The 56,239-nt window shown below is 66.8% G+C and carries 57 protein-coding genes and 2 pseudogenes (2 of these 59 running past the window's edge); 50 read left to right on the forward strand and 9 right to left on the reverse strand.

Translation table 11 applies throughout. From position 1 onward, the window contains the following. Both BLQ76_RS14040 and BLQ76_RS14045 read right to left on the reverse strand, forming a co-directional pair. Positions 1 to 536, reverse strand: the 5' portion of a protein-coding gene (locus BLQ76_RS14040) for a DsbA family protein (RefSeq protein ID WP_090674820.1). 124 nt of this gene lie to the left of the window's left edge; 536 of the gene's 660 nt are visible here — the first part of the coding sequence; the start codon lies at positions 534 to 536; its stop codon lies off the left edge, out of view. A 138-nt stretch (positions 537 to 674) separates the two neighbouring features. Continuing rightward, entirely contained in the window at positions 675 to 1,826 is a 1,152-nt protein-coding gene (locus BLQ76_RS14045; RefSeq protein ID WP_090674396.1) for a TDT family transporter, read from the reverse strand. A gap of 359 nt (positions 1,827 to 2,185) precedes the next feature. Between BLQ76_RS14045 and BLQ76_RS14050 the strand changes: the two genes are divergently transcribed. Further along, a complete protein-coding gene (locus tag BLQ76_RS14050; RefSeq protein WP_090674399.1) occupies positions 2,186 to 2,779 on the forward strand; it encodes a HupE/UreJ family protein in 594 nt (197 codons plus the stop codon). A 73-nt stretch (positions 2,780 to 2,852) separates the two neighbouring features. Here BLQ76_RS14050 and BLQ76_RS14055 read toward each other — a convergent pair. Continuing rightward, positions 2,853 to 3,002, reverse strand: a pseudogene (locus tag BLQ76_RS14055) (methionine synthase); the annotation flags it as partial. A 137-nt stretch (positions 3,003 to 3,139) separates the two neighbouring features. On the opposite strand from BLQ76_RS14055, the gene BLQ76_RS14060 reads away from it, so the two are divergent. Continuing rightward, positions 3,140 to 4,570 carry an IS1182 family transposase gene (locus BLQ76_RS14060; RefSeq protein ID WP_090674404.1) on the forward strand — a complete coding sequence of 477 codons (1,431 nt, stop codon included), beginning with the start codon at positions 3,140 to 3,142 and terminating at the stop codon, positions 4,568 to 4,570. 183 nt (positions 4,571 to 4,753) lie between these two features. On the opposite strand, the gene BLQ76_RS14065 is transcribed toward BLQ76_RS14060, so the two are convergent. Next, positions 4,754 to 5,611, reverse strand: coding sequence for a hypothetical protein (locus BLQ76_RS14065; RefSeq protein ID WP_090674406.1), 858 nt, complete (start codon positions 5,609 to 5,611; stop codon positions 4,754 to 4,756). A gap of 394 nt (positions 5,612 to 6,005) precedes the next feature. Between BLQ76_RS14065 and BLQ76_RS14070 the strand changes: the two are divergent. The 8 genes and pseudogenes from BLQ76_RS14070 to BLQ76_RS14100 all read left to right on the forward strand — a co-directional run bounded on the left by BLQ76_RS14070 (position 6,006) and on the right by BLQ76_RS14100 (position 17,670). Continuing rightward, positions 6,006 to 6,775, forward strand: a pseudogene (locus BLQ76_RS14070) (IS5 family transposase). 385 nt (positions 6,776 to 7,160) lie between these two features. Further along, positions 7,161 to 7,763 carry a hypothetical protein gene (locus BLQ76_RS22135; RefSeq protein ID WP_183193188.1) on the forward strand — a complete coding sequence of 201 codons (603 nt, stop codon included), beginning with the start codon at positions 7,161 to 7,163 and terminating at the stop codon, positions 7,761 to 7,763. Then, entirely contained in the window at positions 7,760 to 9,952 is a 2,193-nt protein-coding gene (locus BLQ76_RS14075) for a DDE-type integrase/transposase/recombinase (protein ID WP_170842599.1), read from the forward strand. The genes BLQ76_RS22135 and BLQ76_RS14075 overlap by 4 nt, the downstream gene beginning before the upstream one ends. Positions 9,953 to 9,957: 5 nt before the next feature. Further along, on the forward strand, positions 9,958 to 11,070 hold the full coding sequence (locus BLQ76_RS14080; RefSeq protein ID WP_139184015.1) for an ATP-binding protein: 1,113 nt from the start codon (positions 9,958 to 9,960) through the stop codon (positions 11,068 to 11,070). 7 nt (positions 11,071 to 11,077) lie between these two features. Continuing rightward, positions 11,078 to 11,971 (forward strand): TniQ family protein, encoded by an 894-nt coding sequence (locus BLQ76_RS22680; protein ID WP_280140073.1) that lies wholly within the window; start codon positions 11,078 to 11,080, stop codon positions 11,969 to 11,971. A 329-nt stretch (positions 11,972 to 12,300) separates the two neighbouring features. Beyond that, positions 12,301 to 13,719: an NAD(P)-dependent oxidoreductase gene (locus BLQ76_RS14090; protein WP_090674415.1), complete on the forward strand. Its 1,419-nt coding sequence runs from the start codon at positions 12,301 to 12,303 to the stop codon at positions 13,717 to 13,719. A 15-nt stretch (positions 13,720 to 13,734) separates the two neighbouring features. After that, positions 13,735 to 15,078: an NAD-dependent dihydropyrimidine dehydrogenase subunit PreA gene (gene preA, locus BLQ76_RS14095; protein ID WP_090674417.1), complete on the forward strand. Its 1,344-nt coding sequence runs from the start codon at positions 13,735 to 13,737 to the stop codon at positions 15,076 to 15,078. 138 nt (positions 15,079 to 15,216) lie between these two features. Further along, positions 15,217 to 17,670, forward strand: coding sequence for a putative bifunctional diguanylate cyclase/phosphodiesterase (locus BLQ76_RS14100; RefSeq protein ID WP_139184016.1), 2,454 nt, complete (start codon positions 15,217 to 15,219; stop codon positions 17,668 to 17,670). 10 nt (positions 17,671 to 17,680) lie between these two features. Here the strand turns inward: BLQ76_RS14100 and rutR are convergent, their stop codons facing one another. Then, positions 17,681 to 18,334 carry an HTH-type transcriptional regulator RutR gene (gene rutR, locus BLQ76_RS14105; RefSeq protein WP_090674822.1) on the reverse strand — a complete coding sequence of 218 codons (654 nt, stop codon included), beginning with the start codon at positions 18,332 to 18,334 and terminating at the stop codon, positions 17,681 to 17,683. A gap of 165 nt (positions 18,335 to 18,499) precedes the next feature. Here rutR and aptA point away from each other — a divergent pair, with 165 nt between their 5' ends. From aptA to BLQ76_RS14155, 10 genes are all read left to right on the forward strand, one after another. Then, on the forward strand, positions 18,500 to 19,828 hold the full coding sequence (aptA, locus tag BLQ76_RS14110) for an omega-aminotransferase AptA (RefSeq protein WP_090674421.1): 1,329 nt from the start codon (positions 18,500 to 18,502) through the stop codon (positions 19,826 to 19,828). A gap of 29 nt (positions 19,829 to 19,857) precedes the next feature. Then, entirely contained in the window at positions 19,858 to 21,114 is a 1,257-nt protein-coding gene (locus BLQ76_RS14115) for a Zn-dependent hydrolase (RefSeq protein ID WP_090674424.1), read from the forward strand. Continuing rightward, entirely contained in the window at positions 21,111 to 21,518 is a 408-nt protein-coding gene (locus tag BLQ76_RS14120) for a VOC family protein (RefSeq protein WP_090674426.1), read from the forward strand. The genes BLQ76_RS14115 and BLQ76_RS14120 overlap by 4 nt, the downstream gene beginning before the upstream one ends. A gap of 171 nt (positions 21,519 to 21,689) precedes the next feature. Beyond that, positions 21,690 to 23,138 (forward strand): dihydropyrimidinase, encoded by a 1,449-nt coding sequence (hydA, locus tag BLQ76_RS14125; protein WP_090674428.1) that lies wholly within the window; start codon positions 21,690 to 21,692, stop codon positions 23,136 to 23,138. A 2-nt stretch (positions 23,139 to 23,140) separates the two neighbouring features. Continuing rightward, positions 23,141 to 23,503, forward strand: coding sequence for a hypothetical protein (locus BLQ76_RS14130; protein ID WP_090674430.1), 363 nt, complete (start codon positions 23,141 to 23,143; stop codon positions 23,501 to 23,503). Next, on the forward strand, positions 23,500 to 24,282 hold the full coding sequence (locus BLQ76_RS14135; RefSeq protein WP_090674432.1) for an ABC transporter ATP-binding protein: 783 nt from the start codon (positions 23,500 to 23,502) through the stop codon (positions 24,280 to 24,282). The genes BLQ76_RS14130 and BLQ76_RS14135 overlap by 4 nt, the downstream gene beginning before the upstream one ends. Next, on the forward strand, positions 24,275 to 24,742 hold the full coding sequence (locus BLQ76_RS14140; RefSeq protein ID WP_090674434.1) for a GNAT family N-acetyltransferase: 468 nt from the start codon (positions 24,275 to 24,277) through the stop codon (positions 24,740 to 24,742). The genes BLQ76_RS14135 and BLQ76_RS14140 overlap by 8 nt, the downstream gene beginning before the upstream one ends. Further along, entirely contained in the window at positions 24,739 to 25,689 is a 951-nt protein-coding gene (locus BLQ76_RS14145) for an ABC transporter permease (RefSeq protein ID WP_090674824.1), read from the forward strand. Before BLQ76_RS14140 ends, BLQ76_RS14145 begins: the two co-directional genes overlap by 4 nt. Beyond that, positions 25,686 to 26,663 (forward strand): ABC transporter permease, encoded by a 978-nt coding sequence (locus BLQ76_RS14150; RefSeq protein WP_090674435.1) that lies wholly within the window; start codon positions 25,686 to 25,688, stop codon positions 26,661 to 26,663. The genes BLQ76_RS14145 and BLQ76_RS14150 overlap by 4 nt, the downstream gene beginning before the upstream one ends. 50 nt (positions 26,664 to 26,713) lie before the next feature. Then, the gene (locus BLQ76_RS14155; protein WP_425285169.1) at positions 26,714 to 27,694 is read left to right on the forward strand and encodes an ABC transporter substrate-binding protein; all 981 of its coding nucleotides are present in this window, start codon (positions 26,714 to 26,716) and stop codon (positions 27,692 to 27,694) included. A gap of 44 nt (positions 27,695 to 27,738) precedes the next feature. Here the strand turns inward: BLQ76_RS14155 and BLQ76_RS14160 are convergent, their stop codons facing one another. Continuing rightward, entirely contained in the window at positions 27,739 to 29,085 is a 1,347-nt protein-coding gene (locus tag BLQ76_RS14160; RefSeq protein ID WP_090674438.1) for a FliI/YscN family ATPase, read from the reverse strand. Further along, a complete protein-coding gene (gene flgF / locus BLQ76_RS14165) occupies positions 29,082 to 29,810 on the reverse strand; it encodes a flagellar basal-body rod protein FlgF (protein WP_090674441.1) in 729 nt (242 codons plus the stop codon). The genes BLQ76_RS14160 and flgF overlap by 4 nt, the downstream gene beginning before the upstream one ends. Before the next feature lie 218 nt (positions 29,811 to 30,028). Between flgF and motA the strand changes: the two genes are divergently transcribed. The 30 genes from motA to fliQ all read left to right on the forward strand — a co-directional run bounded on the left by motA (position 30,029) and on the right by fliQ (position 55,732). Then, a complete protein-coding gene (gene motA / locus BLQ76_RS14170) occupies positions 30,029 to 30,898 on the forward strand; it encodes a flagellar motor stator protein MotA (protein ID WP_090674443.1) in 870 nt (289 codons plus the stop codon). An 18-nt stretch (positions 30,899 to 30,916) separates the two neighbouring features. Beyond that, on the forward strand, positions 30,917 to 31,846 hold the full coding sequence (locus tag BLQ76_RS14175) for a FliM/FliN family flagellar motor switch protein (RefSeq protein WP_170842601.1): 930 nt from the start codon (positions 30,917 to 30,919) through the stop codon (positions 31,844 to 31,846). Next, on the forward strand, positions 31,827 to 32,180 hold the full coding sequence (locus BLQ76_RS14180) for a hypothetical protein (protein ID WP_090674448.1): 354 nt from the start codon (positions 31,827 to 31,829) through the stop codon (positions 32,178 to 32,180). The genes BLQ76_RS14175 and BLQ76_RS14180 overlap by 20 nt, the downstream gene beginning before the upstream one ends. 78 nt (positions 32,181 to 32,258) lie before the next feature. Next, positions 32,259 to 32,675 carry a flagellar motor switch protein FliN gene (fliN, locus tag BLQ76_RS14185; RefSeq protein WP_090674450.1) on the forward strand — a complete coding sequence of 139 codons (417 nt, stop codon included), beginning with the start codon at positions 32,259 to 32,261 and terminating at the stop codon, positions 32,673 to 32,675. A 13-nt stretch (positions 32,676 to 32,688) separates the two neighbouring features. Beyond that, positions 32,689 to 33,714, forward strand: a complete 1,026-nt coding sequence (locus BLQ76_RS14190; protein WP_090674452.1) for a FliG C-terminal domain-containing protein — start codon at positions 32,689 to 32,691, stop codon at positions 33,712 to 33,714. A 53-nt stretch (positions 33,715 to 33,767) separates the two neighbouring features. Beyond that, positions 33,768 to 34,856 (forward strand): flagellar biosynthesis protein FlhB, encoded by a 1,089-nt coding sequence (gene flhB / locus BLQ76_RS14195; RefSeq protein WP_090674454.1) that lies wholly within the window; start codon positions 33,768 to 33,770, stop codon positions 34,854 to 34,856. A 56-nt stretch (positions 34,857 to 34,912) separates the two neighbouring features. Continuing rightward, positions 34,913 to 35,362: a hypothetical protein gene (locus BLQ76_RS14200; protein WP_090674456.1), complete on the forward strand. Its 450-nt coding sequence runs from the start codon at positions 34,913 to 34,915 to the stop codon at positions 35,360 to 35,362. A 196-nt stretch (positions 35,363 to 35,558) separates the two neighbouring features. Beyond that, on the forward strand, positions 35,559 to 35,939 hold the full coding sequence (gene flgB, locus BLQ76_RS14205; protein WP_090674459.1) for a flagellar basal body rod protein FlgB: 381 nt from the start codon (positions 35,559 to 35,561) through the stop codon (positions 35,937 to 35,939). A 9-nt stretch (positions 35,940 to 35,948) separates the two neighbouring features. After that, positions 35,949 to 36,362: a flagellar basal body rod protein FlgC gene (gene flgC / locus BLQ76_RS14210; RefSeq protein WP_170842608.1), complete on the forward strand. Its 414-nt coding sequence runs from the start codon at positions 35,949 to 35,951 to the stop codon at positions 36,360 to 36,362. A 5-nt stretch (positions 36,363 to 36,367) separates the two neighbouring features. Further along, positions 36,368 to 36,691 (forward strand): flagellar hook-basal body complex protein FliE, encoded by a 324-nt coding sequence (gene fliE, locus BLQ76_RS22550; RefSeq protein WP_090674464.1) that lies wholly within the window; start codon positions 36,368 to 36,370, stop codon positions 36,689 to 36,691. 16 nt (positions 36,692 to 36,707) lie between these two features. Beyond that, a complete protein-coding gene (gene flgG, locus BLQ76_RS14220) occupies positions 36,708 to 37,490 on the forward strand; it encodes a flagellar basal-body rod protein FlgG (protein ID WP_090674466.1) in 783 nt (260 codons plus the stop codon). A 3-nt stretch (positions 37,491 to 37,493) separates the two neighbouring features. Then, positions 37,494 to 37,946 (forward strand): flagellar basal body P-ring formation chaperone FlgA, encoded by a 453-nt coding sequence (flgA, locus tag BLQ76_RS14225; protein ID WP_090674468.1) that lies wholly within the window; start codon positions 37,494 to 37,496, stop codon positions 37,944 to 37,946. After that, entirely contained in the window at positions 37,943 to 39,145 is a 1,203-nt protein-coding gene (gene flgI, locus BLQ76_RS14230; RefSeq protein ID WP_090674470.1) for a flagellar basal body P-ring protein FlgI, read from the forward strand. Before flgA ends, flgI begins: the two co-directional genes overlap by 4 nt. A gap of 1 nt (position 39,146) precedes the next feature. Continuing rightward, on the forward strand, positions 39,147 to 39,755 hold the full coding sequence (locus BLQ76_RS14235) for a MotE family protein (protein ID WP_090674473.1): 609 nt from the start codon (positions 39,147 to 39,149) through the stop codon (positions 39,753 to 39,755). After that, complete coding sequence (flgH, locus tag BLQ76_RS14240) at positions 39,752 to 40,459, forward strand: flagellar basal body L-ring protein FlgH (protein WP_090674475.1); 708 nt, start codon at positions 39,752 to 39,754, stop codon at positions 40,457 to 40,459. The genes BLQ76_RS14235 and flgH overlap by 4 nt, the downstream gene beginning before the upstream one ends. 129 nt (positions 40,460 to 40,588) lie before the next feature. Then, positions 40,589 to 41,104: a flagellar basal body-associated FliL family protein gene (locus BLQ76_RS14245; RefSeq protein ID WP_090674478.1), complete on the forward strand. Its 516-nt coding sequence runs from the start codon at positions 40,589 to 40,591 to the stop codon at positions 41,102 to 41,104. Then, positions 41,101 to 41,883 (forward strand): flagellar type III secretion system pore protein FliP, encoded by a 783-nt coding sequence (gene fliP, locus BLQ76_RS14250; protein WP_090674480.1) that lies wholly within the window; start codon positions 41,101 to 41,103, stop codon positions 41,881 to 41,883. Before BLQ76_RS14245 ends, fliP begins: the two co-directional genes overlap by 4 nt. 742 nt (positions 41,884 to 42,625) lie before the next feature. Continuing rightward, positions 42,626 to 44,326, forward strand: a complete 1,701-nt coding sequence (fliF, locus tag BLQ76_RS14255) for a flagellar basal-body MS-ring/collar protein FliF (RefSeq protein WP_090674828.1) — start codon at positions 42,626 to 42,628, stop codon at positions 44,324 to 44,326. A gap of 3 nt (positions 44,327 to 44,329) precedes the next feature. Next, positions 44,330 to 45,148: a hypothetical protein gene (locus BLQ76_RS21750; RefSeq protein WP_139184017.1), complete on the forward strand. Its 819-nt coding sequence runs from the start codon at positions 44,330 to 44,332 to the stop codon at positions 45,146 to 45,148. Next, on the forward strand, positions 45,145 to 46,260 hold the full coding sequence (locus tag BLQ76_RS14260; protein WP_280140072.1) for a flagellar motor protein MotB: 1,116 nt from the start codon (positions 45,145 to 45,147) through the stop codon (positions 46,258 to 46,260). The genes BLQ76_RS21750 and BLQ76_RS14260 overlap by 4 nt, the downstream gene beginning before the upstream one ends. After that, the gene (locus tag BLQ76_RS14265) at positions 46,257 to 47,501 is read left to right on the forward strand and encodes a hypothetical protein (protein WP_139184018.1); all 1,245 of its coding nucleotides are present in this window, start codon (positions 46,257 to 46,259) and stop codon (positions 47,499 to 47,501) included. The genes BLQ76_RS14260 and BLQ76_RS14265 overlap by 4 nt, the downstream gene beginning before the upstream one ends. Beyond that, a complete protein-coding gene (locus tag BLQ76_RS14270) occupies positions 47,498 to 48,982 on the forward strand; it encodes a flagellar hook-length control protein FliK (protein ID WP_090674484.1) in 1,485 nt (494 codons plus the stop codon). The genes BLQ76_RS14265 and BLQ76_RS14270 overlap by 4 nt, the downstream gene beginning before the upstream one ends. Positions 48,983 to 49,313: 331 nt before the next feature. Then, positions 49,314 to 49,985 (forward strand): response regulator transcription factor, encoded by a 672-nt coding sequence (locus BLQ76_RS14275; RefSeq protein WP_090674487.1) that lies wholly within the window; start codon positions 49,314 to 49,316, stop codon positions 49,983 to 49,985. 186 nt (positions 49,986 to 50,171) lie between these two features. Continuing rightward, a complete protein-coding gene (locus BLQ76_RS14280; RefSeq protein WP_090674489.1) occupies positions 50,172 to 51,557 on the forward strand; it encodes a flagellar hook protein FlgE in 1,386 nt (461 codons plus the stop codon). Between the two features lie 108 nt (positions 51,558 to 51,665). Next, a complete protein-coding gene (gene flgK, locus BLQ76_RS14285) occupies positions 51,666 to 53,084 on the forward strand; it encodes a flagellar hook-associated protein FlgK (protein WP_090674491.1) in 1,419 nt (472 codons plus the stop codon). Between the two features lie 14 nt (positions 53,085 to 53,098). Then, positions 53,099 to 54,169 (forward strand): flagellar hook-associated family protein, encoded by a 1,071-nt coding sequence (locus BLQ76_RS14290; RefSeq protein ID WP_090674493.1) that lies wholly within the window; start codon positions 53,099 to 53,101, stop codon positions 54,167 to 54,169. Between the two features lie 67 nt (positions 54,170 to 54,236). Continuing rightward, positions 54,237 to 54,587, forward strand: a complete 351-nt coding sequence (gene flaF, locus BLQ76_RS14295) for a flagellar biosynthesis regulator FlaF (RefSeq protein WP_090674496.1) — start codon at positions 54,237 to 54,239, stop codon at positions 54,585 to 54,587. 3 nt (positions 54,588 to 54,590) lie between these two features. Then, on the forward strand, positions 54,591 to 55,049 hold the full coding sequence (gene flbT, locus BLQ76_RS14300) for a flagellar biosynthesis repressor FlbT (protein WP_090674498.1): 459 nt from the start codon (positions 54,591 to 54,593) through the stop codon (positions 55,047 to 55,049). Positions 55,050 to 55,052: 3 nt separating this feature from the next. Then, positions 55,053 to 55,463, forward strand: coding sequence for a flagellar hook assembly protein FlgD (gene flgD / locus BLQ76_RS14305; protein WP_090674500.1), 411 nt, complete (start codon positions 55,053 to 55,055; stop codon positions 55,461 to 55,463). A 2-nt stretch (positions 55,464 to 55,465) separates the two neighbouring features. Then, complete coding sequence (gene fliQ / locus BLQ76_RS14310) at positions 55,466 to 55,732, forward strand: flagellar biosynthesis protein FliQ (protein WP_090674503.1); 267 nt, start codon at positions 55,466 to 55,468, stop codon at positions 55,730 to 55,732. A gap of 33 nt (positions 55,733 to 55,765) precedes the next feature. Here fliQ and BLQ76_RS14315 read toward each other — a convergent pair whose 3' ends face one another. Both BLQ76_RS14315 and BLQ76_RS14320 read right to left on the reverse strand, forming a co-directional pair. After that, positions 55,766 to 56,146: a DUF1428 domain-containing protein gene (locus BLQ76_RS14315; protein ID WP_425285166.1), complete on the reverse strand. Its 381-nt coding sequence runs from the start codon at positions 56,144 to 56,146 to the stop codon at positions 55,766 to 55,768. Further along, a protein-coding gene (locus BLQ76_RS14320; RefSeq protein WP_090674507.1) for a VOC family protein crosses the window boundary here: on the reverse strand, positions 56,143 to 56,239 show its 3' end. 323 nt of this gene lie beyond the right edge of the window; only the last 97 of its 420 coding nucleotides appear in the window; its start codon lies beyond the right edge, outside the window; the stop codon is at positions 56,143 to 56,145. The genes BLQ76_RS14315 and BLQ76_RS14320 overlap by 4 nt, the downstream gene beginning before the upstream one ends.

Raw genomic sequence — 56,239 nt, forward strand, 5'->3', positions numbered from 1 at the left:
ACCTCGACGACCTGAGCCTGTAGCTCCTTGTTCGAAAGGCATGAAGCGAAGGCGTCGCGGTCCATTCCCGAAAGCTGAGCAATGCCGAGAAGCGCTGCGGAGGCGTTCTCCGCCCGAGCCCACGTCTTCTGCTGGCGGAACAGGACGTCGATCATCGCGAGCGTCGCCTCGCCGTTCAGGCATCGTGCCAGCATGAACCCGGCGAGCGAACGCGGGTCGAGTGGGAACTCGCGCAGCACCAGACGGGCGCGGCCGGTGTCGATGTGGGTTCGCTTGAACTCGGGCAGAACGCCGACGTGGAACTCGGCACAGAAGCCGCAAGTCAGCGACGTGTACTCGACCACCGTCACCGGAGCGCTGGGGTCGCCATAGGCAAGCTCCGGCAAGTCTCCTGAGGCCTGCACCGCCGCAGGGTCGACCGGACTTTCGTCGTTGGCCAGGACGGAACCGGGTAGAACCGCTCCCAACCCGGCAAGGGCGGATCCGATCAGAAGGCGGCGTCGATCGAGATGCGACGAGCTGTGCGATAGGGTCATGCGGGGGCCTTGCGTGTTGGGGAACATCGACCGGGACAGGTGTGTACCCGGTCTCGGGACGATGACGCTCGTCGGCATCGCTGTATTCCCGTCCGTGCTGGCGAATGGGGATCACGACGGCGTCAGCCGGCCGACGGATCAGTTGGTCTTGAGGCAGGGAGCGATGAAGAGATCGCCGCGCCAAGCGCCCCGAACCGTCCGTACCGCCACGATCAGCCAGACCACGGCAAGGAGCGCGACCAGCGCCACGCCGAAGCCGTGGATCGCGGGGATGGGCAGGATCGTGCCTAGCTTCAGCGTCGTCACGGCGTAGACACCGATCGGGAAGGTATAGCCCCACCAACCAAGATTGAACGGCAGGCCTTCACGCAGGTAGCGGACCGTCACCAGCGCAGCGATCGCGAGCCACCACAAGCCGTAGCCCCACAAGAGCAGTCCGCCGAGAAGACCGACACCCTCCATCGTCGGGCCGAAGCGCTCCAACCCGTTGGCGGCGAGGATCGCGGGGGCCGCCCCGCCCAGCGTCATCAGGCCGAGCGCGCCGGTGCCGATGGGCCCGAGCGCCAGCCAGCTTGACGAGGCCATGGAGGCGTGCGGCAGCTTGTGGACGGCGAGCCTCAGGACGAGCACGACGAGAACGCTCATCGCGATCGGCACCGAGAGCGCCCAGAGCGCGTAGGACAGCGTGAGAACGAGGAGCTGGCTCTGCGGGTCGGCAAGGTGAGGCGCCAGCAGACCGCCTGACACGGCGGCGACCTCGGCCGCCACCATCGGCAGGAGCCACACCGCCGTCATCTGGTCGATCGAATGGCTCTGGCGCGTGAACATCATGTAGGGGATTGCGATCCCGCAGGCCGCGGCCATCGCGACGTCGATCCACCACAGCGTCTCGGCAATGCCGATCGCGGCGGGTCCGAAGCGCGGCAGGCCGAACAGGAGGAAGCCGTTGATGATGGTGGCGAGCCCCATCGGGATGCAGCCGAAGAACATCGACACGACGGAATGGCCGAAGATGCGCTTGGCACCGTCGAAGAAGAAGATCCAGCGAGCGGCGTAGAGCCCGGTGAACAGCGCGAAGAGCGCCATGTTCAGCATCCACAGGCCTTCCCCGACCGCATGGAGGACCGGGACCGTCGTTCCGAACTGGGCGAGCGCGATGGCGAGGATGCCCGTGCCCATCGTGGCGGCGAACCAGTTCGGGGTGAACTGGCGGACGACTTCGCGCGGACTGTCGAGGCGCGATAGGGGGTGAAGGCCGAGGGAGACGGCACGCATCTGTTCGAAGGTCATGGGTGGCAAGCCTTTCCGGTTCCGGGAAAGATGCCCCCAGGGATAGCGGCGATCCAACGCGAAGTTCCGTTCAAACCGATCGGTGGACCCGATGGATCGGTTGCCGATCGGAGGCGAAGGCGAGGCATCAAAGCGTAGTGCCGCGTCATGGGGACATCACGACGGAGCGTCCGGTCGGGCCGTTCCGGCCCCGTTGCCCTCACGCCGCCGTGATGGCAAGCATGCGGCACGCGAATGGTGCGCAGTCCGGACGAAGGCTGAAAGTGGCAAGTCGGCGACGGACCGACGCCGCAGCCGGGGACCTGCCGTCCGCGCGACCGATTCCTCCCGGACGCCATGTCCCCCTAAAGGAGCCCACCATGCGCAGAGCGCTTCCCCTTCTTGCCCTTGCGGCCGCCCTCCTGCCGACCGTCGCCTTCGCCCATACCGGGATCGGCGACACGGCCGGCTTCCTCCACGGCTTCGAGCACCCGATCGGCGGGCTCGACCACATTCTGGCGATGGTCGCGGTCGGCGTGTTCGCTTACGTTCTCAGCGGCCGCGCGCTCTGGCTCGTCCCGGCAGCCTTCGTCGGCATGATGGTCGTCGGCTTCGCGCTCGGGGTAGCCCAGGTCGACGTGCCGTTTGTCGAACTCGGCATCGCCCTCTCCAGCGTCGTGATCGGCGGGGCCGCCGCCCTCGGCCGTCCGATGCCCGTCGGCGCCGCCATGGCGCTGGTGGGGGTGTTCGCCGTCTTCCACGGCCACGCCCACGGGGCCGAGATGCCCGAGACGGCGGGCGGTCTGACCTACGCCGCCGGATTCATCGCGGCGACAGCCCTCCTGCACGCCGCGGGCATCGCGCTGGCGTTCGGGGCCGCCTCGCTGATCGGCCGCTACGGGCGGACCGTCGCCCGCGCCGCAGGTGCCGTCTTCGCGCTGGGCGGCGTCGGCGTCCTCGCTGGCTGGCTCTGATCTCCGGACATGGCACCGGGCGGTGAACTCGCCCGGTGCCCGGCCTTCCTGTCTTGAGGAAGGCTAGTCGACTTCAGCGCGCAAGCTCCTCCCGGACGATCGCGGCGCCCGCACCTAATGCCTTCAGCTTACCTCTCGCCAAGTCGCGCGAGAGAGGCGCCATCCCGCAGTTGGTGGCGGGGTAGAACTTGCCGGCGTCCACGAACCGGAGCGCCATGCGCAGGATCAATGCGCCATGTGTCCTTATCCCCAATGTCAGCTTATCTCAGATGGCGCTCCGAAGCGGACCGGCAGGAAACCACCGAGGCTGTGTGGAAACCGCGTCTTGTGCTACCTTTTTGGTAGCGCTGGAGGGGTTGGGTGGGCCGTTTCATCGAAGGCTGCGAGCGACGTCAAACGCTTCTTCTGGCGGATTGCGTCGACGACTATGTCGACGCGGAGAACCCGGTCCGGGTGATCGATGCCTTTGTCGATGAACTGGACCTTGGAGCGCTCGGTTTTGAAGGTGCGGCCGCGACGGGTCGGCCCGGCTATCATCCGGCAACGCTCCTGAAGCTCTACCTCTACGGTTACATAAACCAGGTGCAGTCGAGCCGGCGCCTGGAACGCGAGGCGGGCCGCAACGTCGAGGTCATGTGGCTGACGGGCAAACTCGCTCCCGACTTCAAGACGATCGCGGACTTTCGCCGCGACAACGGCGAAGCGGTCCGCGCCACGTGCAAGCAGTTCGTCGTCCTGTGCCGGGAGATCGGTCTGATCGCAGGCGGCACGGTGGCGGTGGACGGCAGCCGGTTCAAGGCCGTGAACACGCGCGACAAGAACTATACGCCCGGTGCGATCCGCCTCCGACTGGCGCAGGTCGAGGCGAGCATCGAGCGCTATCTCGACAAGCTCGACACCGCTGATCGGCAGGAGGCAGACGTCGCCGAGATGCGCACGACGCGCCTGAACGAGCGGATCGAGGCGCTTCGTCGGCAGATGCGTGAACTCCAGGCTATGGCCAAAGCGGTCGAGACGGCGCCCGATCGTCAGATCTCGCTGACCGATCCGGATGCGCGGGCGATGGCCACGCACGGCAAGGGCACAGGCCTCGTCGGCTTCAACGTCCAAGCTGCCGTCGATGCCGAGAGCCATATCGTCGTAGCGCACGAGGTCACCAACCTCGGCCATGACCGGACCCAGCTCGCCAACATGGGCCAGCGGGCGAAAGACGCGATCGGCACCGAACATCTGACGGTCCTGGCCGATCGGGGCACCTTCTCCGGGGCCGAGATCCTGGCCTGCCAAGAAGCAAACATCACGCCTATCTGCCCGAGGCCCCTGACCTCGGGTGCCAAAGCCGAGGGGCGGTTCGGCAAGCCGGACTTCCTCTACGATGGGGCCAGCGACACCTATCGGTGCCCCGCCGGCGAGACCTTGCCCAAGCGCACGACCACCATCGAGAACGGCCTTGTCCTGAACCGCTACTGGTCGCGCAACTGCCGATCATGCGCGCTGAAGCCGGGTTGCACCACCGGCAACGAACGGCGCGTGACGCGGTGGGAGCACGAGCATGTGGTGGAAGCCATGCAGGATCGCCTGGACCGCATGCCGGATGCCATGCGCATCCGGCGGCGAACCGTCGAACACGTCTTCGGCACCATCAAGGACTGGATGGGACGCAGCCACTTCAAGACGCGAAGGCTGCCGAACGTCGGCACGGAGATGAGCCTCCATGTCCTCGCCTACAACATCAAACGAGCCATCGCCCTGCTCGGAGCACCAAAGCTCATAGCCGCTATCCGGGGGTAAACGCGGATCGGCTTTGCAACCTCACCGTCAGTCTCAGCTCTGACCCGTTTCCACACAGCCTCCACCCAAGGCAGCCATTCGCGCTCCCATGCGCATCAGGCGAAGAGCGAACTCGACTTGTCCTCTTTGCTACTGAATGCCGGAGTGATGGGCGGCAAGCAGCATCGCGCCCCCTGGCGGAAGTTAAGGCTTGGAGGCGGCACCGAACCCATGGGCAACCAGCATCTCCCTGGCTGCCTCGTAACGCTCGGCATAGCGTTCGGGGCTGTTACCGCGCAGTCGGGCGACGACCCTCAGGTGGAGTTCGCGGTCCTCGTGCCACCGGAGCGCGCCGAACCGCTCCGCGATGCGGGCCGTGCTCTGGCGACCCCACGAGTCCGTCGCGGTTCCGTCGGCGTGGGGGACGAAGCTGTGGACATACCCGCCGGCACCAACTTCGCCGCTCGCCCATCCGTCGTCCATTTCGTCGATGCAGAACGCGGTGGCGGCTTCCCCGGTAAGGTCTTCGAATGCCTCGGCGAACATCGCGCAGAAGCCCCACTGATAGTTCGCGGCGAACTTGGCCGGGAAGGTCGGGGTCGCCCGTGGTGGGATCCGTTGCGGGAACGTCGGGTGCGCATCGATGACCTTTGTCGCGTGGTCGATCTCCGCGATGTCCGGAGCGCGGCGCAGCGGCAATGACCACAGGCGGTCCTCGGCGTAGGTCCTTGTGGTGACGCCCGGCTGTCGCCAGGTCGGCTGCGACCTCTCCTTGGCCAGCCGTGCGACGGTCTTCGGGGAGAACTCCCAGATGGAGGTGATGCCGCGCGCGTCGAAGACGGTCGAGGAGTCGTCGCCGACGTAGACCCGAAGCGGCACCATCTCCGCTTCGTCCCCGGCCTCCCGCTCTTTGCGGCCGTTCGGGGTCAGCCAATCGACGTGGAGAAGCCATTCGGTCCGGCGGGCGAGCGCGATGGCGAAGTTGACGCAGTCGTCTGCCTCCCAGCGCCTGACGTCCGCGTCCGTAAACCCGAGCGCCCGCTTGGCCTTTGCCTGTCCCATCCGTCGGTCCTCCTGAATGCCTGAAGCCCTTCACTTGGGGTCGCCCGATACGGAAAACGCGACATCGGCAGTCACCCAGCCCGCAACCTAGGGACTTAGAGGTTCCGCGTCCGGGCTCCCGCGCGGACTCGGACGGTCTTCGAGGATGCATGGGGATGGAGTTGTCCGTCCGCGGGCAGTCAGCGTAGCCTCGCCTCCGCGACTCGGCAGATCCGCTCGATGAAGGACTCGCAACATGAGTCCCAGGACCATGTCGTCGAAGCCCGACGAGTAGCAGGGTCGTGTCGTCGCTCGGCTCAACCCGCCGATGTCAATGGTGGCAGAGTCTCAGGGGGCGTGTCGTCCGCCACGTCTGAGCGTGGCGGTTGTTTGCGTCTTCGGAGGAGGAGACGTGATGCTAAGCGACGAGCAATGGGCGGTGCTGGAGCCGTTGGTTGAGGCGTGCCGACCGATCGGCAAGACACCGCCGCAGGATCTGCGCCGGACGCTGAGCGCGATTCTCTGGCGGCACCAGAACGCAGCGAAGTGGCGAGCCATCCCAGCCGACCTTGGACCTTGGTGGCGAGCGGCGCAGGTGTTCATGCGCTGGGCCCGCGCTGGTGTTTGGGAGCGGTTGCTCGGCCTTGTTCAGGAGCGCGGCGTGCGGCTCGGCATGGTATTTCTGGACGGGACCAACGTGCGGGCGCACCAAGAGGCAGCGGGTGCCGCGCGAAGGGGGGATCTCAAGCCCAGCGAGACCATCGTGAAGCGCTTGGCCGCTTTCGCTGCGGGTATGGAACGAAGGCCTGCGTGATCGCAGACGGTGCGGGCGGTGCCATCGCCTTCCGCATCGCGCCGGGACAGGCCCACGAACTGCCGCACGCCGTCCCGCTTTTGGATCGGCTGACCGGCGTTCCGAAATGGGTGGTCGCCGATCGCGGCTATACCAGTCATGCGTTCCGCTAGCACGTCCGGGACATGGGCGCCCGGCCGGCGATCCCGCCGCTTCGCCACGAGGCGCCTGTCGCCTGCCCGGACTGGATCTACAACAACCGCAATCGGGTCGAACGACTGTGGGCGCGGCTTAAGGAATGGCGTGCCGTGGCCACCCGTTACGGGAAGACCGCTGCAAGCTTCCTAGGCGTCCTCTGCCTCGCGGCAGTCCACGATTGGATCAAGCGATGACAGACCCTAGTATGAAGCCTGTGGATAACTGATAAACTACTTGACTGTAGCGGAACGGTCGGTTCCGCGCTTGGTTGTCGGTTCCCAACCAGAGCCGAGAGCCCGACCATTGTCATGACGATACGCCAGTCGCTTACGCGACCAGCGTCGTGATCTGACCCGTCCTCTGACGTCATGATGACTGTGCCTGGAAACGGCTCGGTCATCATGACTTCATTCGACCAGGCGTCGGGCGCAACCGAGCGGCGAAACCTTAACCGACGACCGTCCCCAATGCAGGCCGGCGAAAGGAGGCTCCATGTCCGCAGTCAGGCCCGTCAGATCCTCGTTTCCATCCCTAGGCCGCAATGTTGTCAGTGGACGACGTCATACGTTCACCGGGTACGTGCCGTCCGCCAAGGAGGGCAACGACTTCCGCGTGGTGGCCTACGAGAGCCTGCTGGAACGGGACTTCATCCAACTCCTGGAGGACGACCACGATGTCGTCTCCTATGCCGATCGTTCGGAGCCGGTGGTCTGGATCGACCGGGACGGCGTCACGCGCCGTTACTATCCCGACTTCGACGTGCTGCGTCGCGACGATCTCCGGACGTGCGTGGAGGTGAAGCCGCTCGACCGGATCCTCAAGCACGACCTGCTACTCCACTACGAGCAGATCGAACGCTACGCCATCGGGAGCGGTCGCTTCGCCAGGTTCGAGATTTGGACGGATCGCGAGATCAGGGATCCGATCCCGCTCTACAACGCCGAACTGCGCAACGTCGGTCGCCTGAACCGCGAACCGATGCCCTTCTCCGTATCGATCGTCTCGGCCCTTCGTGGTCTCGGGGGCCGGGCGACGCTCGGCGATCTCCGCGATGCGTCGGGTCTCGGACGCGACGCCTTCTGGGCCGTCGTCCGCTCGCTCGCCAGGGACGTCTTCCGTCTCGAGGAGCCGCATCGCCCGATCGACGATCGTTCGGTCGTCCGCCTGGAGGTCCGTTCTTGAGCGCGCCCCGTCTGCGCTTCGGTAAGACCGACATCGTGGTCCTGGACGGGCGCCGTCTTGAGGTCCGGCGCGACGGCGTCGACGAGGTCGAGTTCGTCAGCACCGACGCGGAGCGCGAGCGCTTCGTGCGAAGCCAGGCGGAACTGAGGAAGGCCTACTTCGAACGGCGACTGATCGTCGAGCGTGGGGCCGCCTCCAGGCTGCCCGATGGCCTCAAGGCCGCGCTGGAGAAGCCACTGGACTGCTTCTCGCCGAAGGGCCGCGCCGCCGCGATGCAGCGTCTGGACTACGTGAACCTGTGCGAGCGGATGCTCGGAGAGAAGCGCGTTCCGAGGACGCTTGAAGGGTATGCGAGGATCGGGCGCGTCGCGGCCTGGCTCCGCCGGGCCGGCGCCGCGTCGGTCGCCGGCTGTCGTCGCCGCACGCTGCCGCTCGAGCAGTTCGGTGCATCGACCATCAGGGGTTGGCACTGGCGCTGGCGCGATGCCGGACGCTCCGTGAACGCGCTCGTTCCCCTGGACTACATGAAGGGCTGCCAGACGCCCTCGATCGACGCCACCGCCATCGCGGTCATCGAGCGTCACGTGCGGGACGAGTGGCTGACCTCGACGAAGCCGCCGCTGACCGTCGTGCACGAGAGCATCGTCGCCGAGATCGATCTGTTCAACGCGAGCCTCGGGTCGGTCGGCGGGAAGCCGGCGACGCCGATCCCCGTGCCGAGCCTGTCGACCGTCGCACGCTGGGTGGACCAGAACGTCGACGAGTACGACGCGGTCCTGGCCCGACTCGGACGCAAGGAGGCGGAGCGCCGGTTCCGTGGTGTCCGTCGCGCCCCTCAATCGGTCCGCCCGCTGCAGATCGTCCAGGTCGACCACACCCTGCTGGACATCATGGTAATCGACCCGACGTCGTCGACCGGCGTCTCGCGTCCGTGGCTGACCGCCGCGATCTGCGCGACCACGCGCATGCTCTACGGCTTCCACCTTGGCTTCGAGGCGCCGTCCTGGAGTTCGGTCATGGCGTGCCTGCACATGGGCGCCCTGCCGAAGGAGGAGGTGCTCGTCCGCTGGAAGCACGAGCGCTACGACTTCCGGTCGGAATGGTCGGTGTTCGGTCTTCCCGAGGTCCTGGTGGTCGACAACGGCAAGGACTTCCAGTCGAACTCGCTGAAGGCGGCGGCCGGCCAACTCGGCTTCGAGCTTCGCTACACCCCGTCGCGTCGTCCGCACCTCAAGGGAAAGGTCGAGCGCTACTTCGGCGAGATCGCCCGCAACTTCCTCGCCTTCCTGCCGGGGCGGACCTTCGCCAACGTCAAGGAACGGGGCGACTACGACGCCGCGGCGGCGGCGCGCCTGTCGCTGCACGAGCTGACGCAGGCGTTCCTGATCTGGACGGTGGACTACTATCACAACAAGCCGCATCGCGGTCTGGCGCTGGCGTCGCCGGCGCAGCGCTGGAAGGACCTGTCCGCCTACGGCGTCCGCGTGACGCCCGACGTCTCCGACCTGACGGCGTTCATGGGACTGGTGCTCGATCGCTCGATCCGCTCGATCGGCGTCGAGTATCTGGGCCTCGTCTACCAATCCAAGGAGCTTCAGCTCCTCCGCCGTGCTCCCGGCAAGGCCAAGCGCAAGTGGACGGTGAAGGCCGACCCGTTCGACCTGTCGGAGATCAGCGTCCTGGACGAGGACGGCAGCCGCTGGCTGAAGGTCCCGTCGGTGGATCCCGATCTGACGGACGGTCTGGACATCCGTCAGTACAAGGAGATCCTGGACGAGGCCAAGGCGCTCGCGGAAGGCGGGTCGCGGGTCACCGTGTCCAACCTGCTGGACGCCCGTCGCATCCTGATGGAGATCGGCCGCGAGAAGGGCGTCCGGGCTGCGTCGCGCCCGACCGATGTCGACGTCCAGTGGTTCCGGACGAACATCGACCGTCCGATCGTGCGCGTCGCCGACAGCGCCGGTCGTCGTCGCCTTACGAAGGCGGACCGGCGCCGTTCCGACAATCGCGCACGCACCGCACTCCCGACCGAGGTCGTACCGGCACCGCCGGGCGAGACCGGTACCTCCGAATTGCATCACCTGTTCCCGGCACCGCGTCCCACCGAGGTCGCTCCGCCGGCCAAGGCATCCGCCGCAGGCGGGCGGCGGCCGCGAATCGACCCCAATGACCCGAAGAACTGGAAGTGATCGTCATGGCCAAGCATGAAGCCGTATCCCCCGCTCCAATTCCCCTTCCAGAAGCACAGACCGTGCAGATCGTTTCGAGGGAGTTGGAGGAGGCTGTTGAAGACGATGACGACGATGACTTCGACGATTCCGCAGGGGACGAGTTGGATACCTCCGGTATCGATGAAGCGCACGTCGATGACGCGACCTGGCTTACGTTCGCCGAGGCGTTCCGTAGGATGCGGAAGCGAGCGAAGGCCTCCGAACGCGAAGGCCGGGCCATCCTGCTATGTGGACCGACCGGATCGGGGAAATCGCACGTGTTGGATCGCGTGGAGAACGCCCCGACGTTCGTCCCGATCGAGACCGACATGGGCATCGTTCGAACGTTGGTACGCGTCGATGCGCCGGCTCCCTGCACGCTGAAGACGCTCGGCACGACGATCTACAGAGAACTGACCGGCGTCGATCTTCGTTCGCATATCCAGGAACACGAGATATGGAACCGGGTGCGTGCGCAGCTCGCCGCGCAGAAGGTGAAGTACCTGATGATCGACGAGCTGAACCATGTCCTGTTGGCGAAGAGCGTCATCGAGCATCGCAAGGTCGCCGAGACCTTCAAGCGCGTGATGCAGATGAAGGACTGGAAGGTCTACCTGATCCTCGCCGGAATGCCGGAGTCCCTACCGTTCCTTCGAGGCAACGGTCAGCTCAATCGCCGGACGAAGAAGATCGAGATCCGACCCGTCGTCGCTGGCGACGTCGGAAACGCCGCCATCGCGACCCACGTCAAGATCCTGATCGAGAAGCTCGGAACGGCCGTCGACTTCGATCTCGCCGAAGCCGCCCCCCGCTTCCACCTGGCGAGCGGCGGATACCTGGGAAAGGTAGCCGAACTCCTCAAGAACGCTCTGGAGGTCGCCAGTGACGCAGGCGGCGATCACATCACCCTCGGCGACCTAGCGGAAGCCTATGACGACCTCTACGGAGCGAGCACGGATGATATTGGCGACGAGAAGAACCCCTTCCTCTGCACCGACCATTCCCTCGCCATGCGGATCGTCGCCGCGGACAACAGTCGCGAGACGAAGCTTAAGGGCAAGAGATCGTCCCCTCAGCGGCTCGAGGCCCAGATCTGACCAGTGGATTCCGACGTCGAGGAACACGGGCGAGGACGCATCGTCCTATACCCTCCGACTGACGGAGACGCATGGGTTCGGGTCCGTTCGTCGTTTCATGGGCGAGGCAGGGTTGCGGCGAGGGGACCTGTCGACCGGCACCGGGTTCGCGAGGCTTGCGCGGATCGGTCGCTGCGATCCACGGGGTCTCTGGCGGGAGAGTGCGGTAGGGCGACGGAGCGGCGTCCAGATCGCCGGTCAGCAGCTCCACCGTTACCAGTGGTCGTCGACGGTCCGTCGCTTCTGCCCGTCGTGTTTCAGGGACGACGTGATGCGGAACCGAAGCGACCTCAGTCGACCCGTGATGTGGAGCCGGGTTTGGTGGGGAGTGACGGACATCATGACCTGTCACGTTCATCGCCGTCTCCTGGCGTCGACATGCGGTTGTGGTCGGCCTGCGGACTGGTCTCACGGCAGCGTCGGCACCTGCCCGTGCGGGGGTTCCTATCGCGATAGGACGACCGAACGGGTCACCTCGATCGTCGATCGCTACATCGTCGGGCGGTTGGGCTTCGCCGATCCCATCCGCTCGAGTGTCCTCGACGATCTGCCGCTGTCGGACGCTCTCCGGGCGGTCGGCGTCTTTGCCGACACCGGCACGCAGCCCTCATCGAACCCGATCGCTCGGAGGAACACTGCCTTTGAAGCCTTGAGCGGTGGTGAGACGGAGATCGTGCGGCATATCGCTGGGATCGCAGCGCGCCGCGGCGAACGGCCGGGCGCGATGAGTCGATTCGGGGAAGTGCACACCTTCGCTCGCGATCTTCCGGCCAGTTCGGCGCGAACCCACCTGCTGGATCTCATGCGACGGAACGTCCAAATGAACGTCGCTGGCAGATCGTCGCGCTCGAAGCGCGCCTGACAGACGTCACCAGATCGAAAAGAAGGGGCGCACGTGGCGCCCCTTCTTTTTGCCTCCGAACGCAGAGTCAGACTTTCGCGACGATCGAGTCAGACACCCCCCGGTTAAGAGTCAGGGTTCCATGACGACGCACACAGGACAATGCCGCCATGAGGCCTAGCATCCAACGGATTTGACCAGTTGGTAAAATAATTTGACGCGTCCCGGTTTCTGGGATCATTCTCATCTGGAACGGTTCAAGACGATCCGCTCTCCAGGGGATCGCTCCGAACCGCGAGGATCATCCGCCCTTCGCGTCGGTCGGCGCTTCGGGCCATGGAGGCGCGTTCATGCAGCAGCAGCTTGGTCCCGACATCGCCCACGGGCGCCTCGAAGCCGCCGACATCGCGAGCGGCTTCTCCGATCTTCACCCGCCGCTGGAAGCGCATGAGGCGTTGGTGGAGGCCGATCGCTGCTACTTCTGCTTCGATGCCCCCTGCATGCAGGCCTGCCCGACCTCGATCGACGTGCCTCTCTTCATCCGGCAGATCCAGACGGGTACGCCCCTGGCAGCGGGCCGCACGATTCTCGACAGCAATATCCTGGGCGGCATGTGCGCCCGCGTCTGCCCGACCGAGACGCTGTGCGAGGAGGCCTGCGTGCGCGAGGCGGCCGAGGGCAAGCCGGTGAAGATCGGCATGTTGCAGCGCTTCGCGACGGACCGGGTGCTGGAGACCGGCGACCATCCGTTCGATCGCGCGCCCGAGACCGGTTGCAGAGTGGCCGTCGTCGGCGCGGGACCGGCGGGGCTGTCCTGTGCCCATCGGCTTGCGATGCTCGGACACGACGTCACGCTGTTCGATGCCAGGCCCAAGGCCGGCGGTCTCAACGAGTACGGTATCGCCGCCTACAAGGCGACCAACGGCTTCGCGCAGGCCGAGGTCGACTTCGTGCTCGGCATCGGCGGCATCCGGCTTGAGACCGGCAAGGTCCTCGGTCGCGACATTCATCTGGCGGACTTGCGAGCCGACTTCGACGCGGTGTTCCTCGGCATCGGTCTGTCGGGCGTCAACGCGCTCGGCGCCGAAGGCGAGGCCGCCGCCGGGTCGCACGATGCGGTCGCGTGGATCGCCGATCTGCGTCAGACCGTCGACCTCGCGCAACTGCCGGTCGGGCGACGCGTCGTGGTGGTGGGCGGCGGCATGACGGCGGTGGACGCGGCCGTGCAGGCCAAGGCTCTCGGCGCCGAGGACGTGACGCTCGTCTACCGGCGCGGGCGCGCCGCGATGAACGCCTCGCGCTACGAGCAGGAACTGGCCCAGACCCGCGGTGTCCATATCCGCTGCAACCTCGCGCCGCGCCGGATCCTGGCCGAGAACGGCCACGTGACCGGGATCGAGCTGGAGCGCACGCGAGAGGAGGGCGGATCGCTCCGCTACACCGGCGAGACCCTGGTGATCGAGGCCGACCAGGTGTTCAAGGCAATCGGCCAGCAACTCGTCGCGGATGGCCTGTCGAACGAGACCGACGGCCTTGCGCTGGATGGCGGCCGGATCCGGGTCGACGGCGAACGGCGTACGAGTCTGTCGCGCGTCTGGGCGGGCGGCGACTGCGTCACCGGCGGCTCCGACCTCACCGTCGTCGCGGTGGAAGATGGCAAGGTCGCGGCCCTGTCGATCGACACCGCCTTGCGCGCCGCCGCCATTCCCGCGGGCCTGGCCGGACGCCTCCTCGACGCCGCGACCCCTCTTCACGCCCCCGAGCGCTGACACGGAGACCGATCCATGGCCGACCTATCGACGAGCTTCCTCGGTATCCGATCGCCCAACCCGTTCTGGCTGGCCTCCGCGCCGCCCACCGACAAGGAGTACAACGTCCAGCGCGCCTTCGAGCAGGGCTGGGGCGGCGTGGTCTGGAAGACGCTGGGCGAGGGTGACCCGGTGGTCAACGTCAACGGCCCCCGCTACGGCGCGATCCACGGGCCCGACCGGCGCCTGTTGGGCCTCAACAACATCGAGCTCATCACCGACCGCTCGCTCGACACCAATCTCGAGGAGATCGCGCGGGTCAAGCGCAACTGGCCCGACCGGGCCATGATCGTTTCGCTGATGGTGCCCTGCGAGGAGGACAGCTGGCAGCGCATCCTGAAGATGGTGGACCAGACGGGGGCGGACGGCGTCGAGCTCAACTTCGGCTGTCCGCACGGCATGTCGGAGCGCGGCATGGGATCGGCCGTCGGCCAAGTCCCCGAGTACATCGAGATGGTCGCACGCTGGTGCAAGCAGCACTCGCGCCTGCCGGTGATCGTCAAGTTGACGCCCAACATCACCGACATCCGCTATCCCGCGCGCGCCGCCAAGCGGGGCGGCGCGGATGCCGTGTCGCTGATCAACACCATCTCCTCGATCGTCTCGATCGATCTCGACCACTTCGCGCCGACGCCCACCATCGACGGCAAGGGCAGCCATGGCGGCTATTGCGGGCCCGCCGTGAAGCCGATCGCCCTCAACATGGTGGCGGAGATCGCACGCGACCCCGAGACCTGGGGCCTGCCCATGTCGGGCATCGGCGGCATCACGACCTGGCGCGACGCGGCCGAGTTCATCGCGCTCGGCTGCGGGACGGTGCAGGTCTGCACGGCCGCCATGACCTACGGGTTCAAGGTCGTGCGCGAGATGACCTCGGGACTGTCGGAGTGGATGGACGAGAAGGGCTACCGGACGATCGAGGACTTCCGCGGCCGGGCGGCGCCCAACGTCACGGACTGGCAGTACCTCAATCTCGCCTACGTCACCAAGGCGCGGATCGACCAGGACCTCTGCATCTCGTGCGGGCGCTGCCACATCGCCTGCGAGGACACGTCCCACCAGGCCATCACCAACATGGTAGACGGTCGACGCCGCTTCGAAGTGATCGACGAGGAATGCGTCGGCTGCAATCTTTGCGTCAACGTTTGCCCGGTCGAGAACTGCATCACGATGGAGCGTATTGCCGGTGTCGACCCCCGAACCGGCAAGCCGATACCAGACGGTTACTCGAACTGGACCATCCATCCCAACAACCCGATGCGGCGCGAGACGATGCAGTTCGCTCCCGAACCCGTTCGTCTTCCCGACGCGGCGGAATAGCAAGACGAGAACCGGGCTTCGCCGGTCGGCGATTGTAACGGAACAATAAGGTGCGCGAGCAATATTGGTGCGGTGCGAGTGGACGGGAGCGATCACCGTCCCTCGCATGCGCCTCGCAAGCCTTATCGGGTACCCGCCGTGCGACTGTCCATCAACGCCAAACTCATCGCCAGCGGCGTCATCCTCGCAGCGATCGCATCGACCTTCTCGTTCCAGATGTATCGAGGGGCGGGCGTTCTCGGACAGACCGTGCAATCCGTCTTCGACACGGGCGTCGATCCCCTTCGGGACGTCGATGCGGCGGTGGCACGGGTGCAACGTCTGCAGGACCGGATCGTCGACACGCAGGATGCGGGCGGACCGCTCGCGATCGACGGCGACATGCAGGCCCGCGTTCTCGACGACCTTTCGGCCGCGCTCGCAGCCCTGCGCAAGGCGGGCACACGGATCGGCGAGCCCAGTCTCACGCAGCGGCTCCAGGAACTTGACTTCGCGATCTCGCGCCTCCGGGCCACCGAAGGCGACGTCACGCGCCGCTTCCTGCGTCGCGAACTGTCGGAAACGCTGTCGGGTCTCGAAGACGTGACCCAGAAGCTGCAGCACGGCATCCAGCGGCTGCGCGACGATACCTCGACGCAAAGTCGCCAGTTGGCCGATATGAACTGGCTCGCCCTGGCCGTCTTGCTGGCGGCTGGGGGACTGCTGATCGTCTACCTCGGCTGGAGCATATCAGGGCCGATCCGTCGCGCGGCCTCGACGCTTCGGGACGTCGGAGGCGACGAGCCTCAACCCAAGCGTCGCTCCCGGAACGCGCTGCAGGACCTGTCCAACGCGGTCGCCTTCGTGGAGGCGCTGGTGGTCCAGCGCGCCGATGCGGCGCAACAGCGCGACACGGACCAGAAGGAACGGGCCGAACACGAGATCGCGGCGCAGCGTCGCCGCTTCGATGCCGCGCTCGATCGGATGTCGCAGGCCTACTGCCTGCTCGACCGCGACGGCGATCTCCAGTCGGCGAACGAGGCCTTCTATCGCCTGTTCCCGCACGTGACGCGCCGGGCGACCGCCGCGCTTCTGGCGGCCGATCCCGATCTCGGTCCGCTCCTGACGGAACCCGCGAGTCGCGAGACGCCGCGACGGCTCGCTGGTGGCCGCAGCGTCTTTCTGCTCCGGCACCGCGCCGCGCGGACCGGCGACGAGATCCTGGTTTTCGAGGACGTGACGGACCGCGAGGCGGCGCGCGAGGCGATCGAGCGTCTGGAAGGCGAGGACGGGCTGACCTCGCTGCCGAACCGGCCGGCATTCATCGCCCGGGTCGAGCAGCTCATCGCGAGCGGCGATCGCTTTACGCTCGTGGCGCTCGATATCGAGGGTTTCCGCAACATCAACACGACGCTGGGCCATGGCGCGGGCGACGAGGTGTTGCGCCAGGTCGGTCGCCGTATTGTTGCCGCCGCGGGACCTGACGCCTTCGTGGCGCGCCTCGGAGCGGACGAGTTCGGTATCGCTCTGGCGCGCCAGACCGACGCCGCCGCGGCGGAACGACTGATGCGCTCGATCCTCTCGGATCTCCAGGACAAGCCGGTCGTGGTGGCGGGCCGTCCCCTGACCGCGCGCATCGCCGCCGGCGTCGTGCCGGTCGCGGCCGAAGCGGATCGGACGGAGGCGCTCGACGCGCATGGCGCGATGCAGGACTGCGAGGTCGCGCTGCATCGTGCCAAGGCCGACGGTTCGGCGCAGCTCCAGGTCTTCGCGCCGGAGCTTCGTGCCGAGATGGAGGCCCGGCGCCGGCTCGTTGCCGATCTGCACGATGCGCTCGCACGCAACGAGTTCGAGCTTTACTTCCAGCCCATCGTCGATTGCCGCCGCAAGACCGTCTCGGGCTTCGAGGCGTTGGCGCGCTGGGCCCATCCGCAGCGCGGCATGGTGTCTCCGGCGGAGTTCATCCCCGTCATGGAGGAGGCCGGCATTATCGGCGCGCTCGGCCGGTTCGTCCTGCGCGAAGGCTGCCGGCAGGCGGCCCGTTGGCCGAGCGATCTGTCGATCTCGCTCAACCTGTCGCCGCTCCAGTTCAAGAGCCCGACGCTTCTGGCGGACGTGCGCAACGCCCTGTCGTCGAGCGGCCTGTCCCCGGACCGGCTTCATCTGGAGGTGACCGAGTCCCTCTTCCTCGACGATGCGGAAGGGGTGCTTCAGACGTTGCAGAGCCTGCGCCAGATGGGGCTTGTCGTCTCGATGGACGATTTTGGCACCGGCTACTCCTCGCTCGGCTACCTCAGCCGCTTCCCGTTCGACAAGATCAAGATCGACCAGTCATTCGTGCGCGACATGGCCCGGCCCGAGAACATCGCGATTGTGCGCGCCGTCATGGGGCTGGGCTCCGCTATGCGCATGACGGTGGTGGCGGAAGGCGTCGAGACCGTCGAGCAGATGGAACAGCTGGAGCGAGAGGGGTGCCGCGAGATGCAGGGCTACCTGTTCTCCCGCCCCCGACCTGCCGGCGATCTGCCCAAGATGCTGATGGAGATCCGTTCCCGGTTCCGCGCCAACGGCTATGGCGTGGTGCGCGCCGACAACGACGCGATCCGGGCGTAGCGTCGGGCGCTCAGCCCGCGTCCGTTCGTGGCCGAATACCGCTCAGGACGATCGTCAGAACCGCCTGAGCCGCCTGGTCGTCGAAGCCCGGCTGATCCACCTGATCGCCGAGGATGGCGCGGATCTGCGGCGCGAAGTCGGCGTAGTGCTGGGTGGTCGCCCAGATCAGGAAGATGAGGTGGACGGGATCGACGGGAGCGAGGCGCCTTTGTCCGACCCAGCCACGGATCACGGCTGCCTTTTCCTGCACGAGGCCGCGCAGGCGTGTTTCCAGCGCGGAGCGGATCACCGGCGCGCCGGCCAGGATCTCGTTGGCGAAGAGGCGCGACGCCTCGGGCGTGCGCCGCGACATGCGCAGCTTGAGCGTGATGTATCTTCGCAGTTCCTCGACCGGGTCTCCGTCCGAGTTCAGGGCCTCCAACGGGGCGAGCCATTCATCGAGCGTGCGCTCCAGAACCGCGCGATACACGTCCTCCTTGCGACGGAAATAATAGAGGAGGTTCGTCTTCGACATGCCGGCGCGGCGTGCGATCTCGTCGATCGTCGTGCCGCGAAACCCGTGGCCGGAGAAGGCCGTCAGAGCCGCTTCCAGGATTACCTCGCGGTTCTCGCGCTGGATGCGCGTCGGCGGCCGTTCCCCATCCTCGATGACCGTCGCGTCCATCGCTGCATGCCCTGAAATGTTGCGCTGCCGCATCGTGCCGATCAAGCGTGCAACTCGTCTTGACCGGTTCCAAATGTCCCCATAGCCTCGCTTTTGACCAGCCAGTCAAGAACGCGCCGGCCCCTGCCGGAAGCGATGCGACTTGGGACAGAAAGCGACGCGGCCATGAACGAGCACGCCCCGATCCAGACCAATAATCTGGAAGCCTTCTGGATGCCGTTCACCGCGAACCGGCAGTTCAAGAAGGCGCCCCGACTGCTCGTGGGCGCCAAGGACATGCACTACACGACGGCCGACGGTCGCCAGCTTCTGGACGCGACGGCGGGGCTCTGGTGCGTGAACGCCGGCCACTGCCGCCCGAAGATCACCGAAGCCATCGCCACGCAGGCCGGACAGCTCGACTATGCGCCGGCCTTCCAGATGGGCCATCCCAAGGCGTTCGAACTGGCGGCGCGCCTCGTCTCGATTGCGCCCGACGGCCTCGACCACGTGTTCTTCACCAACTCGGGCTCCGAGTCGGTCGATACCGCACTCAAGATCGCGCTCGCCTATCAGCGCGTGCGGGGTGAGGGGTCCCGTTTCCGCCTGATCGGTCGCGAGCGCGGCTATCACGGCGTCAACTTCGGCGGTATCTCGGTCGGCGGTATCGTCAACAACCGGAAGATGTTCGGGACGTTGCTCACCGGCGTCGATCACATGCGACACACGCACGACCCCGAGCGCAACCCCTACCCGAAGGGTGCGACCGAGCACGGGGCCGAGCTCGCCGACGATCTCCTGCGCATCGCGACGCTCCACGACCCGTCCACGATCGCGGCCGTGATCGTCGAGCCGGTGGCGGGTTCCACGGGCGTTCTGCCGCCACCGAAGGGTTATCTCCAGCGCCTTCGCGAGATCTGCGACCAGCACGGCATCCTTCTCATCTTCGACGAGGTGATCACGGGCTACGGCCGCATGGGCACGCCGTTCGCGGCGGACTATTTCGGCGTGACGCCCGACATCATGGTGACGGCCAAGGGCCTGACCAACGGCGTCATTCCGATGGGCGCGGTTCTGGTGCGCGACGAAATCTACGACGCCTTCATGGGCGGCGGCGAGAACCTCATCGAGTTCGCTCACGGCTACACCTATTCCGGCAGCCCGATCGCTGCGGCCGCCGGCCTTGCCACGCTCGACACCTACAAGGAGGAGGGCTTGTTCGAGCGCGCGCAGGCGCTGGAGCCGGTCTGGGCGGACGCGCTCCACTCGCTGAAGGGCGAACCGCACGTCATCGATATCCGCACGATCGGCTTGATCGGCGGCGTCGAGCTCGAGCCCATCGCCGGCGCCCCGACCAAGCGGGCTTTCGCGGCCTTCCTGGATGCCTTCGAGAACGGGCTGATGATCCGCACGACCGGCGACATCATCGCTATGTCGCCGCCGCTGATCGTGTCCGAAGCGCAGATCGGCGAGATCGTCGACACGCTGCGCGCCGTCCTGCGCCGCCTCCAGTAGACTTGCCGAGCCGAAGGGCAACCGACAGCATGAGCTTGGCCACGAACATCCAGACTGACGGCGACCGGCTCTGGCAGACGCTCGACGAGATGGCCGCCATCGGCCCCGGGGTCGCGGGCGGCAACAATCGGCAGACCCTGACCGATGCGGACGGCGAGGGACGCTACCTTCTGAAGCGCTGGTGCGAGCGTGCAGGCCTTTCCATGGGGCTCGACACGATGGGCAACATGTTCTTCCGGCGAGAAGGAACGGAGCCCGATCTCGAGCCCGTCTACATGGGCTCGCATCTCGACACCCAGCCGACCGGTGGGCGCTACGACGGCGTGCTCGGCGTCCTCGGCGGCCTAGAAGTCATGCGCACGCTGAACGATCTCGATATCCGGACGCGGCGGCCGATCGTCCTCGTGAACTGGACCAACGAGGAGGGCACGCGCTTCGCTCCCGCCATGCTGGCCTCCGGCGTCTTCGCCGGCGTTCACGAGGAGGACTGGGCCAAGGCGCGGGTGGACCGCGAGGGCAAGAGCTTCGGCTCGGAACTCCGGCGCATCGGCTGGGAAGGCGACGAGCGCGTCGGCGCACGGCCGATCCACGCGATGTTCGAGCTGCATATCGAACAGGGCCCGATCCTCGAAGACGAGGGCGTCGACATCGGCGTCGTCACCCACGGGCAGGGCCTCTGGTGGCTGGAGGTGACGCTCAACGGCCGCGAGAGCCATACGGGCTCCACCCCCATGCCCAAGCGTCGCAATGCCGGTCTCGGGCTCGCGCGCGTCACCGAACTCGTCCACGAGACCGCCATGGCCCACCAGCCGGATGCGGTCGGGGCAATCGGTCACGTCGAGGTTTATCCGAACTCGCGCAACATCATTCCCGGGCGCGTGGTCTTCACGATCGACATCCGATCGCCCGACAAGACGGTGCTCGACGCCATGCGCGAGCGGATCGAGCGTGGCATCGCGGAGATCGCTGCCGATCTGCAACTGGAGTTCGGCGTCGAGCCGGTCGGGCACTTCGACCCCGTCACCTTCGATGCCACCTGCATCTCCGCGGTCCGCTCGGCGGCGGAGCATCTTGGGCTTTCGCATCGCGATATCGTCTCGGGCGCGGGGCATGATGCCTGTTGGATCAACCGCGTCGCGCCGACGTCGATGATCTTCTGCCCGTGCGAGGGTGGCCTCTCGCACAACGAGGCCGAGCGGATCACCAAGCCGTGGGCGAAGGCCGGAGCCGACGTCCTGCTGCAGGCCGTTGTCGAGACGGCCGAGATCGCGGAGACGCGGGGGTGACCGAGCATCTGGGCCGGCTGATCGATCACGTCGAGCTGCGCGTCGCCGATCTGGAGGCGAGCCGCCGCTTCTACGCCGCCGTCCTGCAAACGCTTGGTCACCGCATCGAGCGCGAGGGACGCTACCTCTTCTGCGACGAGCTGGCGATCTTGCAGGCGTCGGGGCCCGTATCGCGCGTGCACCTTGCGTTTCAGGCGAGCGATCGGAGCGCGGTTCAGGCCTTCCACGCGGCCGGCCTGGCCCACGGCGGCCGGGACAACGGGCCGCCGGGCGAGCGCGACTATCATCCCGGCTACTACGGCGCCTTCGTTCTCGACCCGGACGGCAACAACGTGGAAGCGGTGACGCACGGCCCCGTTCGCCGCAGTGCGGCGAGCGTCGTCGTCGAGCGGACGGACCGCTGATCCGATGCGGCCCACCGATCCCCGCGGCCAAGGCCGCCTCGCTCGATCGGTGAACCCCCTGCCTTCCCGCCATCGCGGTCGTGCGGTGACGCGCCGTCGCGCACGCATGCCTCGTCTTGCGGACGCGCTCGCGCGCGTTTCGCCGTCTTGTAACCGGAGAGCCGTCATCCTATGAGCATCGTGATCAAGGGCGGAACGCTCGTCACCGCCGATCTGACCACCAAGGCCGACATCCGGGTCGAGGACGGGCGGATCGCCGAGATCGGACCGAACCTGTCCGGTGACGAGACGATCGACGCGTCGGGCGCCTATGTGATGCCGGGCGGCATCGATCCGCATACCCATCTCGAGATGCCCTTCATGGGCACGCATTCCTCGGACGACTTCGACACGGGCACCGCCGCCGCGCTGGCCGGCGGCACGACCATGGTGGTGGACTTCTGCCTGCCGGCGCCCAACCAGGGTTTGATCGACGCGCTCCAAGCCTGGCACCAGAAGGCCGGCAAGGCGCGCTGCGACTTCGGCTTCCACATGGCGATCACGTGGTGGGGCGAACAGGTCTTCGCCGAGATGCCCCGCGTCGTCGCGGAGGGCATCAACACGTTCAAGCACTTCATGGCCTACAAGGGGGCCCTGATGGTGAACGACGACGAGATGTTCGCCTCGTTCTCGCGCTGCGCCGAGATCGGCGCGCTGCCGCTGGTCCATGCCGAGAATGGCGATGTCGTCGCCTTCCTGCAGCAGAAGCTCCTGACTGAGGGCAACAACGGTCCCGAGGCGCATGCCTATTCCCGCCCGCCCGAGGTGGAAGGCGAGGCGACGAACCGGGCGATCATGATCGCCGACCAGGCCGGCGTGCCGCTGTACGTCGTCCACGTGTCCTGCGAGGAGTCGCACGAGGCTATCCGGCGTGCCCGGCAGAAGGGCATGCGGGTCTTCGGCGAGCCGCTGATCCAGCACCTGACGCTGGACGAGGGCGAGTATCGCAACCCCGACTGGGACTATGCGGCACGGCGCGTCATGAGCCCGCCCTTCCGTGACCGGAAGCATCAGGACTCGCTCTGGGCCGGCCTGCAGGCCGGCTCGCTGCAGGTGGTTGCGACCGACCACTGCGCCTTCACGACCGAACAAAAGCGCACGGGCGTCGGTGACTTCACCAAGATCCCGAACGGCACGGGCGGCCTCGAGGACCGTATGGCGGTGCTGTGGACGAAGGGCGTGCGCACGGGGCGGTTGACGATGAACGAGTTCGTCGCCGCGACCTCCACCAACATCGCCAAGATCCTGAACGTCTACCCGCGCAAGGGCGCGCTTCTGGTGGGCGCGGATGGCGATATCGTCGTCTGGGACCCCGGCGCCACCAAGACGGTTCGCGCCGCGAGCCAGAAGTCGGCGATCGACTACAACGTTTTCGAGGGTTTCGAGCTGACCGGCCTGCCGGCCGTGACCCTGTCGCGCGGCCGCGTCGCCTACCGCAACGGTGAGGTCATGGCCGGGACGGGCGAGGGGCGCTTCGTCGAGCGCCCGGCCAATGCGCCGGTCTCGCAGGCACTCTCGACCTGGAAGGAGCTGACCGCGCCGCGCCGTATCGAGCGTTCCGGCATTCCGGCGGGCGTATGAGGATGATGCGGACGTTCCTCTTCCTGGGCCTGGCGCTCGTCGTGACGAGTGTCAGGGCAGCCGACAGCTTTCCCGGTGGCGTGTTCGGTCAGGCGGACGGCTGCCGTTATGCCAAGACCGGCGAGTCCAGCGGCGCCGACGATTTCCTTCTGATCGATCGCGACGCGATCACCACGGCGGTCGCCGTTTGTCAGATCAAGAAGGCCACGATGGAGGGGGCATCCGCCGCCAAGCTCGTTCTCTCGTGCGAGAGCGAAGGGGAGAGCGGCGACGACGAGGCGGCGACCGCATCGCTGCGGAACGGCGCCTGGACCGTGCGGCTTGCCGACGGAACGGCGTTCGGACCCGCCAAGAGGTGTCCATGAGCGCCGCTCCGGCTGTCGACGCGCGAAACCTGTCGCTGACCTTCGAGACCGGTGATGGTCCGGTTCACGCCCTGAAGGATATCGATCTTTCCATTCGCCACGGCGAGTTCGTCTCCTTCATCGGCCCGTCGGGCTGCGGAAAGACGACGCTCCTGCGGGTGATCGCCGACCTCGAGCAGCCCTCGGCCGGAGCGATCGCCGTGAATGGTTCGTCGGCGGAGGAGGCACGCCTCAAGCGCGCCTACGGCTACGTCTTTCAGGCCGCGGCGCTCTACCCCTGGCGCACGATCGAGCGCAACGTCGCCCTGCCGCTGGAGGTGATGGGTGTGCCCAAGGGCGAGCGAGCCGGGCGCATCGCGCGCAATCTCGAACTCGTCGGGCTGAAGGGCTTCGAGCGCAAGTTCCCCTGGCAGCTCTCGGGCGGCATGCAGCAGCGCGCCTCCATCGCCCGTGCGCTCTCGTTCGATCCTCAACTTCTACTGATGGATGAACCCTTCGGCGCGCTCGATGAGATCGTCCGTGACAGGCTTAACGAGGAGTTGTTGAAGCTTTGGATGAAGACGCGAAAAACCGTCGTCTTCGTCACCCACTCGATCCCGGAAGCCGTGTTTCTGTCGACGCGCATCGTCGTCATGACCCCTCGGCCGGGCCGCATCACCGACATCGTGGACTGCGATCTCGGCCCCGACCGCCCGCTGGAGATCCGAGAAACGCCGCGGTTCCTCGAGATCGCTCACCGGGTGCGCGAAGGCCTGCGGGCCGGGCATTCCTATGACTGACCCTGTGAAGGCGATCCGTCTCGAACCCGCACATGCCCGCGACGCCCTGGCTTGCGCGGACATCTTCAACCGGTTCGTCGACGAGACGGAATGGATGCCGCGGGTCCACGATCGCGACGACGTGGCCCGGTTCTATTCGACCGTGATGCTGCCCGAACGGGACGTGACGGTTGCGAGGGCGGACGAAGGCGTCGTCGCCTTCATCGCCATCGAGCGAGGTCACGACCACGTCGCCGCTCTCTACGTGCGGAACGACTGGAGAAACGTGGGTCTCGGGAGGCGGCTGCTGGCTGTGGCGCGGCAGCGATGCCCGGACGGGTTTCAACTCTGGACGTTCCAGCGCAACACCGCGGCGCAACGCTTCTATGCCGCGAACGGTCTGTGTGAAGTTTGCCGGACGGACGGCGACAACGAGGAGAGCCTGCCGGACATCCTTCTGGAATGGCGGCCCGACCGATGAGCACCGCGACTCCCGTCTCCGAACCCGGCGCAGCCATCGGTGCCTCGGCGCCCCTGCGCGCGGCGCCGCGTCGCGCCAGGGCCGGACGCACCGGTCCGGTTCTCGCCGTCATCGCTGCCATCCTCGCCGTCTGGTACGTCGCCGCGGTTCCCATGAACTGGCCGACGGTCGGCGCGCGGCTGGCTACCGCCAACGGCGGAACGCCACCGGCCCCATGGACTCACATGCTGGCGACCTGGTCCGCCGAGCGTCCGGTCCTGCCGGCGCCCCACCAGATCGCCACGGAAATCTGGCGCACCACCGTGAACGTGCGGCCGACCTCGCCGCGCTCGCTCCTCTTCCATGCGCAGGTGACGCTGTCCTCGACGCTGCTCGGCTTTGCCATGGGCTCGGTGCTCGGCATCCTGATCGCGGTCGGCATCCTTCACTCGCGCACGCTCGACCGCTCGCTCATGCCCTGGGTGATCGCGTCGCAAACCATCCCGATCCTCGCCGTCGCACCGATGATCATCGTGGTTCTCAACTCGGTCGGCGTGACGGGCCTCGTGCCGAAGGCGATCATCTCCACCTACCTTTCGTTCTTTCCGGTCACGGTCGGCATGGTGAAGGGCCTGCGCTCGCCGGATCGCATGCATCTCGACCTCATGCGAACCTACGGCGCCAGTCGCCTGCAAACGCTCATGAAACTGCGTGCGCCGGCCAGCTTGCCGTTTTTGTTTGCCTCGATGAAGATCGCGGTTGCGGCGGCGCTGGTTGGCGCCATCGTCGGTGAGCTTCCCACCGGCGCGCAAGCCGGTCTGGGTGCGCGCCTGCTGGCCGGATCCTACTATGGACAGACCATCCAGATCTGGTCGGCGCTGGTCGCCGCTTCGCTTCTGGCTGGCCTGCTGGTCGCCCTGGTGGGCGTAGCGGAGACGATCGCGGTGAAGCGGATGGGGGGTCGATGAGTGCTTTGGCCGCCCCGCATGGCGATCTCCGCGCCTTCGATATCTCCATCGCCCTTGGCGTGGCGCTCGGCGCGCTGGCCGGTGCGCTGGTTCTCGTGCAGGCGGGCCCGGCCGGACTCGTCTTCTGGCCCCTCGTGGTTCTCTTCTGGCTGGCGGCGTGGCGGTTGACGGCGCGTCTCGCGACGCTGGAGCCGACCACGACGCTGGCTCGGCGCGCCGTCGGCGTCGCCGTGCCGGCCGTCTTCGGCCTCACGCTCGTCGCACTCTGGGAACTGGTGGTTCGGGGGTTGGATGTCCCGGTCGTGCTCTTGCCGGCGCCCTCGCTGATCGCTCAGCGCATCGCCGGTTCGTTGCCGATCCTTTGGGCCGACTTCCGGCAGACGTTCCTACGTTCGGTGCTGGCAGGCTATGCGATCGGCTGCGGCACGGGGTTTGTGGCCGCGATCCTGATCGACCGTTCGCCCTTTCTTCGGCGGGGCCTGCTGCCCATCGGGAACCTCGTTTCGGCGTTGCCGATCGTGGGCGTCGCGCCGATCATGGTCATGTGGTTCGGCTTCGACTGGCCGTCCAAGGCGGCCGTCGTGGTGATCATGACCTTCTTTCCGATGCTGGTGAACACGGTGGCGGGTCTGGCCGCCAGCGGTGCGATGGAGCGCGATCTCATGCGCACCTACGGCGCAAGCCCCGGGCAGACGCTCCTGAAGCTGCGCCTGCCGGCCGCCATGCCGTTCGTCTTCAACGCGCTCAAGATCAACTCGACGCTTGCGCTGATCGGCGCCATCGTCGCCGAGTTCTTCGGCACGCCGATCGTCGGCATGGGCTTTCGCATCTCGGCCGAGATCGGACGGCTCAGCACCGACATGGTGTGGGCCGAAATCGTCGTCGCCGCGCTCGCCGGCTCGCTCTCCTATGCGCTGATCGCCCTGATCGAGCGCCTCGTCACCTTCTGGCACCCCTCGATGCGGGGCGCCTGATGCCCAGTTCAACCCCGATGGAGATTCAGCGCATGAGGACCACCACCAGCATGCTCGCCGCCGCGCTCGCAGCGCTCGGCCTGTCGACCGCGATGGCGAGCGCCGCCGATCCGCTGACGCTCCAGCTGAAATGGGTCACGCAAGGCCAGTTCGCCGGCTACTACGTCGCCCAGGAGAAGGGCTACTACGAGGAGGCCGGTCTCGACGTCACGATCAAGCCGGGCGGACCGGACGTGGCGCCCGAGCAGGTGATCGCGGGCGGCGGCGCCGACGTGATCGTGGACTGGATGCCGGCGGCGCTCGCCGCGCGCGAGAAGGGGTTGGCGCTCGTCAACATCGCCCAGCCCTTCAAGGCGTCGGGCATGGAGCTCACCTGCCGCAAGGATACGGGCATTACCGGGCCCGAGCAGTTCAAGGGCAAGACGCTGGGCGTCTGGTTCTCCGGCAACGAATATCCGTTCCTGTCCTGGATGTCGAAGCTGAAGCTCTCCACCCAAGGAGGCGCCGACGGCGTGACCGTGATCAAGCAGGGCTTCAACGTCGATCCGTTGATCCAGAAGCAGGCCGACTGCATCTCGACCATGACCTACAACGAGTACTGGCAGGTGATCGACGCCGGCATCCCGGCCGATCAGCTGACGGTCTTCAAGTACGAGGACCAGGGCGTCGCGACGCTCGAGGACGGGCTGTACACGACCGAGGAGAAGCTCAAGGACCCCGCGATGGTCGACAAGCTCGCCCGCTTCGTGAAGGCCTCGATGCGCGGCTGGCAGGAGGCCGCCAAGGACCCGGACGCCGCGGCGCAGATCGTGCTCGACAACGACACGACCGGTGCCCAGACCGAGGAACATCAGAAGCGCATGGTGGGTGAAGTCATCAAGCTCGTCGGCGAATCCGACGGCACGCTGGACACGCAGGCCGCCGACAATACGGTCGCGGTCCTGATGGGCGGTGGGTCCGATCCGGTCATCACCAAGAAGCCGGAGGGTGCCTGGACCAGCGCCGTCACAGATCGCATGAAGTCCATGTGAGGCGCGGCGGACCGGGCTCGGGGGGAACCCCGAGCCGGCTCCCGCTAGCCCGGTGTCAGCCCGGCCTTGAGGTGGCGCGACAGCTCCTCGAAGGGCTTGGGCACGGCGGGGTCGCGCGGATGCTGCGAGAGCGCGGCGTAGATGCGTGGCACGAGGTCCACGGCCTGATCGAGGATCGGGTCGGCACCGCGCTGGTAGCCCCCGAGAAGACGAAGATCCCGCGTGTCCTCGAAACGGGCGATCATCGCCCGGAGCCGACCCATGAGATCGCGCTCGGTCGCGCTCCAGCATAGGTCCGCCAAACGCGAGATCGACTTCAGGACGTCGACCGCGGGAAAGCGGCCCTCCGCCGCGATCGCGCGGTCCAGAACGATGTGCCCGTCCAGCGTGCCGCGTATCGCGTCCGCCACGGGCTCGTTGTGGTCGTCGCCATCGACCAGGACCGCAAATAGGCCGGTGATCGTGCCCCCGCCTTCCGCCCCCGGTCCGGCACGCTCCAGAAGGCGCGGCAGGTCCGAGAAGACGCTCGGCGGGTAGCCGCGCGCCACCGGCGGCTCGCCGGCGGCCAGCGCCACGTCGCGCGCGGCGAAGGCCAGGCGCGTGATGGAATCGACGATCAGAAGCACATGGTCGCCGCGATCGCGGAAGTATTCGGCGACCGTCATCGCGGTCTTAGGCGCCAGGCGTCGCATCATGGCGCTCTCGTCGCCGGTTGCGACCACGGTCACGACCTTGGCGAGGTCGCCCTGCATGGTTTCCTCCAGGAACTCGCGCACCTCGCGCCCGCGCTCGCCGACCAGCGCCACGACCACGGTGTCGAAGCCTTGGGAACGAGCCAGCATGCCGAGCAACGTCGACTTGCCGACGCCGGAGCCCGCGAAGATGCCCATGCGCTGTCCGCGCACGAGAGGGGTGAACAGGTCGATTGCCGACACGCCTGTCGGCACGGGATCCTTGACCCGGCCGCGCCGCATCGCGGCGTCGGGCATGGTGTCGGTCGCCAGCGCCCACTCGCCGGGTTCGATCGGGCCCTTGTCGTCGCAAGGGTGGCCGAAGGCGTTCACGGTCCGGCCGCGCCAGGCCGGCGAGGGGGAAATCGTGATGGGGCCGGTTTTCCAGGCCAGCGTGCGCACGCCGCTCTGGAAGCGTACGGCGAAGGGCTTAACGGTCGCGGCGTGTTCCTCGACCCGCACGACCTCGCCGAGCTCCGGCCCGTTCGGCCCCTGGCAGCTGATGCAGTCGCCCAAGCGCACGTAGGGGCTGAGGCCCGCCACGCGAAAGCTCTGCGGCGAGACGTCGACGATGTGGCCGCTGACGCGAACGGGGTCCTGGGACAGGGCCTCGACGGTCCGCGCGCCGGGTATGCGGGCGGCGCTGGCCGGTCCCGTCATTTCGGCGCGCCGAGCATGGAGATGGCGCTACCCAGCGACGACTCCGACGTTTGAATGAGATTGGCAGCCTGCTCGAAGGCGCGCTGCACCGCGATCATGCGCGTCATCTCCAGGATCGGGTTGACGTTGGACCCTTCCTGGAAGCCCTGCAGGACCTGCGTGTCGGCGAACTCGACGACCGGCACCGGCGCCCGATCGGGCACGACGCCGGACGTGCCGGCTCGCGTCAGGTTGGCGCCGGGCGCCATCTGGAACAGGCCCAGCGCGCCGAGCTGGACGCCGTTCTGCGTGATCATGCCGTCGCGCGCGATCGATGGCGCGCCGCCGGCCGGATCGAGCAGGATCGGCGCGCCGCCGACGTCGAGGATCGACTCGCCGTTCAGGGTCTGCAGCTCTCCCGTGTCGAGCATCTGCATGCGCCCGTCGCGCGTATAGACCGGACCGCGGGGCGTCTGGATCGCCAGGAAGGCCTCGCCCGAGACGGCGACGTCGAGCGCGTTGCCGGTCTGCGTCAGCTCGCCCGAGCGTGTCGACAGATAGGTCTCGCCCGACGAGGCGAAGGCAACCGATTCGCGCTGGCTCGCGGTGGACAGGAGTTGCTCGAACTTCACCTCCTCGGACCGGAAGCCAGCCGTGCGGCTGTTGGCAAGGTTGTTGGCGATCGTATCGAGGCGCTTTTCGGCCGCGAGCTGAGCGGACAGGGCAACGGGGAGCGTGGTCTGCATCGGGAGAAGGGGTCCGGGCTGGGATGGGCGGCACGGGAGGCTGGGGATCCGGCCCGCGTCGCGCCACGGCGGGCGCCGCGTCGATGGGATATTGCCTCGCGCCGATGGATCGAGGCTGACATCGCGACGACCCTCCCGGGCCCTTGCGTCGCACAGTCTCGCGCAAGCGCACCTCCCTACATCCGTTACCGTTCTCCTGCGCATGATAGGGACTTCGGATGGGTATTATTCTCGGCCTGATCATCACGGTCGGCTGCGTGCTCGGCGGCTACGTTGCGGCTGGCGGACACCTCTACGTCCTGTGGCAGCCCTACGAACTCGTGATCATTCTCGGCGCGGCGCTCGGAACGTTCATGATCGCCAACAGCATGAAAGTCGTGAAGGACACGGGCAAGGCCATCGTCGAGGCCTTCAAGAACTCCGTGCCCAAGCAGCGCGACTATCTCGACCTCCTCAGCCTCCTTCACTCGCTGATGCGAGAGATGCGCTCCAAGTCGCGCTCCGAGGTCGAGGCCCATGTCGACAACCCGGCCGAGTCCGCGATCTTCAGTGCGTTCCCGAACATCCTGAAGAACCAGGCGATGACCAACTTCATCTGCGACTACTGCCGCCTGATCATCATCGGCAACGCCCGCCCGCACGAGATCGAGGCGTTGATGGAGGAGGAGATCCAGACGGTCGCGCGCGACCAGCTGAAGCCCAAGCATGCCATCCAGGACGTCGCCGACGGCCTGCCGGCGCTTGGCATCGTCGCCGCGGTTCTGGGTATCGTTCACGCCATGGGCGCCCTCGACCAGAGCCCGGAAGTGCTCGGCCACCTAGTCGGCGCGGCGCTGGTCGGAACGTTCGCCGGTATCTTCTTCTCCTATGGCGTGTTCGCGCCGCTCGCCAACAAGGTGAAGAGCGTGCGCGAGAAGAAGATGCGCCTCTACGTCATCATCAAGCAGACGCTGATCGCCTACATGAACGGCGCGCTTCCGCAGGTCGCCCTCGAGTACGGCCGCAAGGCGATCTCGGCCTACGACCGTCCGACCATCGACCAGGTCGAGGCCGAGACGATCGGCGGCGCCGCTCCGGCTGCAGCATAAGGCGGGGCCGAGATGGACATGATCACCGAACCCGGCATCTCCGAGCGGCTCCGCTCGGCGGCCCGCCTGGAGCCCGACCGCTTCCCGCGTCTCAAGGTTCTGGGAACCCAGTGGGCGGAGGCCGCCGCCACCAAGCTCAACGCGACCTATGCCTCGCCGGTCCAGGTCGAGTTCGCCGCGCTTTCGACCTTCGTCTTCTCGGGCCAGGCGATGGAAGTCGCCGAGACCCAGGTCGCGCTGGTGATGCGCTCGCCCCAATGGCGCGAGCAGGCGCTTCTGACGGCCGATGCGCGCTTTGCCGATACCGTGAGCGAGGCGGCCTTCGGCGGCGACGGGCGCTCGCCGTCGGACGGCAAGCGCGCCCTGACCAGCGTCGGAAAGTTCTTTTCCGACAATGCGCTACGGGCCTTTGCCGAAAGCGGGAACACCGTCTTCGCGGACGTCCTGCCGCTCGGCATGGTGCCGGACCGCCTTCTCGCCGAGGGTGTGGGCGAGAAGCTCGAGGCGCTTCTGGCGCCCGACAACCGGAACTTCGTCGAGTTCCGCTTCCGCATCAGCATCGGCCGGTGCGAAGGCGCACTGCGCGTCGCCCTGCCCGAGGCGGTGCTCGCGCCCCACAAGCGCAAGTTCGCGACGCTGCCCGAGGCTGCGCCCTCGATCGTCGACGAGGCCTGGGCCAAGGGCCTCGAGGCGAGCGTCCAGAAGGCCGACATGCAGGTGCGCGCGTTCCTCGGCGAGCACAAGACCACGCTCGGCGACGTCGCCTCGTTCCAGGTCGGCCAGACCATCGCGCTCGACGTCCTCGTCGACAGCCTGCTGGTCGTGGAATGCGAGGGCCAGCGCATGTTCCGCGGGCGCATGGGCCGCTCGCGCGACAACTACATGGTGCGCATCGAGGAGACCATCGATCCCACCGAGGAGTTCATCGATGACATCCTGGCTGACTGATCTCGTTCTGATCGCCGCGCTCTGCATCACGAGCTGGCGCGTCGGCGCGATGTACAAGGAACTGCAGCGTCTTCGCTCCGGCGAGGCGGGCTTCAAGGTGGCGCTGGAGGAGGCCGACGCCTCGATCAACCGCGCCGCCAACGCCGTCGTTCTTCTCAAGAGCGAGGGTCTGCGGACGCTACGTGCCCTGGAGGAGCGCATCGCCGAGGCGAACGAGCTCGGCGAGCGGCTCGAGGTCGTTCTGGAAAGCTACGAGCGCGCGCGCCATGCGGCACCTGCCGTAGCCGAGGAGACCCGCTCCCGCCTCGCGTCAGTTCCGTCAGCTAATCGTTAACGAACCGTTGGGCGAGAGCCCGCGCGACCATCGGACAGGACGTCCGTCGCACCCACGGCTTTCTGAAGGAAGACATCCATGCAGGACGACACCCTGGATCTCGAGGCGAACCCGGCCTTCGATCCCTCGGCCTTCGCGGCCGGTGGCTTCGGCGCCGACGAGGCGTCGTTCGGGGTCGAAGAGGCCGAGATCGTGTCCTCGATCGGACCCGGCCAGCCCAATCTCGACGTCATCATGAACATCCCGGTGACGATGCAGGTCGTGCTCGGCTCGACCGTCATGCCGGTGGCGAACCTGATGAAGCTCGGCCGCGGCGCGGTGGTCAAGCTCGACACCAACATCTCGGACCCCGTGGACCTCATGGTCAACGGCCGGATCGTGGCGCGCGGCGAGGTCGTGGTCCTCGACAACGAGGATTCGCGGTTCGGCATCACGCTGACCGAGATCGTGACGCCGGCCAGCGCCGCGCAACCGCGCTCCAAGTCGCACAGCTGATCCCAGAATCCCGATGTTAGGCGCCTCCTACTCTTTGCTGGAAGCCGAGCGGAGCCCGAAGTCGGGCGCCGCGCGGGCGGCGATCCTTCTCCTGGCCATGGGCGGGGAGGGCGCGGCCAAGCTTCTCAAGCATTTCAGCCCCGAGGAACTGCGACAGCTGCGCCAGGGCGCGGCCGCGCAGAGCCCGATCAGCAGCCTGGAGCTGGAGGAGATCGTCTCCGAGTTCCAGGACGCGTTCCGGAGCGGCCCGGGCCTGATTGGGCTCGACGGCGAGCTGTCCAAGCTCCTGCGCAGCTCGTTGTCGAGCGACGAGCTGGCGCTGGTGTTCCAGGGCGAGGAAGCGGCGACCGACACCGGACTGCCGGTTTGGTACGAGCTGGAGCAGCTGGGCGCCGAGGCGATCGGCACGCTTCTGTCGCGCGAGCACCCGCAGGTCGCGGCCTATGCGCTTCAGCGCATCAAGGCGGAAGTGGCCGCCGCGATCGTCGCGACCATGGAGTCCGAGCGGCGCAACGACGTGGTGCGGCGCATGCTGTCGGCCAAGCCGCCAACCGAAACCATGCAACGCCTGATCGAGCAGCGTTTCCGCGAGGCTTTCGTCCAGGGCTCCAACGGCGCCGAGCGCCGCGCGCGCCATGCCACGCTCGCCGAGATCGTGAACCGCATGGAGAAGCAGCAGACCGAGGAACTGCTCCAGGCCATCGAGGTCGAGGAGCCCGAGGAAGCCGTCGCGCTGCGCAAGCTGCTCTTCGCCTTCGAGGACATCCTCGCTCTGCCCCGCAAGTCGCGTCTTCTCCTGTTCGACGCGATCCCCACCGAAACCGTCACGCTGTCGCTGGCGGGCGCCGAGCCCGATCTGCGCGAGGCGGTTCTGTCCTCGCTCGGCGCACGAGCCCGGCGCATGGTCGAAGCCGAACTGTCACGCGGCGAAGCGGGCAACGCGGACGCGGTCCAAGCCGCGCGTCGCACGATCGCGGCCAGCGCGCTGCGCCTGTCGGCCGAGGGCCGGATCGACCTCAGCGAGAAGGCCGAGGGCTGATCGTTCCCCGTCCACCGAGCGGGACGGGGACCAAGCCTTGAGGAGGCACGCGGATGGCCGAAGGCGAGGACAAGGAGTCCAAAACCGAGGAAGCGACCGAGAAGCGCGTCCGCGACACGGTCGAGAAGGGCAACCTTCCGGTCTCGCGGGAAGCCCCGATCCTCGCCTCGCTTCTCGCGGCCATCGCGATCGCGGTGTTTCAGCTTCGCGACAATCTGGCTCAGCTGACCGACGACCTGCGCGTCACCTTCGAGAACCCGCTGCAGTGGCCGCTCGGAAACGGGATCGACGCCCTCAGCGTCCTGCATGCCATGAGCGTCCAGAGTGCGCGCGTAGTCCTGCCGGCCTGCGGCTTGTTCGTCGTGGCCGGCATCCTCGCCTCGCTCCTCCAGAATCCGCCGCAGATCAATCTCGAGCGCATCCGGCCGAAATACTCGAACATCTCGCCGGTGCAGGGATGGGGACGCTTGTTCGGACGGCGCGGATTCACCGAGTTCGGTAAAGCCTTATTCAAGGCGTCGGCGGTTACGATCATCGTCGGATGGATCCTGTCCGAAGATTTGACGGCGCTGCTGCAGACGATGTTCTCCGATCCGCTCCTGCTTCCCGAGACGATCCTGAAGCTGTCGATGCGACTGCTTGCGGCCGTGACGATTGCGACCATCGTCTTGGTGGCGGCCGACCTCCTGTTCTCGCGCATCCTGTGGCGGCGCGACCTGCGCATGTCCAAGCAGGAGATCAAGGACGAGCTCAAGCAGAGCGAGGGCGACCCTATGGTCAAGGCGCGCCAGCGCCAGATCGCCCGCGAGCGGACCAAGCGGCGCATGATGACCGCCGTGCCCAAGGCGACCGTCGTGATCGCCAACCCGACGCACTACGCCATCGCGCTTCGGTACGTTCGCGAGGAGGGTGGCGCGCCGCTCGTGGTCGCCAAGGGCGTCGACGTGCTCGCGCTCAAGATCCGCGAGATCGCCGAGACGCACGACATTCCGGTGATCGAAGACAAGCTCTTGGCAAGGTCGATGTACGACCATGTCGAAGTCGATCAGATGATCCCGCCGCAGTTCTTCAAGGCGGTGGCCGAACTCATCTACTACCTGCACACGCGCCAAGCTCCGCGCATGGAGATCGGTGCAGCATAGCTGATCGAAGCGTTCTTCGCGTCCCGCCGTTCCGGCATCCGCATTCGAAGGTTCCCATGGGCTCTCACGTCATGCTCAACGTTCGCAACCAGCATGCAGTGGAGCGGGAGAAGATCCTGGCCGCCGGCATCAAGGAGGTGGTTGCCGAACTGCGGCTGGTGGAGGTCGTCGACTACGTCGCCTTCCTGCGCCTCGATCTCCTTGGCAATATCGCGGACATCGTCGATTCGTCCGCACAGCTTTTCCTGCGACCCGGCACCTTGAGGTTTGCCGACGGCGGCGACGTCCAGCTTGGCTGGGGCTCGGTTCCTCGCATCGATCTCGACATGGAGTTTCGAAGCGAGGGCGTCACGGTCCACTTCCGCCTGGAACTGTCGGCGACCATGGCTGCGGTCCAGATCAACTACATCGCCTTCGCCGAACCGGACGCCGACCCTGCGATCAACACCGAGCGACTGGCATCTGCCGTGGAGGCCGCGCGCATTCCGCGTTCCCTGAAAGCCTAAAAGCCGTTCCAGTGCCATGACAGGCAGGGCCCCGATCGCGTCAGCGGTCGGGGCCCTTTCGTTTCAGGCTCGTTAATGCTTCGTTAATACTAGTTAACATAAAGTAAATCATAAGAAATCTGAATTCCGAACAGCTTCGGACAAGTGGTCGAACCTAGAAGCGAATGTATCGCATCTTACGACCGGATCGACCGCCTTGAGCGAGTTCTACCTCTTCGGATTGTCGTCCCGCCGCGCCGAATGGCTAACCCAGCGCCAGAACGTCGTGGCCGAGAACGTCGCCAACGCCGACACGCCCGGCTTCAAGGCCAAGGAGATCTCGGCCTTCACGACCGTGCTCGATCGCACGAGCCTCCAGATGTCGGGTTCGTCGGGCGCGCATCTCGTAGCCTCGGCGGGGCGCGACTTCGGCATCGACGAGCAGCAGCAGACGCCGTGGGACGTGACCCATTCCGGCAACTCCGTGAGCCTCGAGCAGGAGATGCTGAAGTCGGGCGAGATCCAGCGCGACTACGCGCTCGACACGTCGATCGCGAAAGCCTTCCACCGCATGTACCTGACCGCACTGAAGGGCTGATCCGCCATGATCGACGCCATCTCCTCCGCCTTGAAGGTCGCGGCCAGCGGCCTCGAAGCCCAATCGACCCGACTTCGCATCGTCTCCGAGAACGTCGCCAACGCCCGCTCGACGGGTGAGACCCCGGGCAGCGATCCCTATCGTCGCAAGACCGTATCCTTCACCGGCGAGCTCGACCGGCTGACCGGCGCCTCGATGGTCAAGGTGGATGCGGTTGGCCTCGATCGGTCGGAGTTCAAGGAAGAATACGATCCGGGCAACCCGGCGGCTGATGCCGACGGCTACGTGAAGATGCCGAACGTCCAGCCGCTGGTCGAGATGGCCGACATGCGCGAGGCCAACCGCTCCTACGAGGCGAACCTCCAGGTCATCAAGCAGACCCGCGAACTGCTCAACCTCACCATCGACCTCATGAGGGGCTGACACCGATGCTTTCCGCCGTTTCCAACAGCTTCTCTCGCATGGACTCAATGCCGGTCCGCGCGCCCGGCCTGTCCGCGCCGAACGCGGCCGCGACCGCCGCCGCAGCCCCCGAGCAGAGCTTTGCCGCCGCCATGGCGGAGGTGATGCAGGACGCGAGCCGTTCGCTGAAGGGCGCCGAGACGACCTCGATCCAGGGCATCAATGGCCAGACCTCGACCCAGGCCGTCGTGGACGCCGTGATGGGGGCCGAGCGCACCCTCCAGACCGCGGTCGCGCTGCGCGACAAGGTCGTCTCGGCCTATCTCGAACTCTCCCGCATGTCGATCTAACGGAAAGCCAGAACCCATGCGCGCCCTTGCCATCGCCGCCACCGGCATGAACGCCCAGCAGACCAACCTGGAAGTCATCGCCAACAACATCGCCAACATCAACACGACCGGTTTCAAGCGCGCCCGCGCCGAGTTCACCGACCTTCTCTACCAGGTCGAGCGCACCGCCGGCGTGCCCGCGCGCGGCGGCGAGAACCTCGTGCCGGAGGGCGCGCAGATCGGCCTCGGCGTGCGAACCGCCGCGATCCGCGACATCCACCTCCAGGGAGCGCTGGAGCAGACCGGCAACGACCTCGACGTCGCGATCAACGGGCAGGGCTACTTCCAGATCCAGGGTCCCGGCGGCGAGACGCTCTACACGCGCGACGGCGCCTTCAACAAGAACGACACCGGACAGATCGTGACGCTGGACGGCTTCACGGTGGATCCCGCCATCACGGTTCCCGAGAATACCACCAAGATCGCCGTCAACGACTCCGGACAGGTCTATGCGACCGTGGACGGCGAGGACCAGCTCCTGGGCCAGCTGACGCTGGTCAACTTCGCCAACGAGCCCGGGCTCGCCGCGCAGGGCGGCAACCTCTTCCGCGAGACCGCGGCGTCCGGTGCGCCGATCGCCGGCGTCCCGGGTGATCCGGGCTACGGCGTCATCAAGCAGGGTTATCTGGAAAACTCCAACGTCGACCCGGTGAAGGAGATCTCCGAACTCATCTCCGCGCAGCGCGCCTACGAGATGAACTCCAAGGTCATCCAGGCCGCCGACGAGATGTCGGGCGTCGTCTCCAAGGGAATCCGCTGATCCATGCGCGGCCGCCTTCTCCTTCTCTTCGCCGCCTGTCTCGGCGCGAGCCCGGCGTCGGCGGCCGACATCGCGCTCTTCGTTCCGACCGCCGTCGTTTATCCCGGCCAGAACGTGCTCGACCGCGGTGTCATCGCGATGCGCTTCGACGTTCCCGGCGAGCGGCTGTCGTCCTATGTCGTGGAGCAAGGCATGCTGCGCGACCGCGTGGCGCGCCGCACGCTCCTGCCCAACCAGCCGATCCTCCTGTCGGATCTCAAGTCGCCCAACGCGGTCACGGCTGGCGTCGCGGCGACGCTGATCTATCGGGAGGACGGTCTTCTGATCACGGGCCTCGGCACGCCGCTCCAGTCGGCCGGCGCGGGCGACGCGGTGCGGGTGCGTAACGTCGACAGCGGCGTCACGATCAGCGGCGTCGCGCAGGAGGACGGTACGATCGAGGTCTCCTCCCGATGACCCGCCCCCTGTCGCGCTTCTCGACGCTTCTTCTGTGCGCCGCGCTCGCCGCCCCGGCGTCGGCGGCCGACTATGTCGGCGGACCGGCCTATGGGCAGGCCGGCATCGGCGCACGCGAGAACTTCCAGACCGTCGTGCCGCGCGTTCGTCCGGCGGGCGGCGTCCGCATCAAGGACATCACCACGATCAAGGGCGTGCGCGACAACCAGCTCGTCGGCTACGGCCTCGTGGTGGGCCTCCAGGGCACGGGCGACTCCCTTCGCAACTCGCCGTTCACCGAACAATCCCTGCAGTCGATGCTGGACCGCATGGGCGTCAACGTCCGCTCGGCGAACCCGCGCACGCGCAACGTCGCCGCGGTGGTCGTGACGGCCGACCTTCCGGCCTTTGCCGGAATTGGCTCGCGCATCGACGTATCGGTGTCGTCGCTGGGCGACGCGTCCTCGCTCATGGGCGGCACGCTGGTGATGACCCCGCTCTATGGGCCCGACGGCGAGATCTACGCGGTCGGGCAGGGAGCGCTCGCCGTCTCGGGCTTCTCTTCCGAGGGCACCAACGAGAGCCTGACGCAGGGCACGCCGACCACCGGCCGGATCGCCGGCGGCGCCCTGATCGAACGCGAGGTCCCGCGCGCGACCGTCGATACGCCGCTCGTGACGATGGAACTTCGCAATCCCGACTACCGCACCGCGATTCGCGTGGTGGACGCGGTCAACGCTTTCGCGGTGTCCACCTACGGCAAGCCCGTGGCGCGCGAGCAGGACTTCCGCACGATCCAGCTGACGCGGCCCACCAAGATCTCGACGACCCGCTTCATCGCGGATCTCGGCGACCTTCAGATCACGCCCGACCAAGCGGCCCGCGTTGTCATCGACGAGCGGACCGGGACGGTGGTGATGGGGCAGGACGTCCAGATCTCGACGGTCGCCGTCACGCACGGATCGCTGACGGTGCGCATCACCGACATCCCCAACGTTTCTCAACCGGCGCCGTTCAGCGACGGCCAGACGGTGGTCACCAAGGATACCGTGGTCAACGCGGAGCAGGGCGGCGGCAACCTCGCCATCGTCCAGGGCGCGAACCTCGAAGCGGTCGTGCGCGGCCTCAACCGCCTAGGGCTGAAGCCCACCGGCATCATCGCCATCCTCCAGGCCATCAAGACAGCGGGCGCGCTGCAGGCCGATCTCGTGGTGCAGTGACATGACCCGAACCGCTCTCAACCTGGCGCTCGTCGCCTTCCTTGCGGCCGTGCCGGCTCACGCAGAAGAAGCGTCCGGCGGTGCGGCCGCGCCCGCCGCACCTGCGGCGCCCGCCAAGGTGCGCGTCGTCGGGCCCAACGGTCAGGCGGTCGCTCCGGCGGAGCCCGCGCCCATGAGCGACGTCGAGCGCTACTGCGCCAATATCGCGGACCCCGCGCTCGACGCCCGCAACGCGTTGCAGCTGAAGAAGGTCCAGGAAGCCGAGGGGCAGCTTTCGGAGCGCATCGATCAGCTCGAGGCCAAGCGCCAGGAAGTGCAAGGCTGGATCGCCGAGCGGAAGGCCTTTCTCGACTCCACCGCCGGGATCATGACGGACATCTACTCGGCCATGAAGCCGGACGCGGCGGCCGCCCAGCTCGCCGGTCTCGAGCGCCCCGTCGCGGCCTCGCTCCTGACGCGCTTGAAGTCGCGCCAGGCAAGCGCGATCCTCGCTGAGATGCCGGCGCCCGTCGCGGCCGAACTGGCCGATCTGATCGTTCGCAAGACCGATCGCGGTGCCACGACCGCCGCCACCGAGGCTCCCAGCGCCGGATCGGAGAACCGCTCGTGAGACAGGTCGCCTCGCTTCTCGCCCTGCTCATGCTCGCGGGCTGCCAGACGGCGACGCGCGACGAGCTCATGCGCGAGCCGATCCTGACCCCGCCGGGAACCGGTCTCAACCAGTTTCCCGCCGTCGTCGCGCCCGAACCGACCGCCTACGAGCCGCCCCGCAACGTGAACTCGCTCTGGACCGGGCGCAACGCCGACTTCTTCCGCGACACGCGCGCCCTGAACGTCGGCGACATCGTCACGGTGAAGATCAAGATCGACGACAAGGCGACGCTCGACAACAACACCAAGCGCTCGCGCGACTCGGGCGTGAACGTCGGTGCCGATCTCAAGGGCGCGCTCGGCTCCTGGGACCTGCCCACCGTCGGCACCACGCTGGGCCTGAAGGGCGGCACCAAGACCACCGGCAAGGGAACCGTGGACCGCAAGGAGGAGATCAACGTCTCCGTCGCGGCCGTCGTCACCCAGGTTCTCCCGAACGGCAACCTTTACATCGCCGGACAGCAGGAGGTGCGCGTCAACTTCGAGGTCCGCGTCCTCTCGGTCGCCGGCATCATCCGGCCCGGCGACATCCTGCCCAACAACACGATCCCCTACGACAAGATCGCGGAAGCGCGCATCTCCTACGGCGGACGCGGGCGGTTGAGCGAGGTTCAACAGCCGGCCTGGGGGCAGCAGGTGCTGGATCGGGGCTTGCCCTACTAACGGAACCGCAAGGCTCGCATCAGCACACTTTCTTAACACTCGGCGCTGTCGGGGCTCTGGCCCGGGCGGCACCGATCGCCGTCCGGCGGCAGGAGATCCCTGGCATCCGACACGCCGGGAACGCCCGCCATGACCGAACTCTCCCCCGAAGCGCTGGCCATTCTGAGTGGCGCGGGCGCCCCCCCGAAGCGTAGCGGCTGGATCGCGACCGCCGGAACCGTCGCGGCCCTGACGCTGGTCGCGGCCGGCGGTGGCTGGGCACTCGGCACCATGCTCGGCGCCAAGGAAGCGGTGCCGCCCGTCGCCGAGGCAACGCCCGCGCCCGCGGCTGAGCCGACGCCGGCCGAGACCGTTCAAAGCGCCATCGTCCCGTTGGCTCCGGTCACTGCCGACATCTCGTCGCCGCCCGGCACGCAGCTGCGCCTGGGGGCAAGCCTCGTCATGAAGGCCGGCAGCACCGCGGACACGGCGCTGATCGCGGCTCAGGTCCAGGCCGATACGGTGGTGTTCGCCCGCTCGCTGGAACTCGCCCAGGTCGAAGGCTCGCGCGGCCTTCTGCACCTGCGGGAGGATCTCCTGGAGCGTGCCAAGCTGCGCTCCGCCGACGTCGAGGACATCCTGATCGACACGCTGGTGGTCAAGTGAAGCGGTCCACCCTCCTGGGACTGGCGCTTCTGCCGGTCCTGACGGTCCCTGCGCTTGCGCAGGACGCCGTCGCGCAGGCCGCCGGCGATCTCGCCTCGCTGATTCCGGCGGGTGACGCGGCGGTCTCGGGCCGCATCGTCCAGCTGTTCGGCATCGTGACCGTGCTTTCGGTCGCCCCAGGCCTCCTCGTCATGGTGACGGCCTTCACCCGCGTCGTGATCGCGCTGTCGATCCTGCGCACGGGGTTGGGCCTCCAGTCGACGCCCGCCAACCTCATCCTGATCTCGCTCTCGCTCTTCATCACCTTCTTCGTGATGATGCCGACCTTCGATCAAGCCTGGCGCGACGGCTTGCAGCCGCTGATGCGCGGCGAGATCCAGGAGCAGGAAGCGCTGCCGCGCATCGCCGAACCCTTCCGCGAGTTCATGCTCGATCAGGTGCGCGAATCGGATCTGGCCTTGTTCGAAAACATCAACCAGGCCTCGATCCGCGACCGGTTACCCGAGGTCGAGCAGGGGGCAGGGGATGGACAGGTCGTCGACTTCCGCGTTCTCGTGCCCGCCTTCATGATCTCCGAGCTGCGGCGCGGCTTCGAGATCGGCTTCCTGATCGTTCTTCCGTTTCTCGTGATCGACCTGATCGTCGCGACCCTCACCATGTCGATGGGCATGATGATGCTGCCCCCCACGATCATCTCCTTGCCCTTCAAGATCTTGTTCTTCGTTCTGATCGACGGTTGGAACATGCTGACGGGATCGCTCGTGCGGTCCTTCCTGTAGCGATCCACCGTGCCGGTAGGTCTCCGGCCCGCGCCGATCGCCGCCGCCCATCTCGCTCACGAAGCCAGGGCTCCCCGTTCGTTCGCAAGCGCGATCGCCGGGAGCCCTGGCTTCTGCGTGGCAGGCGTTCGTATTGGCACCCAAACGAGAGCGGGTAACGGCTCGGCCGTTCCCAGACGGCGGACGTCATCATCGACCCGGCAACAAAAACTGGCGAATCAACTGGACCCCGAACACGAAGACCGGGCGTCGTGCTCTCAGGCCGCGCGCGGTTGGGGCTCGGTCCGACGCGTCGGCCTCGCAAAGTCGCCCGGTCTCTGGTGACGACCGGCAGCCGACCAAACGTCAGCGACATCGACCGGCGTCCTCGTTCGGCGAGCTGAGACCGAACTCCTGACGTCGAGCGTTCCCACGACCAGCGCGTCGCTGTCCTAATCTCCGTTACGGCTGGGCTTTGCACGGCGCAGATCGTTTGCCGCCCGCCATCTCGTGTCCTCGAGTAACCCGGCCCGACGCGAGAGCCCTCGACTCACGTCCTGCGTGAACGTCGATCACCCCGTTCATGGAACGATGGAGCCGCCGGTCGGATCGTACCGCCGTGCGGATCGCTGGTTGGCACGAATGTTTCCGAGCGCTGATCCAGACTCGGTCCTCCAACCTTCGTCTTCCATCACGCCCGCACAAGCTTGTCGCCCCATGGTGGCCCCGTCACTCCCTGACAGCAGCGGAACATACGATGGCGATGGTCGCTCGGGCCGAGGCCCGAAAACTCCTGTCCAACCTCCAGGCACTTGGCGGTCGAAAGCTCGGTGCGCTGGCGATCGTCGGCCTCGTCGCGGTGGCTCTCGTCTCGCTCGGCGCCTACGCGCTGTCGCGCCCGACGACCGAGACGCTGTATTCCGGTCTCGACCGTCAGGATGTCACCCGCATCGGCGCCGCGCTGACGGAGGCCGGCATTCCGTTCGACGTGAATGCAGCCGGCGATACGGTATCCACCTCCGTCTCGCAGACCGCGCCCGCCCGCATGCTGCTCGCCGAGAAGGGTCTGCCCCGCTCCGACAAGGCGGGCTACGAGCTCTTCGATACGATGGGCTCAATGGGCCTGACCACCTTCATGCAGGAGGTGACGAAGGTCCGCGCCCTGGAAGGCGAGCTGTCCCGCACCATTCAGACGCTCAAGGACGTGCGCGCCGCCCGCGTCCATATCGTCCTGCCGGAGGCCGGTTCGTTCCGCCGTGACCAGCAGCCGCCCTCCGCGTCGGTCGTGATTCGCACCGACAACACCGAGGACTTCGCCAACGCGCAGGCCATCCGTCATCTCGTCGCCTCCGCCATTCCCGGCATGAAGGTTGATCAGGTGACGGTGCTCAACACGGACGGGACGCTTCTCGCCTCGGGTGACGACGCAGCTTCCGCCACGTCCACGAAGCAGCTCGGCATGGAAGGCATCGTCTCCCATTCGATCGAGGACTCGATTCGTCGCACGCTCGCGCCTTACCTCGGCGTCGGCAACTTCCAGTCCAGCGTCATCGCGCGCCTCGATACCGATCGTCGCCAGACCAGCGCACGCGTCTTCGATCCGGACGGCCGCGTCGAGCGTTCGACGCGCACGGTTCGCGAGACGGGCCAGTCCAACGACAGCCAGGCCAACCAGAACGCGGCGACGGCGGCACAGAACGTGCCCCAGGCCGCACCGGCAGCCGCCGCCAACGGCAACACGTCGTCGGAGGCCAACGAGCGCCGTGAGGAGCTGACCAACTACGAGATCAACGAGACCACGACGCAGACGGTGTCGGACGGCTACGACGTCAAGAAGCTGTCGGTCGCCGTGGTCGTGAACCGGGCGCGCCTTCTGGCGACTCTGGGCGAGAACCCGGCGCCCGAGGCGATCGACAAGGCCCTGAACGAGGTCCGCACGCTGGTCGCCTCGGCGGCCGGCATCACCGAAGCGCGCGGCGACCAGCTCGAGGTCACTGCGGTCGACTTCGTGTCCAATGGGCAGGAGCTCGAGCCGGTGCCGGCGCCGGGCGTGGCCGAGATGCTGCTGAAGCAGTCCGGCACGCTGGTGAACGCGCTCACCATCCTGGTCGTGGCTGTTCTCGTGATCTGGTTCGGCCTGAAGCCGGCGATCCGCGCCATCGCCGGACCGGGCGAGGGGGCGAACGACAACCTCGCGCTGGGCGGCGACCCGATCGAGTTGCGCAACCCGCTGCTCGACACGCCGGAGATCACCGGCATTCCGGGTGCGATGACCTTCTCCGAGGATCTAGCGGCCTCGCTCGGCTACGGCACGGATGGCGTCGGCTCCGACGAACTCCTCGACGAACTGACGCGCAACCGCGCGAACTCGCCCAAGGTCCGGCTGGAAAAACTTGTCGACTTCGACGAGGCGCAGGCGGCGGCGATCCTGAAGCAGTGGATTCACCAGAAAGAAGCGGCCTAACCGATGATCCCTCTCGCTCAGTTCCTGGCCGACGACAGCGGCGACGAGTTCGTGCCCCTGCGCGCGACGCCCCGCCCAACCCCAGTCGCGGCGCGCAGCCTGGACGCGACGCCGTCCCGCGCACCCGCTGCGGCACCGGTCGCGATGCGCCCCGCCTTCACCGCGGCAGCGCGCCCCGTCGCAGCGCCCGCCGCCGTACGCCCCGCCATTCCTGATCCGCGTGTCGCCTCGCGCGAGGTCGAGGCCGAGCGGATCGCCTTCGCGATGGAGCGGAACGCCCTGCGCGAGGAGATGCGGCAGGCCGTTGCGCGTGCCCGGCAGGACGCGCTGCAGGAAGGCGGCGATGCCGTGCGGCAGGACCTCGAAGCCGCCTCGGAAGCCCGCGTCGCGGAACTGCGCCGGCAGCTGGAGACCGATCACGCTGCGGCGCTTGCCGATGCTCGCCGCGCGTGGATCGAGAGCGAAGGCGAGCGCCTCGCCGATCTCGTCGTTCTTCAGATGGCCGTCTTCGAGGACGCGCTGCGCCAGACGCTGAACGCCATCCTGCGCCCGCTCGTTCTGGACGCGCGCAAGCGCCAGACCGTGGACGAGCTGGCCGGTGCCGTGAAGACGATCGCGTTCGACGGCCATGCGGTGAAGATCGCGGCCAGCGGCCCGAGCGATCTCTTGGAAGCCCTCGAAACCAAGCTCGGCGACCATGCCCGCCATGTTTCGTTCGACGCCGACGAGGCGCATACCGACGTGCGCATCGATGCGGACCAGACCGTGATCGAGACGCGCCTCGCTTCCTGGCTCAAGGCCGTGGAGGAGGCTCTCTCGTGAGCGCGGCCGGCCCCCCCGCCCACAACTCCGAAATCGTCATCGTTCGTCGTTCCGGCGAGATCGAGGACGGCCATCACGGCGGTGCCTGGAAGATCGCCTTCGCCGACTTCATGACGGCGATGATGGCGTTCTTTCTCGTGATGTGGCTGACGTCGGTGTCGGACGACGCGACCAAGAAGCAGATTGCCCAGTATTTCAATCCGATCGAGCTGAACAGCATGGTTCCCCCGACCGATGGCGTTCAGCAGACCGACACGGCGCCGTCCGACCCCAGCCGCAAGCCGCAGTCCGGTGAGCTGGAAGCGCCCGGCGAGCCCGGCGGAAAGCCGGTGGGCGGTGCCGCCAAGGGCGGCGAGGACCAGGCGCTGTTTCGCGATCCCTACGCGGTTCTCGCCGAGATCGTCGCGGAAGCGGGCGTCGGCAAGGGCGAAGGCGAGACGGCGGCCAAGCCGAACGGATCCGGCCTGCCGGGCCTGAACGGCGGCGATGCGTATCGCGACCCCTTCGACCCGACGACATGGCAGCTCGAGCCCAACGCGACGCGCGCGGCCGGCGACCAGGCGGTGGGCGATGCGGCTCAAAGCTTTGCGACGGTGGTGACGCCGGCCGAACCCGCGCCGGCACCGGCAGCGCCCGTGCAGAGCGCCGAGGGCGTCGACGCGGCGAAGCTGGAGAAGGAGATCGAGGCGAGCGGTCCCGCCGGCGCCGATATCGAGGTCAAGCCGGGCGAGGCCGGAAGCGGCGCCGTCACCATCTCGCTTGCCGATACGCTTGCCACGGGCATGTTCCAGATCGGCTCGGCCAAGCCGACCGCCGAGGCCATCCTGCTCATGGAGCGCATCGCCGCGATCCTGAAGGAGCGGTCCGGGCGCATCGTGATCCGGGGCCATACGGACGCTCGCCCCTACAGCGGCTCGGGGGCGCTCGACAACTGGCGCCTTTCGACGGACCGAGCGCACATGGCCTACTACATGCTCCGGCGCGGCGGCCTCGACGACAGCCGTGTGGAGGCGATCGAGGGCGTCGCCGACCGTCAGCCCAGCAACGCGGCCGATCCCGACGCGGCCAGCAACCGACGCATCGAGATCCTCCTTCAAGAGCCCAAGGCGTGACATCCCATTCGCGACATATGGCGTTGGCGGTGACGTGGCTTCTGGCCGCCTTCTGCGCGCCGGTGCGGGCCGAGGAAACGTCGGACGTGTCCGCGCCTCATGCCGCCCCGGCCGCCGAACCGGTCGAGGCGGCGGCGCAGCCGGCGGGTGACCACCCCGCCTGGCCCGCGACGCGCTCGCCCATGCCCTTCGACGTCATGCGCTCCGTGCAAGCGCTCCAGGATCAGGTCGCCCGCGGCAACTCGGCGGCGATCCGCGTTCAGGCCATGCTGTTGAGGCGGTTCACGCAGTCGTTTCTCCAGGCCGATCCCGCCGTCTGGCAGGATGCCCGCAACAAGCGAGCGGCGGTACTCTTCACGCTGAGTGGCGGACCGCCGGAACTTCTCGAGGGGCTGCATCGGGAAAAGCTCCTGGGTCCGGACTACGACGCGCTCGTCGAGGGCTCGCTTCTCTACGTGCGCAACGATCTCGAAGGCGCGTACAAGCAACTCGCCACCATCGATACGCTGCAACTGGAGCCGGTGCTCGGCGGGCAAATCAGTCTGGTTCTCGGCCAGATCCAGCAGTTCACCAAGCCGGTCGAGGCGTTGCAGCATCTGGATCGGGCGCGCCTGCTCGCTCCCGGCGGCCTGATCGAGGAGGCCGCCTTGCGGTTGCAGGCGCTGCTTTCCGACGAACAGGGCCGCCATGCCGAGGCCGATCGACTGGCACGCCGCTACTTCGACCGCTACGCCGACTCGACCTATGCCGCGAACTTCGAGGCACGCTTCGCCGCCATCATGACAGACCGGGTCCGCGAGGGAGCGCAGGCCGCGATGGTGGCGATGAGCGACGTCGTGGCGGGCCTTCCCGATGCCCGGCAGGACCGCCTGTTCCTATCGGTCGCTCGTCGGTCGCTTGTTGAGGGAGACCTCGACTTCGCTCGCCTCGCATCGGAGCGGGTTCTTCTGTCCGAAAACCTGTCGGGGCCGGATCGCAACCGCGCTCAACTCTACCAGACCGGCGCATCGCTCGCCGCGCTCGGGCCGGACGAGGGGGGACGGCGCCTGACCGCGATCGACCGCGCGCAGCTTCACCCCGAAGACGCCCTTCTGCTCGACGCGGCCTACCGCATCCTCGACGGGATCGGTGCGCCCGACGCAGCGGTCGCCGAAGCGGACGTCACCGACGTGCCCGTCCTCGCTCGCGCCGCACAGGCGCTGTCCGCCGCAAACGGCGAACTGGAGTCCGCCCGCCCATGAAGATCGACGCATCCCCTTTTCTGGCGCTCGAGAAGGATGCGGCACCGCGCGGTGCGCGCTCGGGCGGCGACGACGCGGGTGCAGGCCAAGCGTTTGGGGCCGCGGTTGCCAAGGCCGGCGAGAAGGGCACAGCCCCCAAGCGCGAAACCCTGGATCAGGAACGCAACGCCCCGACGCGGTCAACGGCCGATGACGGTGTAGCGGATACAGACAACCGCAAGGACACCGTCGCCGATGCCGCGATCACCGGTCAGACGCCTGCGGCGGATCTGATGGCGCTCGTGTCTGCCTTGGTCGCGCCCGACGCGACGGCCGAACCCGAGGGCGAACAGAAGGACGGCGAGACGGATCCGGCACTCGGGCGCGCGGCCCAATTGCACGAGGGCGAGGAACTCGGGGACGATGTCGCCGCGTCGCGACTGCCTCGCGTTCAGGTCCTGCGCACGGAAACGCATTTCGAGCCGCGCCTGGAAGGCGCCGTCATCGAGGCGGCAGAGGTCGCCTCGGCTTCGGCCTCCGCTTCCGAGGCAGATCTATCGGACGCTCTTGTTCAGGTCCTCAAAACCCAAGATGGCGCTGTCGCCGGCAAAGCGCCAGACACACTGCACCCTCATCTTGGATCGCAGGCCGCCGGAGAGCGCGCAAGCGAGCGGGAGACCGCACCGTCACGCGGACCGACCGTACCGGTTCGCTTCGACGAGGCCGTCGCACGTTTGGGACAGGGCGGCTCCGACACCGGCGGAGGGGCGGGCTCGAATGCACGCCAGGATGGGCACGGAACTGGGCGACGCGCCGCATCCGATCGGGCCGAGCCGGCATCGGCCGTTTCGCGCCTCGATACGCGCGCCGATATCGTCGCCGCGAGGACGGCCGACGACGGATCGTCCGGCGGCGGAAGCATTCCCGGACTGGCGTTGCAGGTCGCGGCACGGATCGCCGATGCGCTCGGGTCCGTTCCCGCCGCGAACGGCTCGGCGCCTGGCGATACCGCTTCCCAGCCCGCCGAGAACGCGCATCTTCGGATGCGGGCCGGCGGCGCCGCTTTGAAGACACTGACCATCCAGCTGCAGCCGGAACATCTCGGCACGCTGGAAGTGTCGATGCGCCTGCGCGAAGGCAAGCTCGCGATCGAGCTCGCCGCCTCCAAGCCGGAGGCCGCCGCTGCCTTGACGCAGGACCGCGATACGCTTCGCAAGGTCCTCGAGAGCGCCGGCTTCTCGCTCGACGATGCGGCGCTGACAGTGACGGTGCGGGACGCGCCCACTCTTCGGGCCAACGACACCGGCAGCTCGAACAGCGGCTCGGGCAGCGACCGGGGCGCATCCTCCTTCGCAGGCGGCCAGTCGAGCCAACGCGACGAGCCGCAGCAACAAGAGAGTCGCCTCCGCCATGCCGAGAGGCCGGGTGGCGAAACGGCTCCGACGGCGGCCTCCACCGGTGCCTCCGCGACGGCGCGGGCGGCCGGGCAAACCTACCTCTAAATCGCACCGACGCCAGACTTCTGGCTTTCGCCGGAAACACCAATTCCGGCGCTTCGTCGCGGGTTGAGACTTGCCCGTTGCGCACCCGACACAGCCGCTTCGGCACGTCGGTTGCAAGCCCGGCAAAAGGACGCTCGGTTAAGTAGAATCGTCGTGGCTTGGCATTCGTGCGAAAACAGAGAAATTATGCCTAACCAACTGTTAACGAACAGGAACCAACGGTCCTAGGTAAATTAAGCATTAACCCTATAGTGATTTTTAGGGATGGTGCGATTCGGACCCCGAAAGGTATCTCTGAGCCATCAGAACAGACCGGCGGCAGGGGTTTCAGATGATCGTTGTGGTGGATAATCGTGAGCTTGTGACGAGCGGCTACAAGTCGCTTTTCGGCAGCGAGGGCGTGTCGTCGGCAGGCTTCGGCGTCGACGAGTTCCGCGACTGGGTCGAGACCGCTTCGGACGCCGATATCTCCGCGGTGGAAGCCTTCCTGCTCGGCGAGTTTCCCGAGCGCAGCACCTACACCCGCCTCGTCCGTTCGCGTTCCGCCGCGCCGATGATCGCGCTGGCCGAGGCGAAGGCCCTCAACTCGACCCTCGATCTCTTTGCCGCCGGCATCGACGATGTGGTCGCCAAGCCGGTCCACGTGAAGGAGATCCTGGCTCGCGTCGGCGCCATCCGCCGCCGCGACGTGACGCTGGATCGGGCCCGCAACGTCGTTGACGAGATCGCGGTGTTTGCGGATGGCCGCGACGCCGAGGTGGGCGGCGAGCCGATGGTGTTGCCGCGCCGCGAACGCCGCATCCTCGAATATCTGGTGGCCAACAAGGGCCGTCGCGTTTCCAAGCAGCAGCTCTTCTCGGCGATCTACGGCATCTTCGACGAGAACGTCGAAGAGAACGTCATCGAGAGCCACATCTCGAAGCTGCGCAAGAAGCTCAAGATGCGCCTCGGCTACGATCCGGTCTCGTCCAAGCGGTACCTCGGCTACGGCATCGGCGTGTAACAATCGCAATTGAACTGATCTGCGGGCCCGGCCAATTGCCGGGCCTTTTTTATGCGGCCCGATGAATAGTTAATGAATAGTTAATGCGATAGAAACTAAACTTTGTACTGCTGCAGCCTGACGCAAGCCTCGGCTCGTATTCTTCTCGCGACAAACCTGACTCCCACGAACGAGAGACGGATCGCCATGAGTATCGGCAGCCTAATGCGGACCAGCGTTTCCGGTATGAACGCTCAGGCGACGCGCCTCAGCGCCGTCTCGGACAACATCGCCAACTCCAATACCAACGGCTACAAGCAGGCGACCACCGAGTTCTCGACGCAGATCCTGGCCCATAGCGGAGGCCAGTACAATTCGGGTGCGGTCGACGCCAACGTGCGGACCTTGGTGAGCCAGCAGGGCGGGATCACCTACACGGCGAACTCGACCAACTCCAAGAAGGTCGATCTGGCGATCCAGGGCAACGGTTTCCTGGTGGTCGGTGACGGCGCGGGGGGCAGCTTCCTGACGCGCGCGGGCGCCTTCACGCAGCAGGCGGACGGCACGCTCGTGAACGCGGCCGGTTACACGCTGATGGGCTACCCCGTGACGGCGGGTGGGACGGACTACACGCTGAACGGTTATGCGGGCCTCAAGGAGGTCAACATGGGCGCCAATCTCCTCAGCGCCAATCCGACCACCAAGGGCGAGCTCACGGCCAACCTGGATATGGGAGCCGAGAAGGTCGATACGACGGCAGCCGGCGTGGTGATCCCCTCCGCGATCACCAGCGCGACCGCTGCTGACGCCAAAATCACGTATACGTCCGCCAGCTCGCTCACCGTCTACGACAACTCGGGCAAGGCGGTGAAGCTCGACGTGTATTATACGAAGACCGACGACAACACGTGGGAGATGTCGGTCTTCAACGCCGCCGACGCGTCTCCCTCGACGGGTACGAACGCCTCGACCACCGCGCCCTTCCCCTACGGCAAGGCCAACGGGACGGGCACGGCACCCCTGCAGACATCGACGCTGACCTTCGATCCGGCGACCGGCAAGCTGACGGAGATCGATGGCGATGCGGTCGACACGGCGTCCAAGAATGGTTTTTTCAACATTGATCTCTCGGATCCGACAATAAACGGCCAGAAGATCGCGCTCAACATCAGCGACTTCACGCAGTACACCAAGGAATATTCGCCGCTCGTCGCGAAGGTCGACGGCAACCCGGCCGAGGTCATCGACAAGGTATCGATCGGAACCGACGGCACGGTCACGGCGACCTTCACGTCCGGAACGACACGCGATCTCTACAAGATTCCGCTCGCCATGGTGCAGGCGCCGGACAACCTCATCCACGTGTCGGGCAACGCCTACTCCGCCGGTGTGGAGTCTGGCACGATCCTGATGGGCTTTGGCGGCGACAACGGGTTCGGTGACCTCATCTCGGGCGCGCTCGAGGAGTCCACCGTCGATCTCGCGTCCGAACTCACCACCATGATCGAATCCCAGCGGTCCTACACCGCCAACTCCAAGGTCTTCCAGACCGGTTCGGAGATCATGGACGTTCTCGTCAACCTGAAGCGCTGACGATCCCGATACCCGGTTGACGGGCGGCGCATCGCCTTTCGTCAACCCCCTTCGCGGCGGGGCGATCCTCCCAGCCATCCGCCATTCTTCACCTTCGGATCCACCCGCATGTCGCTCTCGTCGGCTCTCAACACCGCCACGCAGTCGCTGGCCGCCAGCCAGGCGCAGACGGCGATCGTCTCGCGCAACATTTCGAACGTGAACACGCCGGGCGCGACGCTGAAATACGCCAACGTCGTGACCGGCGGGAACGGCGGCGTCGAGGTCCGCTCGATCTCCCAGTCGCAGAATACGGCCCTGTTTCGCAACGCGCTCGATACGAACGCGGTTCTGGCGAAGTCCACGGCCGTCTCGGACGGACTGGCCCGAATCAACGATCTGATCGGCGATACCGACAAGAACGGCTCCCCCGCCGCGAAGATCGCGGCTCTGTCGGACGCGATGCAGGACTTCGCGACGACGCCTGCCAGCGACTCCGTTGCCCGTACGGCGGTCTTTGCGGCCCGCGACGTCGCAGCGAACATTTCGGACGCCTACGGGGCCGTCGACCAGCTGCGCCGCGACGCCGACGACGCCTTGAGCGTTGCGGCCGACGATATGAATGCGATCCTTGCCAAGATCGAGAAGCTGAACGTGCGCATCGTCGCCGGCACGGCTGGCAAGACCGACGTCACCGACGAGGTGGACGAGCGCAACCGCCTGATAACCCAACTTTCGGGCTATGTCGGCGTCTCGGTCCAGACCCGCGAGAACGACGACGTCGCGCTCTACACCGACTCCGGCGTGACGCTTCTCGACCGGACCGCTCGCAAGATCGAGTTCGCTCGAACCTACCCGCTCGCCGACGGCAAGGCTGGCAATGCGTTCAAGATCGATGGCACGACGGTGACGGGCGCGAGCTCCGTCATGCCGCTGACGTCGGGCAAGGTCGCGGGCCTCGTGCAACTGCGCGACGAGACCACGGTCACCTATCAGGCCCAGCTGGATACGATGGCCGATGGCCTCGTCGCCGCGTTCCAGGAGGTGAACGCAACGAACCCTGCCGACAAGCAGCAGGGACTGTTCCAGTCCACCAAGTTCGGCCAGGCGGGATCTGCGCGAAGCTTGTCGGTTGCGGCCGCGGCCTTGGCGGATCCGTTCACGATCCGCGACGGCGGTATCAACGGCGCCAACTTCGAAGCCGACGTTCGCGGTTCAGGCGATAACTCCAACCTCAACGCGCGCATCGCGAACCTTGCCGCCAGCCTGCCTCGCCAGATCGACGGCAGTCCGGTCGAGGGCAGTCTCGTCAGCTTCGCGGCGTCGTCGCTGTCCTGGCTGCAGGGCGCGCGCTCCGATGCGATGGACAAGGTCGATTACCAGAAGACTCTGCTCGACCGCACCAACGAGACCTTGAGCAACGCGACCGGCATCAACCTCGATACGGAGCTGACAAAGCTCCTCGACCTGCAGCGGTCCTATCAGGCGTCTTCCAAGATCATCACGACCGTGGACGCGATGATGAACGCCCTTCTGACCGCCATCTGACGGGACGCCAGATCATGAGCAGCATCTCCTCCCTTTCCTTCGGCAACGCGTCCCGCGCGTCGATCCTTCGGATCCAGAACGCTCTGAAGGACGCGACCACGGAGGCCGGCAGCCTGCGGCATGCCGACGTCGGGCGCACGCTCGGCCAGCTGACCGGCAATGCGGTCAGCTATCGGACGCAGGAAACCAGCATCGCGCGCATGCTGGAGTCCAACAAGCTCGTGACCGCACGGCTCGAACTGACCGACGACACCATGGAGTCGATCTACAAGAGCGCCGAGACCTTTTCCGCCGGACTCATCACCGGCGCGGCGACCTCGAGCGGCACCGCGGCACTCGTCCAGAATGCGGCGAGCAACATCCAGCAACTCATCGGATCGCTGAACCTCAACGTCGAGGGCCAATACTACATGGCCGGCACGATGAGCGACGTCGTACCGGCCAAGGATGGGTCGGCAGATATCCGGACGAAATTCCAGGCCTTCCTGTCCGCCAGCGGCGCAACCGGTGTCGAGAACGTCGACCCCGACAAGCTTTCGGACTACTTCGGCGCCGGCTGGAGCGATGGTACGACTACCTACAAGTTCGATGACCTCTTCGAACTCGAGGTGGATGCAAACGGCCTCGAAAGCGGCGCGTGGAAGGACAACTGGTCAAACGCCACGAGCGACACGGCTCAGTCGCGCATCTCGAAGGCGGAAACGATCGCTTCCTCCGTTAGTGCCAACGAGTCGGCTTTCCGGAAGGTCGCATCGGCCTATGCGATGATCTCGTCGCTCGGCCTCGAAAAGATGGGCGAGGGCGTTCGTGCGATGGTCGCAACCGAAGCGACCAAGCGACTGAAGGCGGGCATGGACGAGATCGTGGCCCTGCGTGCCGACGTCGGCATGCGGCTCGGCCGGGTCGAGGCCTCCAATACCGCGCTCACGCAGCAGAAGGACGTCGTCTCGGCGGCTTTCCAGCGCCTCGAGGGCGTCGACGAGACAGAAGCCGCTCTTCGGTTGAATAGCCTCAAGACCCAGCTTGAGACCGCCTATGCGGTCACCGGCAAGCTGCAGGGCCTCAGCCTCCTCAACTACCTCTGACCGAAGGCCATCCCGCCTTCCCATGATCCCCAACGGGCATGACGCCCTGTCGCATCGAGGACCTGGAATGTATCAATTCTCCTATGCCGAGGTTGCCCAGGAAAGCTCGGCGTCGGCGCGCGAGCGCGAGCGCGAGGCCTTCGACCACATGCTCGCCTCGCTGGAGCGCGCCCAGGCGGCGGGAACCCGCTCGCGCGAGGCGACAGAGGCGATCTACGCGACGCGCAATCTCTGGTCGATCCTGGTCGAGGATCTCGCGAACCCCGAGAACGCGCTGCCCGAGGATCTGCGCGCCAGCCTGATCTCGATCGGTCTCTGGGTCATGCGCGAGGCCGAGGCGATCCGTCTAGGACGCGTCGACAGCTTCGACGCGATGATCGAGGTGACGACCATGATCCGCGACGGACTGGAAGCCTGAGCCATGTCGACGCTTCGCATCACGCTGAGAGCCGGCGAGCGGATCTTCGTCAACGGCGCGGTCATGCGCGTCGACCGGAAGACCCATCTCGAGTTCCTGAACGACGTGACCTTTCTCCTGGAAAGCCACGTCATGCAGGCAAGCGATGCCACCACGCCCGTCCGGCAGCTCTACTTCATCGTCCAGCTGATGCTGATCGATCCCGCAGGGGCCGACGACGCGCGGGCCGCCTTCGATCGGAGCTACCCCATGCTGATGGCGACGTTCTCCTCGGCGGATGTCCGTCACGGTCTCCAGGACGCGGCCGAGCTCTTGGAGCGCGATCGCACGTTCGAGGCGCTCAAGCGCCTGCGCTCCCTGATCCCGCTCGAGGATGCGATCCTCGGCGAACCCTCGCGCGAGGCCGCTGAGCCGATCGCCATCGCCGCCGGCCGCATGCCGGCCCTGGCCGGAGCCCGTTAGCCGATGTCCAACGTCACCAGCGCCACCGCCGGCTCGACCGCAGCCGCCGCCGTCCAGTCGGCGACGTCGAGCGAGATCAAGACCGGTCTCGACTACAACGCCTTCCTGCAGCTCCTCGTCGCCCAGATGAAGAATCAGGATCCGCTAAACCCGACGGATCCGACCCAGCAGATGAGCCAGCTCGCCTCGTTCTCGAACGTCGAGCAGTCGATCAAGCTCAACCAGAAGCTGGAAGCGATGACGACGCTGACCTCCCTGACGCAGGCCGATGCCTTGATCGGGCGCAAGCTGACGTCCGGCGACGGTGCGGTATCGGGCACGGTGAAGTCGCTTCAGGTCACGAACGAGGGAACGGTCGCCACGCTTGCGGACGGGAAGACGATCGTTCTGGGCTCGGGTGTGAAGGTCGAGTAGCCATGAACGAGGCCGATGCTCTCGATATCGTGCAGTCCGCCATCTGGACGGTCGTCGCCGCCAGCGGTCCCGCCGTCGGCGGGGCGATGCTGGTGGGCATCGTCATCGCCCTGTTTCAGGCGCTGACGCAGATCCAGGAGGTGACGCTGACCTTCGTGCCGAAGATTCTCGCCATCTTCGTCATCATCGCCTTCACGGCGACCTTTACGGGCGCGCAGGTCTATGCCTTCACGCAGGAGACCTTCGCCCGTATCGAGCACGGCTACTGACGCGAAAGGCCGCTCTGTCAGGCGGCCCTGACGTCACCGCTTGGCGTCGACGATCGGCTCGAAGCCTCCGACAATCATCCGTGCACCATCGAACGGCATGGCCTCGTCCTTGAGTCGCGGATCCGCGAAGATCGTCGGCATCGCTGCGTCCCGTACGGATTTCGACGGCCACTCGATCCACGAGAAGAGGACGACCTCGTTCTCCTCGGCCTGAACCGCGCGCCTGAAGTCCGTACGCTGGCCGACTGGCACGTCGTCGCCCCAGCCCTCGACGCCCCGCAGCGCTCCGTGTTCCAGAAAGATCGCCAGCGCAAGCTCCGCATGCTGGCGATAGGCGTCCCGGTTCGACCGGGGTACGGCAACCACGAAGCCATCGATGTAGCCCATCGCACTCGGCTCCCTTGTCGTGCTCATGCGGCCGCCGCCGCCTCCGCGGCCGCCATATCCATCCACATGACCTCCCAGATATGGCCGTCCGGGTCGGCATAGGATCGACCGTACAGGAAA

The sequence above is a fragment of the Aureimonas jatrophae genome (assembly GCF_900104035.1).
Taxonomy (GTDB): Bacteria; Pseudomonadota; Alphaproteobacteria; order Rhizobiales; family Rhizobiaceae; genus Aureimonas; species Aureimonas jatrophae.

Excerpts from the sequence above, each read along its gene's own strand:
- aptA (WP_090674421.1), top strand. The coding sequence starts at position 18,500 with ATGAACGAGCACGCCCCGATCCAGACCAATAATCTGGAAGCCTTCTGG.
- BLQ76_RS14135 (WP_090674432.1), top strand. The coding sequence starts at position 23,500 with ATGAGCGCCGCTCCGGCTGTCGACGCGCGAAACCTGTCGCTGACCTTC.
- BLQ76_RS14140 (WP_090674434.1), top strand. The coding sequence starts at position 24,275 with ATGACTGACCCTGTGAAGGCGATCCGTCTCGAACCCGCACATGCCCGC.
- motA (WP_090674443.1), top strand. The coding sequence starts at position 30,029 with ATGGGTATTATTCTCGGCCTGATCATCACGGTCGGCTGCGTGCTCGGC.
- BLQ76_RS14145 (WP_090674824.1), top strand. The coding sequence starts at position 24,739 with ATGAGCACCGCGACTCCCGTCTCCGAACCCGGCGCAGCCATCGGTGCC.
- preA (WP_090674417.1), top strand. The coding sequence starts at position 13,735 with ATGGCCGACCTATCGACGAGCTTCCTCGGTATCCGATCGCCCAACCCG.
- BLQ76_RS14150 (WP_090674435.1), top strand. The coding sequence starts at position 25,686 with ATGAGTGCTTTGGCCGCCCCGCATGGCGATCTCCGCGCCTTCGATATC.
- BLQ76_RS14270 (WP_090674484.1), top strand. The coding sequence starts at position 47,498 with ATGAAGATCGACGCATCCCCTTTTCTGGCGCTCGAGAAGGATGCGGCA.
- fliF (WP_090674828.1), top strand. The coding sequence starts at position 42,626 with ATGGTCGCTCGGGCCGAGGCCCGAAAACTCCTGTCCAACCTCCAGGCA.
- flgG (WP_090674466.1), top strand. The coding sequence starts at position 36,708 with ATGCGCGCCCTTGCCATCGCCGCCACCGGCATGAACGCCCAGCAGACC.
- flbT (WP_090674498.1), top strand. The coding sequence starts at position 54,591 with ATGTCGACGCTTCGCATCACGCTGAGAGCCGGCGAGCGGATCTTCGTC.
- BLQ76_RS14275 (WP_090674487.1), top strand. The coding sequence starts at position 49,314 with ATGATCGTTGTGGTGGATAATCGTGAGCTTGTGACGAGCGGCTACAAG.
- BLQ76_RS14280 (WP_090674489.1), top strand. The coding sequence starts at position 50,172 with ATGAGTATCGGCAGCCTAATGCGGACCAGCGTTTCCGGTATGAACGCT.
- flgK (WP_090674491.1), top strand. The coding sequence starts at position 51,666 with ATGTCGCTCTCGTCGGCTCTCAACACCGCCACGCAGTCGCTGGCCGCC.
- BLQ76_RS14080 (WP_139184015.1), top strand. The coding sequence starts at position 9,958 with ATGGCCAAGCATGAAGCCGTATCCCCCGCTCCAATTCCCCTTCCAGAA.
- BLQ76_RS14245 (WP_090674478.1), top strand. The coding sequence starts at position 40,589 with ATGACCGAACTCTCCCCCGAAGCGCTGGCCATTCTGAGTGGCGCGGGC.
- BLQ76_RS14290 (WP_090674493.1), top strand. The coding sequence starts at position 53,099 with ATGAGCAGCATCTCCTCCCTTTCCTTCGGCAACGCGTCCCGCGCGTCG.
- flgD (WP_090674500.1), top strand. The coding sequence starts at position 55,053 with ATGTCCAACGTCACCAGCGCCACCGCCGGCTCGACCGCAGCCGCCGCC.
- flhB (WP_090674454.1), top strand. The coding sequence starts at position 33,768 with ATGGCCGAAGGCGAGGACAAGGAGTCCAAAACCGAGGAAGCGACCGAG.
- flgF (WP_090674441.1), bottom strand. The coding sequence starts at position 29,810 with ATGCAGACCACGCTCCCCGTTGCCCTGTCCGCTCAGCTCGCGGCCGAA.
- BLQ76_RS14090 (WP_090674415.1), top strand. The coding sequence starts at position 12,301 with ATGCAGCAGCAGCTTGGTCCCGACATCGCCCACGGGCGCCTCGAAGCC.
- BLQ76_RS14180 (WP_090674448.1), top strand. The coding sequence starts at position 31,827 with ATGACATCCTGGCTGACTGATCTCGTTCTGATCGCCGCGCTCTGCATC.
- BLQ76_RS14200 (WP_090674456.1), top strand. The coding sequence starts at position 34,913 with ATGGGCTCTCACGTCATGCTCAACGTTCGCAACCAGCATGCAGTGGAG.
- BLQ76_RS14130 (WP_090674430.1), top strand. The coding sequence starts at position 23,141 with ATGATGCGGACGTTCCTCTTCCTGGGCCTGGCGCTCGTCGTGACGAGT.
- hydA (WP_090674428.1), top strand. The coding sequence starts at position 21,690 with ATGAGCATCGTGATCAAGGGCGGAACGCTCGTCACCGCCGATCTGACC.
- BLQ76_RS14115 (WP_090674424.1), top strand. The coding sequence starts at position 19,858 with ATGAGCTTGGCCACGAACATCCAGACTGACGGCGACCGGCTCTGGCAG.
- BLQ76_RS14160 (WP_090674438.1), bottom strand. The coding sequence starts at position 29,085 with ATGACGGGACCGGCCAGCGCCGCCCGCATACCCGGCGCGCGGACCGTC.
- BLQ76_RS14045 (WP_090674396.1), bottom strand. The coding sequence starts at position 1,826 with ATGACCTTCGAACAGATGCGTGCCGTCTCCCTCGGCCTTCACCCCCTA.
- BLQ76_RS21750 (WP_139184017.1), top strand. The coding sequence starts at position 44,330 with ATGATCCCTCTCGCTCAGTTCCTGGCCGACGACAGCGGCGACGAGTTC.
- BLQ76_RS14190 (WP_090674452.1), top strand. The coding sequence starts at position 32,689 with ATGTTAGGCGCCTCCTACTCTTTGCTGGAAGCCGAGCGGAGCCCGAAG.
- BLQ76_RS14235 (WP_090674473.1), top strand. The coding sequence starts at position 39,147 with ATGACCCGAACCGCTCTCAACCTGGCGCTCGTCGCCTTCCTTGCGGCC.
- BLQ76_RS14065 (WP_090674406.1), bottom strand. The coding sequence starts at position 5,611 with ATGGGACAGGCAAAGGCCAAGCGGGCGCTCGGGTTTACGGACGCGGAC.
- rutR (WP_090674822.1), bottom strand. The coding sequence starts at position 18,334 with ATGGACGCGACGGTCATCGAGGATGGGGAACGGCCGCCGACGCGCATC.
- fliE (WP_090674464.1), top strand. The coding sequence starts at position 36,368 with ATGCTTTCCGCCGTTTCCAACAGCTTCTCTCGCATGGACTCAATGCCG.
- fliQ (WP_090674503.1), top strand. The coding sequence starts at position 55,466 with ATGAACGAGGCCGATGCTCTCGATATCGTGCAGTCCGCCATCTGGACG.
- BLQ76_RS14155 (WP_425285169.1), top strand. The coding sequence starts at position 26,714 with ATGCTCGCCGCCGCGCTCGCAGCGCTCGGCCTGTCGACCGCGATGGCG.
- flaF (WP_090674496.1), top strand. The coding sequence starts at position 54,237 with ATGTATCAATTCTCCTATGCCGAGGTTGCCCAGGAAAGCTCGGCGTCG.
- BLQ76_RS14175 (WP_170842601.1), top strand. The coding sequence starts at position 30,917 with ATGATCACCGAACCCGGCATCTCCGAGCGGCTCCGCTCGGCGGCCCGC.
- BLQ76_RS14050 (WP_090674399.1), top strand. The coding sequence starts at position 2,186 with ATGCGCAGAGCGCTTCCCCTTCTTGCCCTTGCGGCCGCCCTCCTGCCG.
- flgI (WP_090674470.1), top strand. The coding sequence starts at position 37,943 with ATGACCCGCCCCCTGTCGCGCTTCTCGACGCTTCTTCTGTGCGCCGCG.
- flgA (WP_090674468.1), top strand. The coding sequence starts at position 37,494 with ATGCGCGGCCGCCTTCTCCTTCTCTTCGCCGCCTGTCTCGGCGCGAGC.
- BLQ76_RS14315 (WP_425285166.1), bottom strand. The coding sequence starts at position 56,146 with ATGAGCACGACAAGGGAGCCGAGTGCGATGGGCTACATCGATGGCTTC.
- fliN (WP_090674450.1), top strand. The coding sequence starts at position 32,259 with ATGCAGGACGACACCCTGGATCTCGAGGCGAACCCGGCCTTCGATCCC.